This window comes from Acinetobacter sp. UNC436CL71CviS28, from assembly GCF_000620525.1.
GTDB classification, from domain to species: domain Bacteria; phylum Pseudomonadota; class Gammaproteobacteria; order Pseudomonadales; family Moraxellaceae; genus Acinetobacter; species Acinetobacter radioresistens.
This window is the reverse complement of sequence record NZ_KK211147.1, coordinates 1-57,671: the sequence shown is the minus strand read 5'-3', so window position 1 is coordinate 57,671 and position 57,671 is coordinate 1. Positions and strand designations below refer to the sequence as shown.

Genomic DNA, 57,671 nt, shown 5'->3' with positions numbered 1-57,671 from the left:
GTTGCCTCAACAAAATGGAATCTCTGATCTTGCCAAAACTGGTTGCAGAGTTTGCAGTAAAACAATATCCGGCCAAACTTGGCTTAAAAGAAAAACTTAGTGGCGCTACCAATATTTATTTAAAAGTTGCCCAGTCCTATTTCAAACGGAGTACTTAACATGGCTAAACCTTATTATGAATTTTTCTGTCCAGTTAAAGTAATTGCAGGAAATGCCGCGTTAGAACATATTCCTTTTGAACTGGCTACTTTAGGCGCCAAGCGGCCGATGATCATCACTGATAAAGGCGTACGGGCTAATAATTTATTACAGCCGATTGAAGCAGCTTTTGAGTCAACTGACGCTGTGATTGGATGTATTTTTGATGATGTGCCACCGGATTCAAGTCTGCAGACTGTGCGTAATGCGGCACAGGCATACCGTGACAATAACTGTGATGCCATCATTGCTGTTGGTGGCGGTTCAGTGATCGACACCTCCAAAGCTACCAATATTTTAGTCTCTGAAGGTGGCGATGACCTGCTGAAATATTCCGGTGCACACAATCTGCCGAAAGCTTTAAAGCCATTTTTTGTAATTCCTACTACTTCAGGTACAGGTTCTGAAGTAACCATGGTAGCTGTTGTATCTGACACAGAAAAGAATGTGAAACTGGCTTTTGCTTCTTATTATCTGATGCCACATGCAGCTATTCTTGACCCGCGCATGACTTCCAGCTTGCCCCCCCATCTGACGGCCATGACCGGTATGGACGCACTTACACACTGTGTCGAGGCATACACCTGTCTCGCCTCCAATCCTCTAAGTGATGCTTATGCTGTCGCCGGTATCAAAAAAATCAGTGAAAACCTGTTTAAAGTTCTGGATCAGCCCAATAATGCACAAGGTCGTCTGGAATTGGCACAAGCCTCTACCATGGCTGGTATTGCATTTTCTAACTCTATGGTCGGTCTGGTTCACTCGCTTGGGCATGCACTGGGCGCGGTAGCTCATTTACCGCATGGTTTATGTATGAATCTGTTTCTGCCTTATGTACTGGAATATAACAAAAGCATTAATGGCAATAAAATCGGTGAGCTGCTGTTACCGCTTGCAGGTGCAGATACCTATGCCCAGACACCAGCAGAGCTGCGTGCAGACAAAGCTATTGCAACTATCCTGACCATGCGTGACCATCTATATAGCCTGACTAAACTCCCGAGAACCCTACGTGAAACTGGTAAAGTCACTGAAGAACAGCTCGATGAGGTGGCAGAAAAAGCCTTAAATGATGGCTCGATTATCTTTAATCCGAAAGAAGCCACTCTAGATGACCTGCGTGCGATTTTACAAAAAGCTTGGTAAAGGCTGGTTTATATAACTTTTGCGTCCAAAATTTAGACCAATTTTGGACGTTTTTCTTTTAAAACAGAAGACGACCTATCTGGGTAATATTTTAACTAACCAAAAAAATGCTAAAAAATCCTGCAAAGCTACTGACAATATAAATCATTTAAGATAGATTGGCGCGCACTTTGCTTTATTTCGTAGGGGGGATCGTTCGTCTCAAACGATCCTTAAATATAGCTGATCCTTGATCAACGATTATGAGGATAACGCCGTTGACTAATTTCACTGGGACGCAATCGGCAGCCAAACTGCAAAAAACGCTAGGCCTCTGGCACATTATTATTATTGGTTTGGCCTATATTCAGCCTATGACCTTGTTTGATACATTCGGTCTGGTATCTGAAGAAAGTCATTATCATGTACCTACTTCCTACATTATTGCCCTGATCGCAATTCTGTTTACCTCGATCAGTTATGGTCATATGATCCGTCGCTATCCATCTTCCGGGTCTGCATATACTTATGCCCAGAAATCCATTCATCCGAATGTCGGCTTTATGGTGGGCTGGTCATCCTGGTTAGACTATTTATTGTCACCGATGGTAAATATTATTCTGGCGGTCATTTATCTGGAAGCTTTATTTCCGGATGTGAATCACTGGGTATGGGTAATAGGCTTAACTGCCTTTATGACCGGTGTAAATCTGCGTGGTGCCAGATTTGTAGCGAATTTCAATAGTATAATCGTGTTTATACAGTTGGGCGTAATTGCCTATTTCACCTGGATGGTCTACAACCTCCTGATTGGTGGAGTAAATGCTGATGGTACTCTGGTCAATGCAAAATACCAGTTATGGAGTCTGGAACCGTTCTGGAACGAGATGACTAGCCTGGGTGCTTTAATTACCGGTGCAACTTTACTCTGCTTCTCATTTACCGGTTTTGACTCCTTAAGCTCACTGGCTGAAGAAACAAAAGATACTGAACGCACTTTGCCTAAAGCAATTTTCCTGACAGCTTTAATTGCAGGTGTGATCTTTATTATCAGCACCTACTTCATGCAAATCTATTTCCCGAATGATCCGAAGACTTACTTTGAAGATGTAGCGGCAACCCAGCCAGATATCCTGCAAGCTGTAGGCGGCGTGGCTTTCAAGACTGTTGTCCTTTATTTTGCAATTGTAACAGTCATGGCTTCAGGAATTTCAGCACATGCTGGCGTATCCCGCTTGATGTATGTCATGGGACGTGATGGAGTAATTAATAAAAAGATCTTTGGTCATATCAGTCCTAAAAGCTTCACTCCGTCTTACAATATTATGATTGTAGGTGCAGTTGCCTTAACTGCTGGGTTCATGGACCTGGATATTGTGATCTCAATGATCAGCTTTGGTGCGCTGACAGCATTTACATTTGTCAATCTGTCCGTAATTTCGCGTTACGCACTACGTGATGGCCGCAGCAAGAACCTCAAAGATATTTTTAACTTTGTAGTTATTCCAATGCTCGGTTTTATCAGCATTTTTGCAATGTGGCTAGAGATTGAAGAAACAGCATTGAAATATGGTTTATGGTGGGCCATGTTTGGTATTTTATACTTAGGTTATAAAACTAAAGGCTTTAAATACCCTGCTCCACAGCATAATGAATATGATGATCGCTGATCATAAAATATAAGAAAAGGAGGCGCATTGAGCGCCTCTTTTTTATAGGTTAATTTAGGTTAAAGCGGTTGAAACCCCTGCTGGCGCCATGCTTCATATACAATAACAGCAGTCGCATTTGATAAATTTAAACTGCGTGATTCGGGTGCCATTGGTAAACGAATCCAATGCTGTTCTGGAAACATCAGGCGTACCTGCTCAGGCAAACCACGAGTTTCCGGCCCCATCAGCAAAGCTACCGGACGGTTAAGATCAGCAGTATGCGGCGTTTCAAAGCCTTTAGTGGTTAATGGATAAACCGCATCTATACCAATTCCTTTGGTCTGCAAGTGTGCAAGGCATTCTTCAATATTTTCCCAGATCTGCATACGAGCCCATTCATGATAATCCAGCCCTGCACGTTTAAGCTTTTTATCATCAAGTTCAAAACCTAACGGTTTCACCAAATGCAGTTGAGCGCCAGTATTGGCACACAAACGGATAATATTTCCTGTATTTGCAGGAATTTCGGGCTCAAATAACACAACATGAATCACAAATATCTACTCTTTAAAATGGTACAGTTAAGTATTACTGCCACTGCAACTGTTCACGTAAACGAACAACTTCACCAATGATCGTTAAGGTCGGAGCCTGAATCTGATGTTCTGAAACTTTAGAGACAATATCTGCCAATGTGCCGATTACTACTTTCTGCTCTGGTGTAGTACCTTTAGAAACGAGTGCAACCGGCATATCTGGGCGCTGGCCATGTTCTATCAGTCTTTCACAGATTTTCTCAAGTCCTACCAGACCCATATATAGTACTAGTGTCTGATTCTCATACACCAGCTCTGACCATGGCAGTTCCGGTGAACCTTCCTTTAAATGCCCCGTCAAAAAACGTACACTTTGAGCATAATCGCGATGAGTTAATGGAATACCGGCGTAAGCAGAGCAACCAGATGCCGCAGTAATACCCGGCACGACCTGAAATGCGATACCTGCTGCAAACAGCTCTTCAATTTCCTCACCTCCACGTCCAAAAATAAACGGGTCACCTCCCTTAAGACGGCAAACCCGCTTTCCTTGTTGTGCGTACTTTACCAATAAGGCATTAATTCCTTCTTGCGGTACGGCATGGTGGGAACGCGCTTTACCAACATACACCTTTTCTGCATCACGTCGGCAAAGTTCCAGAATAGGTCCAGAGACCAGACGGTCATAAATGACTACATCGGCCTGTTGCATCAAACGCAGGGCCTTTAAAGTAAGTAATTCTGGATCACCGGGACCTGCCCCGACCAGGTAGACCTCACCTTTTGGCGTTTTCCAGGTTGAGAGGGCCTGCTCGATTAGCTGCTCTGCATCGGTCAACCTGTCATTAAACACCTGTTCTTTAAGCGGACTGGCATACAACTCTTCCCAAAATATTCGGCGCTCATCAGGATTGACTATTACTTCCTTAACGCGACTACGCCATTTTCCAGAGAATTCAGCCAGTTTACCCATTCCATAGGGAATAGCCGCTTCGAGCTGGGTTCGAATCTGGCGCGATAATACTGGTGATGTCCCGTTACTGGCAATCGATATTACCAAGGGTGAACGGTCAATAATTGCTGGCACCATAAAACGGCAATGTGGAGGGTCATCGACACTGTTCACTAAAACATGATCTGTCTCACAGTCCAGAAAAACCTGCCGGTTTACCTCTGCAACATTAGTTGCGGCAATAACCAGACGATACTGCTTTAATTTAATATCAGCCGGATAACTTAGTGCAATATGCTGTCCGGCTGTTTGCATGACAATCTCTGCCAGTGCCGGGTCAATATCGGGTGCCAGTACATCAATGATGGCACCTGCCTGAGAGAGCAAGACCGCTTTGCGGTAAGCAATCTTTCCTCCTCCTACAATCAGACAAGGTTGCTGCTGCAACTTTAAAGAGATTGGAAAAATATCCACAAATTTTACCCTCATATCACTGCAATATTTTATCATCATCCCTTTGAACCGGGATGTTAAAAAGTAAATAAATAGCAAAAAACTTGCCATTTTTGGTTTATCAGCTGGTGCAAAAATGGATAAAGCTTGAACTCAATTTGGATAGTCAAATTTCCTGATGATGTCGATGATAGATCTAATTATTCAGGAGATTACTATCATGGCTGGATCTTATATTGACGTCCAAACAGCAACAGGTTCGTTTAAAGCATATCTTTCCGTTCCAGAAGCAGGCCAAGGCCCAGGCCTGATTTTGTGCCAGGAAATCTTTGGTGTAAATGAAGTGATGCGCCAAAAAGCAGACTTTCTGGCGGAAGAAGGTTACACCGTAATCGTGCCAGACTTATTCTGGCGCATTCAGCCTAATGTTGAACTCGGTTATACCGATGACGATTGCCAGAGAGCATTCGACTTATATACCAAGTTTGATCAAGACACAGGTATTGAAGATATTCAGTCTACTATCAATACCCTTAAACACTTAGAAACTGTAAATCAGGAAACAGGTATAGGTTTAGTCGGTTATTGCTTAGGCGGGAAACTCGCTTATCTGGCTGCTTGCCGTATTCCGGAATTAGGTTGTGCAGTGTCGTACTACGGCGTAGGTATTGAACAGAATCTTGATGAAGCGAAGAATATCAACTCTAAGCTAGTTTTGCATTTTGCAAAACTTGACCAATTCTGTGATACCAACACACGGGAAAAAATTCTTTCTGCATTAAAAGATAATACAAAGATCGAAACCTATGTCTACCCAGGCGTAGATCATGCATTTGCTCGTCCGAACAGTATGCACTATGACAAACCAAGTGCATTAATGGCACATGAGCGCAGTATTACGGCACTCCGCAAAGCGATTGGTCCACACTATGACCTCGCTGCCCTATGGGAAGAACACGTCCGTTTCGAATTTGATACGCGAAATGTGCCAGATACGATGGCAACCATGGTTGCTGAACCTTATGTAAATCATATCCCAACTTTAACAGGTGGTGTGGGTTATAAACAACTTGCACGCTTTTATCAGTATCACTTTATACATAACAATCCGAAAGACATGAAATTAACTCCAATTTCACGCACTGTCGGCTCTACGCAAGTGGTGGATGAATTCATCATGAGCTTTACCCATGATGAAGAAATCGATTGGTTAATTCCAGGAATTAAGCCAACAGGCAAATATGTCGAGATTCCGATGCTCGGAATTATCAAATTCCGTGGACCAAAACTTTGCCATGAGCATATCTACTGGGATCAGGCAAGCCTGCTTGTACAAATCGGGGTACTAGACCCAACCGGCCTACCAGTTGCAGGTATTGAAACTGCGAAGAAACTTCTGGATGAAACGCTCCCCTCAAATGAATTGATGCCCACTTGGCCGTCAAGTGAAAACAAACCTGTTGGCGAATAAGGAATAAGGTTCTGACTCTTCGAGCCTCTATGAAGGAATATGATTATGCTGAATGTAATGACCCCAGTAATACAACTTGAACCACGGTCACTTCGCCAACTACTTGGTCAATACGCCACAGGTATTACGGTAGTGACTGCCCTGGATGTGAATCAAAGAAAAATAGGAATGACAGCCAACTCCTTCACATCAGTTTCACTTGATCCCCCGCTTATTCTCTGGAATATCGCAAAGTCAGCAACCCATTTTGAAGATTTCAAACAGGCAGAATACTTTGCAATCAATATTCTTAATGAAGATCATTATTTAGAATCAAAACATTTTTCTAAATCTGCGGATGACAAATTCGAAGGACTTGATGATGTAGATGAGTACATGGGCATACCAATTTTAAACAAGTCCCTCACGACTTTTGTGTGTCGTCAGTATGAACTGCATGAAGCGGGTGATCATTACATCATCGTTGGTCAAATTGAAGCGTGCCGCAATCAAATGGGTAATCCACTGGTATTCCATAACGGACAGTATAAACAGGCTAATGTACACCAGGCTTTTGCTGGTGTGTAACCCGGCTCATTTGTTTAAAGGATTTTTAGAATGAAACAACATCACTTTTTTAAAGATAACCGGTTTTTATTAGGTTCATTTGCTTCAAACTGTTCAGGTGGCATGACCGTTTCAACACTTGAAGATCGTTGGAATGCAAGTTGGGAGAAGAATTTAGAACTTGGTAAAATGCTGGATGAGGCAGGGATTGACTTCATGCTACCGATTGCACGCTTTACTGGCTATGGGGGGCAGACAGATTTCCAGGGTACAATTTTGGAAACCATGACGTGGGCAGCTGCTTTACTAGCCTTGACAAAAGATATTACTGTCTTGGCAACAATTCAGACAGTACCTAACCATCCTGTAGTTGTTGCCAAACAGATTGCAAAATTATCTGAAATCAGCCAAGGTCGTATTGGTTTAAATATTGTCGCCGGATGGAACAAACCTGAATATGAAGCTTTAGGATTATATTTACCCGATGACCATGAAACACGCTATGGGTATGCACAAGACTGGTATGATTTAATTAAAAAAGTATGGACCAGTGAAGAAAAATTTGATTTCGAAAGTAAGTTTTTCAAAACTAAAGGAACTTATGGAAAACCGAAACTCCTAGTCCACCCTCCAATTTTTAATGCAGCAGGCTCTAAAAATGGTCGTGAGTTTGCAGTAAACAATGCAGACTTCCTGTTTACGCCAGCCTCTGATTTAGGCCGGAGTAAAACTGAAATTGAAGAATTAAAACAAACAGGTCTTAAAGTGAATCGCAAGGTTAATGTGATGACCTGACCTTTTCACACGTGATTTGCCGTCCAACGCAAGAAGAAGCCCAGGCTGAATGGGATCGTCAACTCAACAATGCCGACGTGGTAGCTGTCGATAACTTGATGAGTCTAATGTTCGCGCATGCTCAAAGTTTTCCAAAAGAAGTTCAACAATCGATTCGTGAGGTCATGAGTGTTGGCCATGGGGGTTTTCCTCTGCTAGGGACCCCAGAACACGTTGCTCAAGGCATTATTGACTTACATAAAGCAGGCTTCAGGGGTACAACGCTTTCTTTCCTTGATTATAGCCGCGAGTTTCCATACTTCCGTGACCATGTTTTACCCATACTGGAAAAATATAATATTCGTTAACCCCCTAAACCGACACATTTACTGTCGGTTTATTTTTTTAAGGAGGATTTTATTGTGAAATTTTTATTACATGAGTTAAGTGCAGGTGTCTTATGCTGCTTTCTTACGACAACTACATTGGCGGCTAATTGGAGCAATACCTCTTTAGTAGCCAGTTATGGAAGAGACTTTTCTGAACCTTTTAAAAATGATGCACAAGGTAATGCGATTGATATTAAAAAGTACATATTTAGTTTGGTTTACTTAAGTGGCTATACCTATGGGACCAATTTTTTCCAATTAAATATGCACCAATCATCCAATGAGCCGAATACCAATAAAGCATCTGGTCATGGAGCTCAAGAAGCTTATGTTATTTATCGGCACACCTTGGATATTCCAAGTATTACACAACACAAAATCGAAGATTCTGCCTGGTTAAAAAGCTATGGCTTCACTGTTGGTTTTGACTGGAATACCAAAAATGATGACTATGGTTCTAATCGTCAAATGTATGTTGCTGGTCCAAGCATCACCCTAAATGTACCTGGTTATTTAAATCTAAGTTTACTGGGCTATTATGAAAGCAATGATGCCAATGTTTTAACCAGTAAATACACGTATGATCCATATCTTGCCTTACAAGTACTTTGGGATTTTCCAGTAATGCAAAGTAATTGGAATTATCAGGGAATTGGTGTTTGGATGAGTCCTAAAGGCAAAAATGAAACCGGTGGCAAGACGGCAAGTGAAATTTTTGTCGATATGTCAGTCATGTATTCTTTATTGAAAGACAAATCTGTTCACCAGCCAAAATTGAAAGCTGGGGTTGCCTATCAATACTGGAAAAACAAGTATGGTAATAATGAATCAGGGGAAGCAGGACGGGGAGCAACAGCAAGTAGCCCCATGCTTCGGCTTGCCTATCACTTTTAAATAATAACTTACCTGTACTCTAATGAATTACCAGATCAGTATTTTTATATTATTTTGATTTAAATAAGTTTATTTAAAATGAGATAAAACACAAAAGCAAAGATTATGGATTGATTTTTGCATAGAAAATATCAGCAAGCTAAGGATAGAGGTAATTATGTATAGTCAGAAACATAGGTCTATTTCTAGAATTCAGTCTCACACGCAGAATATTCATGATGCCAGGCACTGTCTTGATTTAATTATTGGTCCACATGATTTAGTTGACTCGAATAAATATGAACCTCTAGATTTTAGTTTTCATGGTTCACAGATCGGTCGTATGATTATTGGTGACTTAACTTACGGTAAAGATATTATTTTTAAAACCCATGACCAAGAGGATATGAACTATTTTTGTATTACACGCCCTAAAAATGGGCGCCCCTTGTTTAAAAAAGATGGTGCTATTTTCTATGCATGTCATGATCAGGCTTCAATTGTTTCTCCTGAAGATAAATTTGAATTAATCATCGATAAAAACTGTATTCAAACCTTCATTTCTTTTTCAAAAACTTTTGTTGAAAAAATCTTATCTGATTTAATTTCTCAACCCGTAATACAACCTCTTATTTTTGAGAATGTAATGGATAGTCACAATCCCAAAATTAAAGCCTGGTGGGATTTAATCGATAGCATTAAGAACTTTACGCATAATTTTACCAATGCCTCTTTCTTTCAAGAAATGCGGTCAGATTTTGAATATATTATTGTCAAATCATTATTATTGTCACAGCCAAACAATTACAGTGATTTGATTTATAAAAATACTCTGGACTACCCTGATTTTCTTAATCGGTTATTAGAGTTTATTCAAAAAAATATACAGCAAAAAATTGAAATTTCAGATCTGGAATACGCTTCGGGTTTAAGTAAAAAGAAATTAAATACAATTTTTAAAAAATATTTAAAATGCAGCCCGAATGCCTATATTCGACATTACCGACTTAAATGTATTTATAATGAAATTTCCCAATCAAGCTATAAAATTAATATTACTGAGATTGCATACAAATGGGGAGTTACGCATTTAGGTCGCTTTTCTATTGAATATAAAGAAGTATTTGGTGAAAAACCTAGCGAGACTTTAAAGAAAATTATAGAACGCTAATTAGCACATCATAACTTAGGTATTAATTCGAATTTATTGATTCATAAAAAAAGCTAAATCAGATGATTTAGCTTTTTGAATTGATCAATTAATCAATAAATTCTTGTCCGCCCATATATGGACGTAATACCTCAGGAATTTCAATCGAGCCATCAGCACGTTGGTAATTTTCCATCACAGCCAATAGCGTACGTCCAACAGCCAAACCTGAACCATTTAATGTATGCACAAATTCAGTTTTTTTCTGGTCTACACGGTAGCGGGCCTTCATACGACGAGCCTGAAAATCCCCCATATTAGAACAAGAGGAAATCTCGCGATAGGTATTTTGGCTAGGCACCCACACTTCCAGATCATAGGTTTTAGTGGCACCAAAGCCCATATCTCCACCACATAGCAAAATTTTACGATATGGTAAACCCAGTGCCTGCAAAATGCTCTCTGCATGGGCAGTAAGTTCTTCAAGTGCCTGCATGGATGTTTCAGGCTTAACGATCTGTACCATTTCCACTTTATCAAACTGATGCTGGCGGATCAGGCCTCGGGTATCACGGCCATAAGAACCGGCTTCACTACGAAAACATGGCGTGTGCGCTGCATATTTCAATGGAAGGCGAGCAGTATCAATAATCTCGTCACGCACAAAATTCGTTACAGGTACTTCTGCAGTCGGGATCAGGTAATATTCTTTTTCCCCCTGCAATTTGAATAGGTCTTCTTCAAATTTTGGTAGCTGGCCTGTGCCACGCAGGGAATCAGCATTTACCAGATAAGGCACATACGCTTCGGTATACCCGTTTTTAAGGGTGTGCGTATCGAGCATAAACTGGGTTAAAGCACGTTGCAGCCGCGCCAGAGGACCTTTAAGTACACTAAAACGTGAGCCGGTTAATTTGGTGGCTGTTTCAAACTCCAGTCCACCCATCCACTCGCCCAGGTCTGTATGATCCTTGATTTCAAAGTCAAACTGACGTGGAGTACCCCATGTTAAAATTTCAACATTGTCACTTTCATCTTTGCCTGCTGGTACAGACTCATCTGGCAAATTAGGAATATTCATTGATTTGGTTTCAAGCTCGGCTTGCAGTTCAGCCAGTGCCAGTTCAGCAGCTTTGATTTCATCACCAATTGCTGACATACGTGTCATAATCTCTGATGCGTCTTCACCTGCTTTTTTAAGCTGACCAACCTGCTTTGCTCCGGCATTACGTTCTGCCTGCAAATTTTCAGTCTTCTGCTGGATTTCCTTACGGCGCACTTCCAGAGCTGCCCATTCTTCCACATCAAGCTGAACACCGCGTTTTGCCAATGCTAAATTTACAGCCTCAATATTATTTCTGAGTAATTTCGGGTCAATCATAGCCAATCATAAATAAGGTAAAAAACTGGCTATAGTGTAAGCTCTTCAAGGCAAAAAATACAGACAGCACAGGAAGTTGTTCGGATGATTCGCATAATAAGCCCACAATTTCAACTATAGTGCCCTTCCTTTCTATAGCGGATATATAAGAGAAATTGTAATGAAAAAGCTGCCACAAGGCAGCTTTTTAAATTTAAAAGAATTTATTTACTGGTCAATAATATCGGTGCCTTTTGGTGGAGTGAAATTAAAGGTAGAGGCCGGAATAGAAGCATTAACTTTTACATTGCTAAATTTTACATAGGTGGTCTGGCCAAGTGAATCTTCTAAAATCATCAGGCTTGGAGCTTTGTTGGTACCAAAGCTAATAGTCAGGCTCTGAAAAGCCCCTTCATTATTCTTTGGATAAAGGGTGTAATAGGTTTTGGCTTTATTTGGTTGCGTTACCCGATAAGACTGCATAATTTGGCTGGTATTACCAGAGAGCAGTAACGCTGGTGTATTTGAGACCTGTTCATCTAAAGACTGACGGACTGCCTGCTGAAGATCGGGGTCATAAATCCAGACTGTTTTACCGGTAGTAACAATTGTCTGTTTAGACGGGCTGCTGGTTTCCCAGAAAAATTTTCCAGGACGCTCAACTTTCATTGTACCTTTAAAGGTTTGGTTCATATGTTGAGCTGTCAGGCCTTTCTGCTTTTTAGGCGCATTGCCACTAACTTTAGTGGTCTGTTCAAAATTGGCGCTCAGACTTTGTATACCTTTGAGCTGCTGAACCAGATTTGCAGTTGCCTGCTGCTCCGATGCCGCCACAGGCGCAGCGATAACAGAGGTACTGATTACTGGCGCCAAGGTGGCTGCACCCACTGTCATAGCACATATGGTTTTACGAAGCATATTCATATAATCACCTTTATATTTGCCTGATCTCATTTATTTGAGTTTCATCTTAACTGACAAACTCTGCCCTAATCATTGAGAATATAAGATATTTTGTTATGTTCTTCATGCAGTTTGTTGAAATTTATCCATCATGATGAAGATTTTTTCTATAACTTTAGATATAAAAAAAGCCCACATTTATAGTGGGCTTTTCTCAAACAGTTTAAACTTATACAGCTTCAACTGTTACGTAGCGACGGCCAAATTGACCTTTCACTTCGAATTTTACTACGCCATCAGCAGTAGCAAATAAAGTATGGTCACGGCCCATACCTACATTTGCACCAGCGTGGAATTCTGTACCACGTTGACGAACGATGATGTTACCAGCAGTCACAGTTTGACCACCATAAATTTTAACACCTAACATTTTTGGGTTTGAATCACGACCGTTACGTGTCGAACCACCGGCTTTTTTGTGAGCCATGTCTCTTACTCCTCGTAATTAGCCTGAAATACCAGTAATTTTCAACTCGGTAAACCATTGACGGTGACCTTGTTGTTTACGGTAATGTTTACGACGACGCATTTTGATGATGCGGATTTTGTCGTGACGACCATGGCCAACTACTTCTGCAGTTACTTTAGCGCCAGCGACTACTGGAGCACCGATTTGAATGCTTTCGCCGTTCACAACCATTAGTACGTCATCAAACGTAATAGTTGAGCCAGTTTCAGCTTTCAACAATTCAACTTTAAGGGTTTCACCCTCAACTACACGGTGCTGTTTACCACCGCTTTGGATTACTGCGTACATGATGTACTCCAATCATGCCCGTGTCGTCGTGCCGGCAAAGGGATATACCGATCTTAAGACGAGCGCCACTGGGGTTATACAAGGCCAAAGATTTTAAGTGAAAACCGATCAAACAACAAGTAATTTACCCAAAATATTCAGACGACATTTGTATACACACTATTCTTTTTCCCTTACCGGTATTTTCAGTGATTTTTCTTTGCATTTTTAAGGCCACGCTGTATCTTGTCTGGCGCAACAGCATCATGGCAGCAGTTCTTTAGAAGAATATACTCAAAGGCAGCGGACCTTAAACTAAAGGCTCCCGTCTGGTTTAAGCCCTAGAATTTTGGCTACCTTCCTGGCTGCTTTAGGATACAATAGCTTTAATTTTTTAAGTATCAGCTATCTAAAAGCTGGTTACGGTGTTTAGACGTCTCACTGTTTAACTGTGCATCCGATTACTTTCGCAAGAGGTTCTTCTTCATATGGCCATCGATTTCAAGCAAGATATTCTCGCTCCTGTTGCTCAAGATTTTGCAGCGATGGACCAGTTTATTAATGAAGGAATCAGCTCCAAGGTCGCACTGGTCATGTCAGTCAGCAAGCATGTCGTTGAAGCAGGTGGAAAGCGCATGCGTCCGATTATGTGCTTGCTGGCCGCTTATGCCTGTGGTGAAACCAATTTAAAGCATGCACAGAAGCTGGCGGCCATTATTGAAATGCTGCATACGGCGACTCTGGTACATGATGATGTGGTAGATGAGTCTGGCTTACGCCGTGGCAGACCAACAGCAAATGCGACATGGAATAACCAGACTGCGGTACTGGTGGGGGATTTTCTGATTGCCCGGGCATTTGATCTGCTGGTTGATCTGGACAATATGATCCTGTTAAAGGACTTCTCTACAGGAACCTGTGAGATTGCTGAGGGTGAAGTATTGCAGTTGCAGGCACAGCATCAGCCAGATACAACAGAAGATATTTATTTACAGATTATTCACGGTAAAACCTCACGGTTGTTCGAACTGGCGACCGAAGGCGCTGCAATACTGGCAGGCAAACCTGAATACCGTGAACCTTTACGTCGTTTTGCCGGACACTTTGGCAATGCTTTTCAGATTATTGATGATATTCTGGATTACACTTCAGATGCTGATACGCTCGGCAAAAATATTGGCGATGACTTGATGGAAGGCAAACCCACCCTGCCGCTGATTGCAGCAATGCAAAATACTCAAGGTGAACAGCGCGACCTGATCCGTCGCAGCATTGCCACTGGCGGTACTTCACAGCTTGAACAAGTTATTGCGATTGTACAAAATTCGGGAGCGCTGGATTATTGCCATAAGCGTGCTACTGAAGAAACCGAGCGAGCATTACAGGCACTAGAAATATTACCTGAGAGTACTTACCGGCAGGCGCTGGTTAACTTGACCCGCTTAGCTTTAGACCGAATCCAATAATATTATTAAAAATTTTATGCATTTAAACTTTCAAGATCTTTTTCTCAGAATGCACCAGCAGCTTGAGCAACCTCAAGCTGTATTAGATGAAAATATTCTTATTGAGCTGGTTAACCGCCTACGCCCCGCTGATACCAAAAATACCGAAGAAATTGAAAGAAAATTTCAGGCATTTATTCAGTCGCTTTTAATTACACCGGCTGCTGCCTGTACATTTCAAACTTTTGTTCTACGTATTATTAATCATTACCGGCAAACCGCACTTTATGCTGACAGCGGCATTTTATCGTTAGATGGCTTCTGGAATCAGTTTACCCAGCGTTTAGGTGCACACTTTTTGCCGCTGATCAATGATGAAACCCAGCTGACCGATCTGCTGCACCGTGTCTTTCATCAGCGTACCGACAAATACTGGCTAGAAAATATTGATAGCCAGGACTGGCAGCTGTTCTTTAGCTTGATTAGCCGCAGTAATGGCAATATGGCAGAGAAGCAGTCAGTCCGTGATGAAATGATCCGCGCGATTACCGTTTTATCTTACCGGATTAGTGGTATTGGACTCTATCCGGAGTTTATTAATGCCTATCCTGAACTGACCGAATACGAATCCCCCTTTCTGGTCCAGAATCGGGAAGTCGTGGAATTTATTGTCCGCTATAAAAAGCTGCTTCAAAATCTGGACCAGTTTGCCGTGATGGAGCCACCAGATGCATCACAGGCATTTGTGATGTTTGAACAGTGCCGGGATGTCGTGTTCAAGATTCGCCGGTCTACCAAGCGTATTGGGGTAAGTTTAAGCCTCGCCTATCTGCTTTCACTGCTTGAGCAATGTCTGGACCGGATTGAATTGCTGCTGCATATCGTCACTGTAGAAGATATTTATACTTATGATGCACTCAGCCAGCTGCTGAGTGAGCTGGTCAAGGCACATTATAGTGAAAAAAGTGTACGGGCTTTATTGACCACTACCAGTGAGCTGATTGCCTTACAGGTAACTGAAAATGCCAGCCGGACCGGTGAACATTATGTAAGTACCGATAAAAAGGGCTTTTTTTCAATGTATAAGGCCGCAGCAGGGGCCGGGGTAATTATTGCCACAATGGCAACCCTTAAAATCCTGATGGCGCGTCTGGCCATGGCTCCGCTCATGCAGGCCTTTATGTTCAGCATGAATTACTCTTTAGGCTTCGTACTGATTCATGTCTTGCATTTTACAGTAGCGACCAAACAGCCAGCTATGACCGCAGCAGCGCTCGCTGCCACGGTACAGCATAAGAAAGGCTCTCGCACCGCACAAATTGCAGAACTGGCAGCCCTGATTATTAATATTATCCGGACTCAGTTTATTGCAATCTTGGGTAATATCTCGATAGCCATACCAACCGCAGCGCTGATTACCCTGCTATGGGAAGCCGGGATGCAAGAACCTCTAATGACCCATATGAAAGCTACCAAGCTTTTGCATGACTTGAATCCCTTTACTTCCCTTGCTCTGCCCCATGCAGCAATTGCCGGTGTTTGCCTGTTCCTCTCGGGACTGATTGCCGGCTATTTCGACAATATGGCAGTTTACCGTAAAGTAGGACCACGCCTGAAAGCGCATCCCCAATTAAAAAATCTGATGGGACAAGACCGCCTAGACCGTTTTTCTGCCTATATTGAACGTAATCTAGGAGCACTTGCCGGTAACTTTCTATTTGGGATTATGCTGGGCAGTATGGGAACACTGGGTTTTATTTTAGGATTACCCCTAGATATCCGGCATATTGCCTTTGCATCGGCCAATTTTATTCAGGGTCTGATGAATATTAATGGCGGGCCAGATCTTGGCCTCATCATTGTTTCTTTTATGGGCGTCCTGCTTATTGGCTTAACTAACTTGTTTGTCAGTTTTAGTCTCACCATTATTGTAGCTCTACGCGCACGACGGGTTCGTTTTGAGCAATGGAAACCTTTGGCAAAGTTAGTTTTGACACATTTTATGACCCGTCCTAGTGATTTTTTCTGGCCCCCTAAAATTGAAGAAGCAGCAAATTCTGTAGATAACTCGCTGTCTAAACCAGAAAAATAACTTAATTTTGTTGCGTTTATGTGATATTGCTTCTAACTGCTCAGTTAAAAATAAGATAATTCTAGAGACTTGAAAAAAAGTGTACCAGTCAGTACACTTTGCTTCAATTTATGGCTCCTAACTGATCAGTTAGAATACAAGGTTGCTGCATGCCCTACCTGTTCTTGCTTATTGCTTGCCTTATGCTTGTCCTTAGCGGACTGGTATCTTACATCCCTGCGCTTCAGGGATGGGATGTGGCACAAGTAAAGTGGTTCAGCCAGCACCGAACAGAATCCCTTAATATTGTTGCAATGTTCTTATCTAAAATAGGTGGTTCAGTTGTCATAGGATTTGTTGTACTGCTTTGGTGCTCAAGACTGGCATGGTATAAAAAATATAAAACCGTTATTTTTATTAGTTTCGGAATGTTCGGCAGCGGCACGCTGGTCTGGTTATTGAAATGGTGGATTGCAAGGCCCCGACCCTTAGAAATATATCACCTGGTTCAGAGCTACGGCGCCTCATTTCCAAGTGCCCATAGTGTATATGCAGCAAGCCTTGCTTGTCTGTTGCTCTTCCTACTTCGCAAGCATCGTTATTATGTTTGGATTTCCCTTGCTGCGAATAGCTGGTGGATCATTATGGGAATTTCACGGGTTTATCTCGGGGTTCATTACCCAACCGATGTTTTAACGGGTTGGAGTATTGGTTTTATTTGGATCTCTCTGCTTTGGCTATGGTTTCGTCATAATCAGTCAGGCAAAAATAATTTATTTTTAGATAAAAATCTAAATGAGGTGGAACAATGACATCGGCAAAGCTTTGGGCACCGGCCCTTACCGCTTGTGCTTTAGCAACAAGTATCGCACTTGTGGGTTGTAGCAAAGATCCAAAGGATGCACAAACAGGCGCGGCTGCTCAACAAATGCCACCACCTGAAGTAGGTGTCCTGGTTGCTCAGCCACGAAGTGTAGAACAGTCTGTTGAACTCTCTGGACGTACCTCACCCTATCAGATTTCTGAAGTACGGCCACAGGCAAGCGGTGTAATCCAGAAACGTCTGTTTACTGAAGGAAGCTATGTCCGTCAGGGACAGGCTTTATATGAAATTGACTCGCGTACCAACCGCGAAAATGTAGCCAGTGCTCGTGCTACATTGAACCGCCAGCAGGCAAACCTGAATGTTCTGCGTGTAAAAGAAGGCCGTTATCGTCAGCTGGTAGGTACCAATGCGATTTCAAGACAGGAATATGATGATATTGTAGCTCAGGTAAAACTGGCACAAGCTGATGTTAACGCCTCTCAGGCAGAACTGCGTAATGCAGAGATTAATCTGGGCTACTCTACTGTACGGGCTCCAATTTCAGGTCAATCTAGCCGCTCTTCAGTTACAGCAGGCGCACTGGTAACGGCCAGCCAGACTGAACCTTTAGTTACCATTCAGCAGCTTGATCCCATTTATGTCGATATTAACCAGTCAAGTGCTGAACTGCTGCGTCTGCGTCAACAGCTGAACCAGGGTAACCTGAGCAGCAGTAACAACACTAAAGTTAAACTGCGCCTTGAAGATGGAAGCGAGTATCCGATTGAAGGGAATCTTGCATTTTCTGGCGCCAGTGTTGATCCGGAAACCGGTACAGTGACTCTACGTGCAGTATTCTCTAACCCAAATCACTTGCTGTTACCGGGTATGTATGCGACTGCAAAAATCGTACAGGCAGTGATTCCAAATGCAATGCTGATTCCACAGGCTGCAATTACCCGTCTTCCGACAGGACAGGCGGTTGCCATGATCGTAAATGCTAAAGGCCTTGCAGAAAGCCGTCCGGTACAAACTGCCGGTGTGCAAGGTAAAGACTGGATTGTGACTAGCGGTATTCAGGCAGGTGAACGTGTCATTGTAGAAGGCATTGCCAAAGTTAAAGAAGGCCAAAAAGTGAACCCTAAACCTCTACAGCCTCAGGCGGCGGCCCAGGGAAGCAATAACGCAAAACCAGCTCAACAGGCCAAACCACAAGCTGAACAAAATGCTACTTCAAATACATAAGGGGTAGACTGAATGGCTCAATTTTTTATTCATCGCCCCATATTTGCATGGGTGATTGCACTGGTGATCATGCTGGCGGGGGTACTTACTCTCACCAAAATGCCGATTGCACAGTATCCAACGATTGCTCCACCGACCGTGACGATTGCGGCGACTTACCCGGGCGCTTCTGCTGAAACTGTTGAAAATACAGTGACCCAGATTATTGAACAGCAGATGAACGGTCTGGACGGGTTACGCTACATTTCCTCAAATAGTGCTGGGAATGGTCAAGCGTCTATCCAGCTGAATTTTGAACAAGGTATTGATCCGGACATTGCACAAGTTCAGGTTCAAAACAAACTGCAGTCTGCAACGGCTCTGCTTCCTGAAGATGTACAGCGCCAAGGCGTGCGGGTAACCAAATCTGGTGCCAGCTTCTTGCAGGTCATTGCATTTTATTCACCTGATGATTCTCTGTCAGATGCTGATATTAAAGACTACGTTAACTCAAATATTTCTGAACCTTTATCACGTGTTGCAGGTGTGGGTGAGGTACAGGTATTTGGTGGCTCTTATGCCATGCGTATCTGGCTCGATCCTGCTAAACTAAGCAGTTTTCAGCTGACTCCAAGTGATGTAGCTAATGCAATCCGTAGCCAGAATGCTCAGGTGGCAGTGGGTCAGTTAGGCGGTGCGCCACTGACTAAAGATCAGGTGCTAAATGCTACAGTTACTGCACAAAGCCTGTTGCAGACTCCTGAAGAATTTAGCAATGTATTTTTGAAAAATACTGCAAGTGGCGCACAAGTCCGTATTGGTGATGTCGCCAAGGTGGAACTGGGCAGCGCAGATTACGGTTTTATTTCAAAATATAATAATAAACCAGCGGCCGGTGTAGCCATCAAACTTGCGACAGGCGCCAACGCACTCGACACTGCTGAAGCAGTCGAGGCACGCTTAAAAGAGTTACGTACCAGCTATCCTCAAGGGATGGTAGACGTGCTGGCATTTGATACTACTCCGTTTATCAAACTTTCAATTGAAAGTGTGGTTCATACACTGGTTGAAGCAGTCATTCTGGTCTTTATCGTGATGTTCTTGTTCTTGCAGAACTGGCGCGCCACCATTATTCCAACACTTGCTGTTCCGGTTGTTGTTCTAGGTACTTTTGCTGTAATTAATGTTTTTGGTTTCTCGATTAATACCCTCACCATGTTCGCCATGGTACTGGCAATCGGTCTGCTTGTAGATGATGCGATTGTTGTGGTGGAAAACGTCGAACGTGTCATGGCAGAGGAGCATCTTGATCCGGTTACTGCCACAGAACTGTCAATGAAACAGATTTCTGGTGCCCTGATTGGTATTACATCAGTGCTAACCGCAGTATTCGTACCCATGGCGTTCTTTGGGGGCACTACCGGGGTCATCTATCGGCAGTTCTCGATTACGCTGGTTACTGCGATGATCCTGTCATTGATTGTAGCGCTTACCTTTACGCCGGCGCTCTGTGCGACCCTGCTCAAACAGCATGATCCAAATAAAGCACCAAGCAATAATGTTTTTGCCCGCTTCTTCCGCTGGTTTAACCATAAGTTTGATCGGATGTCTCACCGTTATCAAAATGGTGTAAGCAAACTCCTGCATCACCGTATTATTTCTGGTGTGTTTTATGTTGTGGTGATTGGCATACTGGTGCTGCTGTTCCAGAAACTGCCTTCTTCATTCCTTCCAGATGAAGACCAAGGCGTAGTCATGACGCTGGTACAGCTTCCACCTAATGCATCACTAAGCCGTACTGAACAGGTGGTTGACACCATGACCGGCTTCTTCCTTGAGAATGAAAAGGAATATGTCCAGTCTGTATTTAGTGTCGCAGGCTTCTCGTTCACCGGTGTAGGACAAAATGCGGGTCTGGCATTTATCAGATTAAAAGACTGGAGTGAACGTACTACCCCTGAAGCACAGATTGGTGCAATTATCCAGCGTGGTATGGCACTGAACGTTATTGCTAAAGATGCCAGCTATGTTATGCCTTTACAATTACCTGCCATGCCTGAACTGGGTGTGACTGCGGGCTTTAGCTTCATGCTGAAAGATGCAGGTGGTAATGGCCATGAAAAATTGATGGCCGCTCGTAATGCAATTTTGGGTATGGCTGCCCAAGACCCACGCCTGATGGGTGTGCGTCCAAATGGTCAGGAAGATACGCCACAATATAAAATTTCGATTGACCAGGCTCAGGCCGGTGCAATGGGAGTAAGTATTGCTGATATCAACAGTACTATGAGTATTGCGTGGGGCGGGTCTTATATTAATGACTTCGTAGATCGTGGCCGTGTAAAACGTGTCTATGTACAGGGTCAGGCAGACACCCGGATGATGCCTGAAGATCTGGACAAGTGGTATGTGCGTAATAACCAGGGCCAGATGGTCCCATTCTCAGCCTTCGCAACTGGTGAATGGACTTATGGTTCACCTCGTCTTGAACGTTATAACGGTATCTCATCGGTTAATATTCAGGGTACACCTGCCCCGGGTGTGAGTTCTGGTGATGCCATGCTGGCAATGCAGGAAATCATGGCCAAGCTGCCAAGTATGGGTATGCAGGGATATGATTATGAATGGAGCGGTTTATCACTTGAAGAAAATGAAGCTGGCTCGCAAACTGCTGCATTGCTTGCCCTTTCGATCCTGATCGTATTCCTGTGTCTTGCAGCACTTTACGAGAGCTGGTCTATTCCATTCTCGGTACTCATGGTTATTCCATTGGGTATTGTGGGTGCCGTGGTACTGACGTTCTTAGGTATGATGATTTCGAAAGATCCTAACCTCTCGAATAACATCTACTTTAAAGTTGCAATTATTGCGGTAATTGGTCTGGCTGCGAAAAACGCTATTCTGATTGTCGAATTTGCAAAAGACCTGCAAGAAGAAGGTGAAGAACTGTTAGAAGCTACGCTGCATGCCGCAAGAATGCGTTTGCGTCCAATTATCATGACCACATTAGCATTTGGTTTTGGTGTACTGCCGCTTGCCCTGTCTTCAGGTGCCGGTGCAGGCAGCCAGCACTCGGTAGGTTACGGTGTATTGGGTGGCGTCATCAGCTCAACATTACTGGGTATCTTCTTTATTCCAGTATTCTATGTATGGATCCGTAGCATTTTTAAACAGAAACCAAAAAACAGAAATAATCAGGAGCAAATATCGTGATGCAAAATTTCTGGACTTTAACAGGTCGCGGTTTTGCTTTGTCTGTTCTAGCGCTTGCCCTGACTGCATGTCAGAGCATGCGCGGTCCAGAGCCAGTCGCTAATGCCAATATTCCCAACAATTATATTGAAGCAGATAGTGGAACCTCGATTGCGGCACAGGGCTATAAAGACTTTTTCTCAGATGATCGCCTGAAATCGGTGATTGATCTGGCCTTGACCAATAACCGTGACCTGCGTACGGCGACCCTGAACATTCAGCGAGCCCAGCAGCAGTTCCAGATCTCTGAAAATAACCAGCTCCCTACCATTGGTGCCAGTGGTAGTGTACTACGCCAGGACAACCTGAACAGTCAGGGCCGTGGTCCGACTACTTCATACAATGTAGGGCTGGGTGTAACAGCTTATGAGCTGGATTTTTGGGGTCGTGTCCGTAGCTTGCGTGATGCAGCACTAGACACCTTCCTGGCTACGCAGACTGCTCGTGACTCTACCCAGATCAGCCTGATCAGTCAGGTATCCCAAGCCTGGCTCAACTATTCATTTGCCAGTGCCAATCTGGACCTGGCTGAACGTACACTGGCTGCCCAGCTTGAATCCTACAATCTGAACCGGAAACGTTTTGATGTCGGGATTGATTCTGAATTACCCGTACGTCAGGCACAGATTTCTGTTGAGACTGCTCGCAATGACGTAGCGAATTATCGCACGCAAATTGCGCAGGCCCGTAACCTGCTCAATTTACTGGTGGGTGAACAGGTTCCTGACAACCTGTTGCCACCGAAGCGTATTAGCCGTGTAACGAACCAAAATGTCCTTTCGACCGGTCTGCCAAGTGACCTGCTGGTTAACCGTCCGGACATCCGTACTGCTGAATATCAGCTGAGTGCCGCCGGAGCCAATATTGGGGCTGCACGCGCACGCCTGTTCCCGACGATCAGTCTGACTGGTTCGGCTGGCTATGCCTCAACTGACCTGAGTGACCTGTTCAAATCAGGTGCATTTGTCTGGTCGCTTGGCCCAAGTCTGGATATTCCAATCTTCGACTGGGGTACGCGTCGTGCCAATATTGCTATTTCTGAAACAGATCAGCAGATTGCCTTGTCAGATTATGAGCGTTCAATTCAGGCTGCATTCCGTGAAGTTAATGATGCACTGGCTGTTCGTAAAAATATTGGTGACCGTGTTGCTGCACAGCGTCGTCTGGTAGAAGCCACCAATACTTCATATCGTCTGGCAAATGCACGCTTCCGTGCCGGTATTGACAGCTATCTGACTGTACTTGATGCACAGCGTGCTTCATATGCAGCCGAGCAAGGCTTGTTGCTCCTTGAACAGGCCAATCTGAATAATCAGGTAGAACTGTATAAATCTTTAGGTGGTGGGGTTAAAACCACTAGTTCCGATTTGATTGCTCGCCCGGCTTCAACTGCTGAACAAAAAGCAAACCGAGAAGCGAAAGCTGTACAGTAAGCATAATTTATAAGGGAGCCCACTTCAGTGGGCTTTTTTATTGCTTTTCAAGTTCAAATTTTCTATCTTCAATTATGAACAAAAGGAAAATAAGATGTTATTAAGCAATCTAGAATCTGTTCCGGGTCACCACATTACCAGGCAAATTGATGTGGTCTATGGCAGTACGTTCCGTTCTAAGCATGTCGGACGTGACTTTATGGCTGGTCTGAAAAATATTGTAGGCGGAGAACTTAAAGGTTATACCGAATTATTAGAAGAATCCCGTCAGGAAGCCATGAACCGCATGATTGAAAAAGCCCAAAATCTGGATGCCAATGCAATTGTCGGGATTCGTTTTTCTACCTCAAATATAGCACAAGGTGCTTCTGAACTGTTCGTATATGGGACTGCAGTCACCGTAACTCCAGTTGCACCTTCAATTCCAGATCCGTTCTCTTCATAAAATCTCACAGGATGCCGGGTTATGGACGCTTTGATTTTTAAGATCGGAATTTTTATAGTGCTGTTCGTGGTTGGCTGGGCATTTGGGCGCCATGTCGAATACAAACATCTGCGTGAACTAGAAGAAAAAGAAAATATGCTGGCACATATTACTGTTGATAATCAGCGCTTTCATACCACCTTGAATACCGGACAGCTCGTCTCGAGCAATGTAGTCATCTCACACGACTATTTTAAATATGTGATTGCCAATATTCAGAATTTTTTTGGTGGCCGGCTCACTGCTTATGAAAGTATTGTAGAAAGAGCTCGGCGTGAGGCAATTATACGTTTAAAGCAAGAAGCTCAGCGTACAGGAGCAACCCATATCATGGGTTTACGCCTGAGTACCACTGAACTCGGAATGCAGGGTGGCATGGTTGAAGTATTTGCCTACGGCACAGCAATTAAAACCACATAAGTCATTTTTAGTAGGGGGACTGAACAGGATTTGCAGTTCTCCCCCAGCCCTCCAAAAAAGAAGCACAGGTCACTTTACTTTCATTTTACGGATCATTTTATATAGCAGCTTGGGTGATAGGCGAGATACCAGTACACCCAGCTTTTCCTTATGGCCTCCTACGACAATATATTCTTCCCCAGCCAGTAAGGCCTCAACCGTAATTTTGGCAAACTGTTGTGGTTCCAGACCATTTTCTATTGCTTCATCCTGATGACCTTGTGGCTTGCCCTCTCCATTTAAGGCATTAAATGACACATTGGTTTTCACAAAACCGGGGAAAATTACAGAAACGCCTATACCCTCCTGAGCAACTTCAGCACGCAGACTATTGGCCCACATATGGATTGCTCCCTTGGCCGCCGAATAGGACGCGCGATACTGAGTACCCAGTAGTCCTGCTACACTTGAGACAAAGACAATCTGTCCAGACTTCTGCTGGATAAAAGTGGGCAAGACTGTTTTGGTCAGAAATACCTGTGAGAAATAATCGACTTCCATGATGGCACGTTCGGTCTGCATGGTAGTATCCTGAATCAAGGCGCGCTGGCTGAGGCCTGCATTATTGATGAGCCAGTCAATGCGGCCTTTAGCAGCCAATACCTGATCATAAGCATGACGTACCTGACTTTCATCTGTTATATCCATAGGAACAACCAGATGCTCTTGCGCATTTGGCAAAGCCAGACGAACTTTTTCCAGCTCATCATAACGGCGCGCGCTCAGGACCAGCTTTGCTCCTAACGCTGCACATTCTTGTGCCAGCGCCTTACCTAGACCTGAAGATGCGCCAGTGATCCAGACGATTTTATTGTTTAATTGCGGACTTGCCATTTTTCTCTGCCTTTTATTCCTGGTCAGTTAACAACTTTTTATCAGGCTTTTTGCATAAAGCCCATAAAATGTTCAATGTATGCATTGGCCTGTTCCTTTTGGAGCTGGGTCCCAATTTTTTCTAGGCGTTTATAGCCTAAATGGGTAGTCACATGAATTACGCCACTTAAGGTCTTGTCAATAAATACATTAAATTTAAGCTGCTTCTTCGGTTCACGGATCAGGCAGGTCACGCCAAGATCAATAATATGAATAAGCAAGGCAAAAGCTCGTGGCACTGCACTCAGCTGGCCTGCCCGAATCTGTTCAACAGTCTCCAGTACATCCTGCATGAGCTGCATATGCACGTCATAGCGGATCCAGATTTGCCGGTCATGTTCACAGATCAGTCCTGCAAAATAGTTGACCAGTGGCAACAGGCGCTCATTACTAAAAAATGAAATCGCCCAAGGCAGGTATTTACGTAAAGTTTCCAGTATCTGCCTGACCACCTGCCGGTTTTCTTTAATTTCTTTTGTATCCTCAGTGTTTATGCTATTGGCCTGCTTTAAAATTAGTTCGCTAAAGGCCTGCTCAATAATTTCACAGGCAATTTCGCTGAGTACCCCACCCAGCATTTCAGCCTGACTTGCTTTTACCCCGGCATTTAACTGCATGCGAATAACTTCAAAACGGCTGTAAGAGGATTCACTCAATTTGAGAAATACAGCATAGCTCATGAAGGTTGTTTCCTTATTTTTCACTACTTATATTTTTTATCTGAATGCTTAAAGGCCTCGATACGGACTTAAAGCAGCTTAAATCTACCGTGTTTCAGCATAAATACAAAATTATTTGTCGGGTTTTACTGCATTAAAAACAGATATTTTTTTGCTACAATGAATACAATTTTTTATTGGCTTTTGATCTTTTAAAACTATGACCGATTCAGCTCAGAATATTGCAACAACCTACGATCCAACCGAGATCGAGAAAAAATGGTACCAGACCTGGGAAGAGCGTGGCTATTTCAAGCCATCTGAAAAAGGTGAGTCATTCTGTATTATGATTCCGCCGCCAAATGTCACTGGTAGCTTGCACATGGGTCATGGTTTTAATAATGCCATTATGGATGCCCTGACTCGCTATAACCGTATGTCAGGTAAAAATACACTTTGGCAGCCAGGTACGGACCATGCTGGTATCGCAACCCAAATGGTGGTTGAGCGCCAGCTGGCAGCACAAAATATTAGCCGTCATGACCTGGGCCGTGACAAGTTCATCGAGAAAGTCTGGGAATGGAAAGAACAGTCTGGTGGCAATATTACCCGTCAGATCCGTCGTCTGGGTTCTTCGGTGGACTGGTCACGTGAACGCTTTACCATGGATGACGGTTTATCCAATGCAGTTAAAGAAGTCTTCGTAAAACTGCATGAAGAAGGCCTGATCTACCGTGGTAAACGTCTGGTGAACTGGGACCCGAAACTGCAAACGGCCCTGTCTGATCTTGAAGTTGAATCGGTTGAGGAAAAAGGTTCTCTCTGGCACTTTAAATATTTCTTTGAAGATAAAACGCTGCGTACCCAAGACGGCCATGATTACCTAGTGGTCGCCACCACACGTCCAGAAACCCTACTGGGTGATACGGCAGTTGCTGTACATCCTGAAGATGAACGCTATGCGCACCTGATTGGTAAAAATATCGTATTACCGATTACTGGCCGTTTAGTACCTGTGGTTGCCGATGAATATGTAGAAAAAGATTTTGGGACCGGCTGCGTAAAAATCACCCCTGCACATGACTTCAATGACTATGAAGTAGGCAAGCGCTGCGAACTGCCCATTATCAATATCTTCAACAAAAATGCAGAAGTACTGGCTGAGTTTGAATATATTGCCAAAGCTGGGGAACAAATTTCTAAAACCATCCCTGCCCCAGCAGATTATATTGGTCTAGAGCGTTTTGAAGCACGTAAGAAACTGGTTGCACACGCCGAAGCCGAAGGCTGGTTAGACCAGATTCAGCCTTATGACCTCAAAGCACCACGTGGTGACCGTTCAGGCGTTATTGTTGAGCCATTGCTGACTGACCAATGGTATGTAAAAATTGCCCCTCTTGCGAAGCCGGCCATCGAAGCAGTGCAAGACGGTCGGATCAAGTTTGTTCCTGAGCAGTACAGCAATATGTACATGGCGTGGATGAACAACATTCAAGACTGGTGTATCTCGCGTCAACTGTGGTGGGGTCACCGTATTCCGGCCTGGTACGATGCTGAAGGCAATGTCTATGTGGGCCGTGATGAAGCAGAAGTTCGAGCAAAAAATAATATCCCTGCCGATGTTCAGTTAGACCAAGACGAAGATGTACTGGATACCTGGTTCTCATCTGGTCTTTGGACATTCTCGACTTTAGGCTGGACTGGCGATGAAGCCAAAGATAAAGCCAACTATTTCTTAAATACTTTCCACCCGACTGATGTACTGGTGACAGGTTTCGACATCATCTTCTTCTGGGTTGCCCGCATGATCATGCTGACCATGCACTTCATGAAAAATGAAGATGGTACGCCTCAGGTGCCGTTCAAAACTGTGTATGTACATGGTCTGGTACGTGATGGCGAAGGTCAGAAGATGTCTAAATCTAAGGGTAACGTACTTGACCCATTAGACTTGATTGACGGTGTGGATCTTGAAACTTTGGTACAAAAACGTACTACAGGTTTGATGAACCCGAAACAAGCGGCGAAGATTGAAAAATCGACGCGTAAAGAATTCCCCGAAGGTATTCAAGCTTACGGTACTGACGCAGTTCGTTTCACATTCTGTGCGCTTGCCAACACCGGACGTGACATCAAGTTCGACATGAAGCGTGTTGAAGGCTACCGTAACTTTGCCAACAAGATCTGGAACGCAACGCGTTTCGTGATGATGAATGTCGAAGGTCAAACCATTGGTTCAGAAGCACGTCAAGACCTTTGGGAATTGCCTGAACAGTGGATCGTAAGCCGTCTGCAAAAAGCGGAACAAGCAGTGCAAACAGCATTTGCAACCTACCGTTTAGACTTGGCTGCGCAAGCGATTTACGAGTTCATTTGGAACGAATACTGCGACTGGTATGTAGAGTTAACTAAACCAGTATTGAACGATGCGAACGTATCTGATGAGCGTAAAGCTGAAGTTCGTCGTGTTCTTCTTGCGGTGATGGAAGCGTCTTTACGTCTTGCACATCCGTTAATGCCGTATTTGACAGAAGAAATCTGGCAAACGCTTGCACCGAAACTTAACATTTCGGGCGAAACGATTATGCTTGCACAGTACCCTGTTGCTGACCAAGCACTTATCAATGACCAAGCTGAAGCAGATATGCAATGGCTTCAAGGTTTGATTGGTGCGGTTCGTAACATCCGTGGTGAGATGGGTTTAGGGAATGCGCGTTTGTTGCCTGTTCTTCTGCAAAATACTACTGATGCTGAAAAAGCACGTATTGACCGTATTGAGCCGTTGTTTAAAGCATTGGCAAAAGTTGAGAGCATTACATTCTTAACTGATGGCGAACAACCACCATTGTCTTCTTCATCTGTAGTCGGTCATGTATCTGTATTCGTTCCAATGAAGGGCTTAATTGATCCTAAAGCGGAATTGGGTCGTCTACAAAAAGACTTAGACAAGGTTCAAAAGCAACATGACCAAATTGCAACTAAACTTGCAAACGAAGGTTTTGTAGCGAAAGCACCTGCTGCTGTGGTTGAAGGCGAGAAAGTGAAACTTGCTGAATTTGCTGATCAGTTAGCGAAGATTAAAGCGAATATGGAGCAGATTGCGGCGCTTTAATTTATTGCTAAATTATTAAAAATAAAGCTAAAATCCCCTCATAATTGAGGGGATTTTTTTAGTTAAATAAGTCTCTAATAATACGTCTAGAACTAGATTCAAGCTTAAATTTTTTCATCCGATCATAATAATTTGGAACTGATACACCGTGCTGCCGATACTCAAATATCTCTTCTTGGATATCTTTTAACATGTTATTAATACACTTAGGGTCATCTGAATCCACTATATGCTTTTGTAAAGCACTAAATTTCTTATTAGCATTTTCTAACAATACAATGGTCTTATAATTACTTAAAATATTTTCTCCTAAGAAAAAATACAACGATAATAATATTACAAAGATTTCATAAATTTTCTTCCACATTGGATATTCACTGTAAGTGATAAACATGAATATACTTAATGCAATAAAAATTAGTAAGCTTATAAAAATCAATACATTAAAAAGTATGTAATCTTTACGCACTGAATCCGTCCAAAATAGATTCTGTTTTTGAGCCGCCAATATATCTTTCGGGTAAGTTAAATTTTGAATTTCATCGTTATACCAATTGCGAAGCTTTTCGATATTTTCATCTTTTTTATGCTTGCAATATAGGTGCTCTATTTCAGTTTTATCTTGTTTAATTTTCCATTCAAAGGATAAGTCAAAAATATTAGTGTCAAATTTTTGCTGTATATTTGCACCCAAAATTTGGTATTGAGAAGATTTTTTCATCAAAAAACCTCCCATTACTAAAACAAATAGATCTATCAAGAAACGTAAAACAGAATATTGATCTGTTGCATCAATATAAGAATTAAGAACTAAGAAGCTTATTAAAAATGGCACAAAGACCAAAATTCGATAACCTGATCGATATAACTTAGCCTCATTATAACTTTGTCTCTGAGCAGCTAATAATCTTAGATTTTCTTCTAAATTCTGCTTATATAAGATATTAGACATCTAACTCACCCATAAGCAGGAAAAAATGAACCCAATACGTTTTCCCAATACTCGAAAGCTTTCTCTTTTTCCCCAATATCTTCATAGTAATTACCATTCTGAATATTCTCTAGGTCATTACTAGTGCGTACATAAATTTTATTTTGAAGATCTCTATCCAAGCGATTGATATTACCTTCAATACCTTTGGGATCGGTCACATCATAATAGATATTATCTTTTATGTAATTCAGACATTGTTGTACTTCAACTTGCAACGTTCCACATGGTTGCCAAATATTAGATCTATTCTTATAAAAATTTAGAAGCATAACTTCTAGTAAATAAGATGAGGGGATCGAAGTCTTTCTATCTATCTTATTCCAATATTTGATTAAGCGAATAATTTCTAAAATTTGCCCATTGTATTTTTGATTCACTTCTGTTGCTAGAGTTTGATCCTTTCTTGGATCCGTTTGCATCCAATAATTTCCATTACCACTTGGGATTAAATAGACTCCACTTTGAGTATAAAAACATGGAACTAAATCGAAGTTCCATTCATTACTGGTCATTTGAAATGTGACTGCCTGCTGACGTCTATTTAATTGAGGATTTTGATAGCCACTCATATTACTTAGCATCCTTTTAAATCTATTAAGAACTTTAATAGGACTCAAAGTATCGTCATCATTCAAAAGTTGTGACCAAATGCCTTTGTCCGATGGATTACTAATCGAAATAATGGCTTCATCATAATTACTAGCTTCATTCCATACGAATTTTCCACCATTCAAACCAATCATTTGATCAATATCATCAAGTGGCTTCACTTTAGTTCTTCTAGAAAAAGAGCCAAATGGCAAATTGTAGGTTTCAGCAAAATCTAACTTTTCTGCACTATTTGCATTTAATAACTTTATTTGTGCAAGCAAATGATCTCGACTTCTTCTGCCAGCATCAGTGCGACTTTTCAATAAATTAACTTTATCTTGTACTAATTCATTAAGCGCACCATTAATCGTTCTAGCCATTTTTATATCTCTTATTCCTGCGTACATTTTTTATAAATATGGGCTTAATACATTTTTTCAACAATAAATCATCATTTTTTTACAATATTCACTATACCACTGTTTTTTATAAAATTTAATATATTCTACAGAAAGAGAACGTAATTTAATTTTATTCCTGCATAGCTTTCACAATGGATGTTCCCTATCCTGAGCAAGCTTTAAAGTAATGCTTTAAAACGAAGCGCAAGTAATGAGTATCCTCAAAATATATTCTGAGTGCGCAAGAGAGGGAGAAACGCATTAAAGCACTCCATTCTCCATCAACATCTCTACCCCACTCATCTTCTTCATATACTTCAACCGTTCCTTTTCCCCTTTTAACTGCTTTTTCATTGCTGAAGTATCCGCATCTACCTGCTTATATAAATCTGTAATTTTCACTTTGCCTATATATGCTTTTTTATTCCAGCTCAATGATTGAATAATTTCTTCTATCTGATCATCCAACTTTTGACTTTGCAGATCTAAGGCCAATTGGTAAAACTTCATTTGTTCCGCACTTAGACCCTTTTGTGAAGTACCCCGATTCTGCTCAATCTGGATTTGCAGTTTCAGTAAATAAAACAAATCCTGCGCTGCATAAGCCTCATTCGCTCGCTGCAGTAACTCAGTCTTTTCAACTTTTTTGCTTTCATCCGGTTCACGGTCTGGGTGAATAGTTGCAGCAATTTTTAAGTACACTGTTTTTAAAGACTGCTCGGCCAGCTTTGTAGCCTGCTCCAGTTTTTCCTGCTGGCGTTTAAGCTTGGCTTGCTCTCGTGTCTGGCTGTACTTTTCGCTATCCCATTCTTCAAAATCTTCAGATGCTATCTGTTCCGAATTATTTTCTTCATCAAAAAATAGCTCTATTTCCTCTGCACTTTGCTTTCTATTTTTTCTGGCTTGCGTATGTTCAATATGCTGTTGATAGTAATTATAAATGTCGTCAATAATCTCGGTTTGCTGCCTTGATAAAGATTGAGAGTTTTTTAAGTAAGCTGCAAGATACTGAATTTTAACATCCAGTTGCGTTGCCTCTGCCTTGGAGAATTCTGCCTCATGCAAATGTTTCCATAGCTGTTCCAATTGTTGAAACAGCACTGCATGCAACTCTTGATAGACCGGCATTAAAGTCTGACGGGTATATTGCTGAATCTGTTCCTGCGCCTGCTGCCACTGCTTCAGTTCAAGCTGTTGCTTCTCAATTTTATCAATTAGCCGGTTCAGCTTTCTCTGCTGCGGTGAAAGCCCGACATCGGGCTGAAGCGTGTTTTTTAATTCAAGTGCCATATGAATAATGCAGCAAAAGAAAAATTATACCTGATTTAAAGTCCATCATCTGATCCTTTACTTTACATCACCCAAGCAATTACAAGCGGCAACGTTATGGCAGCGCATAAGGTCTGTAAACTGATAACAGCTGCCATAAGCTGACTATCACCCTTTAACACTTTAGTCAGAATATAAGCTGCCGAGGCTGTCGGTAATGCGAAAAAAATCACCAGAATCTGCGTTTGTAACACAGGAAGCTGCATCCACCAGCAAATTCCTATAGCCAACGCCGGCATTACCAGCAAACGGGCAAAAGTATCCAGCATTAAGGTAAGAATATCTTTTTTCATTTCCATAAACTGTAAGGCTGCACCGACACAGAGTAGGCCCAGTGGCAGGCTTGCAGCAGAAAACAGTTTGATCAGGTTAAATACTCCTTCCCAGACAGGAATCTTTAATACATTTACGATCGCCCCTACCAGACAAGACATGATCAAGGGATTCTTCAACAGAGAAATAATGACAGGTCGTAAGCTCATCTGCTCGCTAGACGTCAGTGACAGCACAGAAATGATATTAACCAGTGGTATACAGACTGCCAGCAGAACCGCCAGTATGGCCATACCTTCCTGTTTAAACAGTGCTGCCACCAGTGCCAGCCCGATGTAAGTATTAAAACGGACAATACTTTGTGTATGTACGCCAAAGCGGGCAGGCTGAATGTGTTTTATATAGCGCAGCAGGTACAAGACAATCGTGGCAGTCAGCACTGTAATAAACATTGCCGCCAGCAGCATTTTCAGACTGTCAAATTCAATTTTTGCAGTCGCTAAAGTGTGAAACAGCAGCGCCGGAAACAAGATATAGTAATTCAGCTTTTCAGCGCCTGACCAAAACTCGATACTTAAAAAATGGTATCTTCTAAACAGGTAGCCCGTAGCAATGAATGCAACCAACGGAAAAAGGGCCAGAATTATATGTGTCATGTGAAATACTATATGCTGGGGCCGCATTAAAAAGTATCAAATTAATTTTTGATCCAAGCAGCAAAAATGAATAATGTTTTAAACAACATATAAGCTCTGCAAAGGATACACAATCTGTATTTTTAGCCCTAAGTAAAAAAATAGTTTTTTATTTTTCCTGCTTCATAAAAACAAGCCAGTCTCATCATGAGAGAAATGGAGTATAGAGTTGAAATACTATACGCGATCAAGCTCCTCTTACAGCCGTCAGTTGTAAGTAAAACTAATCACCCACATCCTTTTAAAATGATGCTTTTTTCACCATAATTTCTTTTATTTACAAACATTTGGATAAAAGTCCCTACAACTTCAGTCGTGGATATCTTCCACACCGATTATTAACATGCTAAAAGATAAGTTGAAAGATATATAAAAATATTTAATCGTTTAAAACAGGTAAACATTCAAGTGTTTATCTTGGGCAGGAACAGCAAGCTCACAACAATAGAAAAGGAGTTTTACCATGTCAAATAAAGTACGTGCAGCCTCAGTGCTGTGCCTGAGTACATTGATGCTCGGCCTTGTGGCCTGTAGTAACAATAATAATGCTCCTGCTAGTGAAAATAATGCTGCATCGGGGAATGCTGCAAATACAGGTTCAGCAGGTTCGGGGACATTGGAGAAGATCCGTCAGTCTGGCACTGTAGTACTAGGACACCGTGATTCATCTATTCCATTTTCTTATATTGCAGATAATCCAAACCAGCCGGTGGGTTATGCTCATGACTTGCAAATGAAGGTCGTAGAAGCTCTCAAGCAGAAACTGAACAAACCGGATCTGAAAGTGCGTTACAACCTGGTGACCAGCCAGAACCGTATTCCTTTGGTTTCAAATGGTACCGTCGATCTGGAGTGCGGCTCAACCACCAACAATAAGGAACGTCAGCAACAGGTCGACTTTTCGGTTGGTTTCTTCCAGGTCGGTTCTCGTCTGCTTACAGCGAAAGACTCAGGTATTAAGGATTTTTCTGACTTAAAAGGCAAAAAGGTCGTAACCACCGCCGGCACAACTTCTGAACGTTATATCCGTCAGCATGCACAGGAACTGGGGATTGGTGAAGTTATTTCTGCCAAAGACCATGCTGATTCATTCTTAATGCTGCAAAACGGCCGTGCGGCAGCCTTTATGATGGATGATATTCTGCTGGCTGGTGAAAAGTCTAAAGCCAAAGAACCAGACAAGTGGGTAATTGTAGGTACACCACCGATTCAGGAAGTTTATGGCTGTATGCTGCGTAAAGGTGACAAAGAATTTAAACAGGTAGTTGATGACGCAATCAAGGCCACTTATGCCTCTGGTGAAATCAACGATATGTATAAAAAGTGGTTCCAGCAGCCAATTCCACCAAAAAATATTAACCTGAACTTCCCAATGTCGGAACAAGTAAAAGCCCTGATCAGCAATCCGCATGACCGGGATCAGTAAGTCCTGATTTTAGACAGTCATCGTCAGGCCAGATATCTTCTGACCTGCTTCTGTCAGGAGTTTTCATGAATTATAGCTGGAATTGGTCAGTACTGTTTCAGTCGACTGGTGTAGGTGACAGCACTTATTTGCAATGGGTATTAATCGGTCTGGGCTGGTTACTGGTCATTGCGCTGGTGGCCTGGAGTATTGCCATGGTGCTGGGGAGCATCCTAGGAATTATGCGCACCCTGCCCAGTAAGACTGCACGTACTATCGGCACTGCTTATGTAACACTTTTTCGTAATGTTCCCTTATTGATTCAACTGTTTATCTGGTTCTATGTAGTCCCGAACTTTTTGCCTGGTCCGGTCAAGGACTGGTGGATGAACGACTTAAGCTCAAATGCCAGTGCACTCATCTCGGCCAGTGTCGGATTGGGCCTGTTTACTGCCGCACGTGTCTGTGAACAGGTACGTACCGGTATTGAGGCATTGCCACGTGGCCAGATCAATGCAGGTTATGCCATGGGCTTTAGTACATCACAGTTATACCGCTATGTCATTCTGCCACAGTCATTCCGGACGATTTTGCCGCCGCTCAGTTCCGAGCTGACCAACTGTGTTAAAAACACTTCAGTTGCTTCACTGGTCGGGGTAGCGGAAATCATTTCACAGATGAAAACCATTAGTGAATATACCCAAAATACTATTGAAATTTATACCTTTGTGACCCTGATTTTTATTGTGATCAATGTCTGCCTCATTTTACTGATGACCCTGTTGGAACACCGTTTACGTGTTCCGGGCCTGATTGCAGGAGGCAAATAATATGGAATGGCTCACTTCGTTTCTACAGGATTTACAGGCTTCTGGTCCGGCACTCTGGTACGGCATGACCATCACCCTGAAAGTTGTCTGTATTGCCACCCTTGGCGGAATTCTGATTGGTACCCTGCTGGCCCTGATGCGCCTGTCTTCTTTTAGAATACTTAATCTGGTGGCACAGGCGTATGTAAATCTGTTCCGTTCCATTCCCCTGCTGCTGGTGCTGATGTGGTTCTACTTTGCAGTTCCATTCATTTACACCACAATAACCGGACGTTTCCTGACTATAGATACTGCTTTGGTTTCCAGTATCGTAGCCTTCATGCTGTTTGAAGCAGCCTATTTCTCGGAAATTGTACGTGCAGGCATACAGTCAATTCCACGAGGCCAAAGTGCTGCGGCTTATGCTCTAGGAATGACATATAGCCAGAACATGCGGCTGGTTGTTTTGCCTCAGGCCTTTCGCAAGATGACTCCTTTACTGCTACAGCAGACTATTATCCTGTTTCAGGATTCAACCATGGTTTATGCCATTGGTCTGCTGGATTTCTTCCGCAGCAATTATGTCCGCGGTGACCTGATGTCACTGCTCACTCAATACATCCTGTTTGCCGGTCTGGTCTATTTCACCATTAGTGCACTGGCAACATATACCGTAAGAAGATTACAAAAAAGGTTACATGTATGAATGATCAAAAGATCATGATTGATATGCACAATGTCAGCAAGTGGTATGGCAAGTTTCAGGTACTCACAGACTGTACCACCCAGATTCGTCAAGGTGAAGTGGTAGTAGTCTGTGGCCCATCAGGTTCCGGGAAATCCACTTTAATCAAAACAGTCAATGGTCTGGAAACTATCCAGCAGGGACAGATTCTGGTTGATGGTATTGCGATTAATGACCCCAAAACCGATCTGAACAAATTGCGTAGCCGGGTTGGTATGGTATTTCAGCATTTTGAACTGTTTCCTCACCTCAGCATTACTGAGAATCTGACTATTGCCCAGATTAAGGTATTGGGTCGCAGTGAAGCTGAGGCCAAGAAAAAAGGCCTGGCATATCTGGACCGTGTCGGTTTAAGTACTCAGGCAAACAAGTACCCGGCCGAGCTTTCCGGTGGCCAGCAGCAACGTGTGGCAATTGCCCGTGCTTTAAGCATGGACCCAATTGCCATGCTATTTGATGAACCCACCTCTGCTCTTGATCCGGAAATGATTAATGAAGTACTGGACGTAATGGTTGAACTGGCTAAAGAAGGTATGACCATGATGTGCGTAACTCATGAAATGGGTTTTGCCCGTCAGGTCGCAGACCGGATTATTTTCATGGATCAGGGTAAAATCGTGGAAGACTGTAGCAAGCAGGAGTTTTTCACAACGCCTCGGGGTGAACGTGCTCAGCAGTTCCTGAACAAGATTCTGCATTAAAAAAATTGATGAGAACAAGCAGATCATATGATCTGCTTTTTTATAGTGTTTAAGATTAAATCCAGGTTTACAGTTAGTTTTGTTAAATTTTCAACCTGATTCTCTACTGTTTATCTTTAGCTTGAAAATGCACTTTTTCATAGCACAATTTCATAACCAGCCTTATATTCATAAAAAATAGTATATATTTATCAATAGATTAAATCATAAATAGACTATATTCTCCTGCCCCATCTTGGCGCAAAACTATAATTTAAACCTAAGTAATTGCTTTATATCGAGTCTTGTTATTTCTTAGCAAAACTTAATCAATATTTTCCGTCTTCTCCTCTCTTTTACTTAAATTTGGCATGGTTATACTGACTGAGTTTTAGGTCAGTTGCACCGAATTGGAACCTCATTATGCAGAATATGGATTTATTTTTTCTCCTTCTTGGTGCAATTCTGGTACTTGCCATGCATGCCGGATTTGCTTTTTTAGAATTGGGAACTGTACGTCATAAGAATCAGGTGAATGCCTTAAGTAAAATTCTGACAGACTTCTCGATTTCTGCCTTGGCTTATTTTTTTGTTGGTTATTATATTGCCTATGGTCATCATTTTTTTCACCTAGGTGCAACGCTGGCTGAAGATCATGGCTATAACCTGATGCGCTGTTTTTTTCTGCTGACTTTCGCGGCAGCCATACCTGCCATCATCTCTGGCGGTATTGCTGAACGTGCCAAAATGCGCTCTCAAGCAATTGCGACTCTAGTTCTGGTTGCCTTAATTTACCCGTTCTTTGAAGGTATGATCTGGAACGGGAATCTGGGCCTCCAGGACTGGCTCAAGTCCAGTTTTGGTGCAAGCTTTCATGACTTTGCCGGTTCAGTGGTAGTCCATGCGATGGGCGGCTGGATTGCCTTGGCAGCTGTAATCCTTTTAGGCGCGCGTCGTGGCCGCTATAAAAAAGATGGACGGATCAGTGCACATCCCCCTTCTTCAATTCCTTTTCTGGCGTTGGGTTCCTGGATTCTGATTGTGGGCTGGTTTGGTTTTAATGTTATGAGTGCCCAGCGTCTGGATGCTATCTCCGGTCTGGTGGCCATTAACTCCCTGATGGCCATGACAGGTGGAACGCTGGCTGCCAACTTTATAGGTAAAAATGACCCTGGTTTTTTGCATAACGGACCACTTGCCGGATTAGTGGCTATCTGTGCCGGGTCAGATATTGTTCATCCAGTAGGTGCCTTAATTATTGGAGCACTGGCAGGTATTATTTTTGTCAAGCTGTTTACTTATACCCAAAACCGTCTAAAGGTAGATGATGTACTCGGTGTGTGGCCATTACACGGCGTATGTGGCGCTTTTGGTGGAATAGCAGTGGGAATATTTGGACAGCAGATATTGGGTGGTCTGGGCGGTGTTTCATTCATTTCACAGTTATTCGGTACTTTGCTGGTAATTGTTATTGCACTGGGCGGTGGTTTTTTAGTCTATGGCGTACTTAAACTGACTGTGGGTATCCGATTAAGTCAGGAAGATGAGTTTGTTGGTGCAGACCTCTCTATCCATAAAATTTCTGCTAATTCGGATGATAGTATGTTTTAAAATTCTGCTTATATGTGGCGGCCATCCAGGCCGCTTTTTAGCTTTATTAACCAATAAATTGCCAGATTTCCTCAAGTTTTTTAATTCTGGGGCTTATTAACTGAGCGTCATATGGATCTACTTCATGAAAGCCTTCCATCCAGACCGGATGCATTCCTGCATTTTGTGCGCCCTGAATATCATTTATGGGATGGTCACCAATAAACAGACATTCTTCAGGCATAACATTCAGCCGCTGACATACATATTGAAAAATTTCTGGCTCCGGCTTTTTAGAACCTGCTAGCTCCGAACTGACAATCAGGTCAAAATAGTGAGCGATATTTAAACCCTCTATAATTTTGAGTCGTGTGTCATGACCGCCATTTGACACTATTGCCAGTTTAAAACCCTGCTGTTTTAGCTCTTGCAATACTTGTTCAGAGCCTTCCATCGGTACTGCATGCAGGCCAAACTGTTCAAACCAGAATGCCGTCAACTCATCAAAATCTACAGCATGATGCCATTTAAGTTCATGTTGTAATGCCTGTGCAACGGAAGCAGCAATACTCGGATGAGTTAGCAATTCCTTTTTGGGATAGCCGCCATTATCAATCCGGTTGATGATAGCTTTAATCTGCATTACATCCACCTCTCCCAGGTGCCGCTGATAATATTGGGCCAAATAGTAACTATAAGCCTCTACACTCTGGTCACGGTGTGTCAGAGTATTATCCAGATCAAAAAGGATGGCTTGAATCATACATCATATTCATAACTTAAAATTTAGAAAATTAGAGTAGCCTAATTGAGAATCGGCGTTATACTAATTTGTGTTAAAAACATACAGCAATTGCAACTATAACAACCAGCTCGATCATGACAGGGCTATTAGTCATCACAATAATTTAAATCATTTATCTTTTGCCAAGAATGAGTTACATGATGAAAAAAAGAGCATTTGCCTTCAGTATTAGCTTAGCCTCAATATGGATGAATTCAAGTTTTGCCGAACTTGTTTCCAAGACGACAGCTTCAGACTCAACTTTAAATATGCCCTTAGTTTATAACATGATGGCTACATCAACTCCGCATCAAACTGCTGAAAGTTTTACTGCATCTACAGCTGAAACGGTTTCCCCCATGAACAGTGCAAAGCAGACCCTAAATGATAATATGCACGTGATGAATGGTCCTAATCGTACTGCTTTGGATAAACTTTGTCAGGGAAAAATAATGGGAGAGAAAATTACCAGTAACAGTTATCGTCTGTCTGGCACATGCCGGCTCAGCTTCAAACCGAATAACCCTCGTGACTGGTCACGTCTGGAGCAGCATCAGTTCTACAATACAAGCGCTGATCCTACCAGCCGTTTGGGAATATATTCAAAATACCAACAGCTCTGTAAAGATAAAAAAGTAGGACAGTCAATTTATGTCGTAGTGAATAGACAAAAAATTAAAGGGGTGTGTCAGGCTCAGTTTCAGCCTGATTTACCTCAACGTAATTAACCGGTTTTTTCACTTGATTTAGCAAACTGCTGCTCATACGCTTCATTCGATATTGGTAAAAAACCGGGCTCAACAGTGCGAACCATATTATTCATTGGTCCTGTTCATACATAGAATTTTAGAATTTATATTCAAGTCCTATACCCCCTAGAGGCTGTTTATTTTTACTTTCACCCTGCTCGAGCGTTAAATAACCCGCATAACCATAGGTTTTGACCTGTTTATTTAGGGTATAGTCCGCACCTACCATATACTGCTGTGCTTCGTAATCTGGTGTGGCATTCTTAAATGAGGTGGTATTCTGGCTATATTGTGCCTTTAGAATCCAGTCTTGGGCCTGAGGCAGTTGATACTCTGCTCCGATCAGCCAGCCTTGTGCATCATCAATTGTCGCCGCACTCGTTGCATTTCCGGCTGCATCCGCCACTTTTGAACTCTGATAGAGTACTTTCAGATACAGAGGCTGGTTCAAATGAATCCGTCCCACTGCCCGAACGGTATTTGCTGCTGCGAATATACCGCTGCTTAAGGGTTCCGGCTCGGAAGCATTTAAAATACCTCGTCCAAGAAAATTACTTGGGATAGCTTTATCATAGGCAATGCCTGCATTAAACAGTTGATGGTCATAGATGATCGCTGTAGAGAACGCATCACCTAAACCACGCCCAGCTGTTTTAACACCGCCACTGGATTTTTTAATACCTGAAGCTTCTCCAGTTGCCAGTAGCGTATTTATTTTAAGATTTCCTTCCGCTACAGGAATAGCGGGTGATTCATAAACCAGCACATTGTCTACCCTGTTTTCACCAGTAAAAATACCGGCAACATCTGCCTTATTAGCCACATAATTATTAAAGCTATCTACCACACCGGACAGCTGCTTAAGGGGTGTATCATGTTTGCCCAGCTTGAGTGTACCAAGTCTGATATCTTTTAAGCCTATAAAGCGGTTACGCTGGTCAAAATCGGTGTTATCACCATCTGCATAAAAGGTCCATTCAGCAGCATAGATTGCACTTAAACGCTCGTTCAGTTTTTCCTCGCCCTTGATTCCAATAAAGCTACTATTACTATTAATTTCCCAAACGTCTTTATCAGAAACACCCGAACCATTATTTTCTGGAAGATAATCCAGACTTACATCGATCTCCCCATAAATGGCTGGTGCAGCGAAAGATGTGCTTGTAACCAGACTCAAGATTAGCCCCGTTAAAATTTTCATTTTCATGATTTACTCGTGATTGGTTTGTAACGGATCTTAGCGAGCCCTGTGATTGAATAAAATCAATTATTTTTTATTTAAAAATCTGATTTTATTATTTATTTTTTTATTAAAAGCTTAGTTGTCTGCTCAAGAAAGGTATAGTTGTACCTGATACCTTTTATCTCCGCATGAGGTCCATTAAGTTAGATCAACTGCTAATAGTATCTGAATATAGAAAACAACTGAATGAGCGGTATTACAGATAAATACTGGCTGCATATAGTTATTTATTAAGATGCTTCAATATAAAACACTAGAATAATTTATTATTAAGTAGACGACTGGTCTATTATTAATTTATAGTAAAAGTATGAAACGATCAGACAAAAGTGAAGCAACGCGCCAACATATTTTAAGCAGTAGTTTTGAATTGGTACTGCATAAAGGCTTTGTTGGAGTGGGCTTACAGGAAATTCTCAAGAATTGCGATGTGCCTAAAGGCTCATTCTATTATTACTTTGCTTCAAAAGAGGCTTTCGGCTGCGCACTTCTACAACAGTATCTGGCTGATTACACGGTCAGGATTGACCAGTTGATGCAGCAAAAAGGCGGAAGCGCTTACCTACGTCTTCTGGCACTTTGGAAAGCATGGATTAACCCTCCTGCTCATGTTGAAGAAAGTATTCATGGCAGAGGCTGGGCAGAAAACTGTCTGATCGTCAAGTTAGCAGCAGAAGTTTCAGATTTATCTGAAGATATGCGTCAAATTTTGAACTTTGGCGTGCATAAGTTAACAGAACGTATTACGAGTCTACTTAAAGAAGGACAACAAGACGGTTCAATTTCCTTACATATTGAACCTGAAAAACTGGCGCAAACAATGTATCAACTATGGTTGGGTGCAGCTTTATTGGCAAAACTTGCACAAGATAAGCAACCACTCTATCTCGCCTTGGAAACCACCCAACAATTATTAAAACCTTTAAAGGAATAGCAAATGCAAAGTATTATTCATCATCAGTTTGGCGAACCCGTTGAGGTTTTGGAAACTGCCGATATGCCACAACCCGAGCCGAAAGCTGGCGAAGTACGTATTAAAACAATTTTATCTCCAATGCATAACCATGATATATGGACTGTGCGTGGCAGTTATGGCTATAAGCCCACACTTCCCGCAATTGGTGGTAGTGAAGCTGTAGGGATAATCGACGCACTGGGTGAAGGTGTGCAAGGTGTAACAGTGGGTCAGCGTGTGGCAGTTGCTGGAGTTCATGGTAGCTGGGCCGAATATTTTATTGCGCCAGTGCAGGGTCTCGTCCCTTTAATTGATGCAATTGATGACGAAACTGCGGCTCAGTTAATTGGGATGCCAATCAGCGCATTAATGCTCTTAGACTTTATCAATCTGCCTGCAGATTCATGGCTAATTCAAAATACTGCAAATGGTGCGGTGGGTAAAACTGTGGCTATGATCGCAAAAGCGCGTGGTCAGAAGGTAATTCATCTGGTTCGTCGGCACGAAGCAGTCACTGAAATGCAAGCCTTGGGTATCAAGAATGTAGTCGCAACAGACCAGGCAGATTGGAAAAATCAGGTGAAAGCCATTCATGCTGATCAGCCTCTTATAGCCGGTGTAGACTCAATTGGTGGTCAAGCCAGTGGTGAAATGCTCGCTTTACTGAGCGATAATAGCCTATTGGTTTCATTTGGCAGTATGACAGGTGAAACCATGCAGATTTCCTCAGGAGATCTGATTTTTAAACAGGCCACTGTCAAAGGCTTTTGGGCAAGCGTCGTCAACAAGCAGTTATCTGTTGAACGCAAAAAGGCGCTAATTACAGAATTATTGACGCTTGCAGCGCAAAAAAAATTACTACTTCCTGTTGAAGGTATATTCAGCTTTGCACAAATTAAAGAAGCTGCACTGAAAGCCACTCAAGGTGCACGTCAGGGCAAAGTACTTCTTAAACCGTAATTTTTTATCCCAGATCAGCTACGAGGCTGATCTGGCGTTATTCATCAATAATAAGGATAAAGTATATGATCGGACAAATTCTGATTGTTTTGATTGCACTGCTACATCTCTATATTTTAGTTTTAGAAATATTTTTATGGGATAAGCCCTCTGGTTTAAAAGCATTTGGTAATACTCTTGAAAAAGCACGGTTGACTAAAGTCATGGCGCAAAATCAAGGCTTATATAATGGTTTCTTGGCAGCTGGCCTGCTCTGGTCATTGTATGCACCTGAGAGCTATGCACTGGCACTCGCCAATTTCTTCTTAGGCTGCGTCCTGGTTGCAGGAATATACGGTGGACTGACCGCAAGTAAGAAAATTATATATATTCAAGCACTACCTGCCCTTGTTGCCTTGATTGCAGTGAATCTTTTCTAAATTTATTAATTAATAAAAATTATTTATAAGGCAAAATGAAAATATTTAATTTTCACACACCATACTAAATTTGGTTTATATAACTTTTATTGTTTAAAGTTCTTATAAGAATAAAACCATATACTTTTTTCTATCACCTGAATACAGCACAACAAATAGTCCTTATACATCCGAAGGATGCTAACTGGCTTTCGTCCAGAGCCAAATTGGATACATACACAATATTGAAATGCCTATAATAATATTCAGATAATAGGCATAACCTAGCCAGTCTCCGGCGATACCACTTAACGTGTACAGTAGCCCACTGATTGTTGCCATAACGGCAACCTGAAAAGTGAAATCTGTACCGGCATATTGTTTTCTTGAATATTGCATTACCAGTGTGAGCATGACCACCAGTAACATGGCAGAAATCATGTCTTCAGCTGCATTAATGCAATAGATTAACCAGTGACTTACCTTATACCGCTGGTCATAACAATAAGCCAGCCAAGCGTATGCGATTAAACTTAGAACCTTGAAAAAAGAAAACAGGAATAAAGCCTGTGTACGACGCATCCATCTTAATAGCGTACCAGCCAATACTGCTCCGAAAAGTGCTGCAACAGCACCTAATATTGTAATGTAAATACCAATCTGTGAAAGGCTGAGTCCCAGATCGACCATCAGTGGTTTTAACAGCGGTCCGGATAGTCCATCTGCCACTTTAAAAGTGACTAACACGCCTAACCAGGATTTTAAAATCCGGTTATTCAGGAAATAGTTAAAATACTGTCTGATGCTTTGCTTGCAGGATATTTTTTCGTAAAAGACCGATACTTCTTTTGCGGGCTCTTTAAATAAAACAATGGGTAGCGTATTTAAAAGAACCAAAGCTGCCAGTACTAAAAATGTAGGTTGCCAGCTTAACCAGTCCAATGCCCAGAGCAAAGCTCCGCCTCCTACTATAAAGCCCAAACGTGAGCCAATGACCTGAAAAGTGTTACCCCAATGCTGTTGTTTGAGGGTAAGCAAATGAACAGCCAGTCCATCTGTAGCTACGTCTTGGGTGGCACCTGCCAGATTTAGCAGCATCAAGGCAGCAAAAAAAGTGAGTAAAAAAACGGGCTGGTCAAGTGCCTGAATCGGCAAGAATGACAGGGCAATTAATATTAAAACACTGCATAACTGTGTAGGGATAATCCAGCTACGATAATGTCCAAACCGTTGAGTACCATAACGGTCAATCCAGGGTGCCCAGAGAATTTTGATTGACCACGGCAGCATCAACAGGCCAAAGCCGCCAATATGTGCCAATGATACCCCTTGCATACGAAGAATGACAGGTAAGGCATGTGTCATAAAACCAACAGGTAGGCCTTGCGCCCAGTACAACGAAAACAGCAGCAGATAAAGATGCCGGGACATTTACTTTACTCGGTTATTCAGGAGTATTTTTGTGCTGCTCACACTGTCCATGATGCTCATTCCCATAAACCAAGCTTCAGATATTTTGCCAATGTATCAGCTGTGACATCGGATTAAGATTTAAAATACGCCACTACTTAAAAAACCAAAGCATGTTACAACATTTTCCCCGTCTTCCCAATCTGGTTCCCTCACGCGGTACAGCAGCTACTCGGCTTTTATGCCAGAAACTGTTTCTGGCACAGGGCTGGACTTTTGAGGGTAAATTTCCCAATCTGCCTAAAGCTGTTGCAGTGGTATCACCCCACACTTCCAATATTGATGGCTGGTACGGTTTTTTGGTGATTGGGGCACTGGGATTAAAAGTAAACGTGTTTGGAAAAGATAGCCTATTCAGATTCCCTTTTAAGTCTTTACTCAAATGGATAGGTATTATTCCAGTCAAGCGTAACAGTAACAATGGCCTGACTGTACAGGCAGTGGAAAAAATCCACTCTACTGACAAAATCTGGATTGCCCTCGCCCCAGAAGGCACCCGAAAACGTGCCGAGAAAATCAAAAGCGGTTTTTACTGGATTGCTTATCAGGCAGATATTCCAATAGTCATGTTTTCTTTCGACTACAAGCACAAAAAAGTTTATTGCCTAGGCGCCATGCAGCCTACAGGCAACTATGAAGCAGATCTGGAGTATATCCTGAAACAATATCAGGGGAAATTCTTTCCCAAAAAACCAGAGTGGCTGGCCCTACCCTTACAAAAACTGCTGGAAAATGCTGGCAAAAATTAAGCAAATCTGCTGTGATGGACATATCTTTTCTGATCCAAGTCACTACTAAACTAAAGATGAAATTTGCACAGCTTACTTTTGCAGGAATACTGGCACTAGCTCTTGCTGGATGTGACAAGACCGCCCAGACTCCACCGGTTACAACACAATTAAAGGCTCGTGAGCCCGTTATTGCCTTAGCACTTGGTGGTGGTGGTGCTAAAGGTTTTGCTCATATCGGTGTAATTAAAGTACTCGAATCTCACGGTATTAAACCTAAAATTGTTACAGGTACCAGTGCCGGTAGCTTTGTCGGTAGTATTTATGCCAGTGGTAAAACCCCATATCAGTTACAGCAGCTGGCACTTCAGCTTAAAGAGGCTGATATCCGTGATTTAACCCTTAATAGCCAGGGTATTATTTTAGGCCAAAAATTGCAGAACTATGTGAATAATCAGGTCAGCAATAAACCAATTGAAAAATTTCCAATCCGCTTTGCTGCAGTCGCAACACGTCTTGATAATGGTCAAAAAGCAGACTTTATTAAGGGGAATGCGGGACAGGCTGTACGGGCCTCATGCAGTATCCCGAATGTATTTGTGCCGGCAACTATTGGTAAAACCAAATATATTGATGGCGGACTGGTGAGCCCGATTCCGGTAAAAACTGCCAGGGATATGGGAGCGGACATTGTTATTGCGGTTGATATTTCAGCCAGACCAGATGCCAGCCGCCCGGTAAATATGTGGGGTTTACTGGACCAGACCATTAATATCATGGGCCAGCAAAGCATTAATGAAGAACTTGCACAGGCTAATGTGGTCATCCAACCTAAAGTCGGGCACTTAGGCGTACTTGACTTAAAAGCCAGCAATGAATCTATTTTAGAAGGCGAGAAAGCGGCGCAGCTTAAGATACGGGCTATTCAAGGTGCGATTCAGCAATTTAAGAAGTCACCTGCGGCCTTTAAGCCAGCCCCACGCCCAAAATTCTGAACAGCTGAAAATTTTTAAATTTTCATTGAGTTATTGATCTGTTACAGTGAAGACTCATCTTTTTGCTGTAACTTTAATCACCGGACAAAATTATGGAATTTGTAATTGAACCTTGGCACTGGTTTGTACTCGGCATTTTACTGATTCTGTCCGAGTTAATTCTTCCTGCCTTTGCCGCATTATGGTTTGGTATTGCTGCAATCATGGTCTGTATTTTGTTTTGGCTTTTTCCAATGATGAGCCTGACCACTCAGATCGTGATGTGGATTGTCCTGTCGATTCTATGTACCCTGCTCTGGTTCAAGTTTATCAAGCCTCTGTCTATCGATAAAACCAAGGCCGGGCTCTCAAGGGAGGCCACTATCGGCCAGATAGGCATGGTTATTCAGACCGGTATGGAACATGGCCAGATTAAAGTCCGTTTTCCCATGCCGTTACTAGGGTCGGATGAATGGAACTGCCGTACGCAAGATATTGTTCAAGTCGGTGATCGGGTACAAGTGACGGATATATCGGGAAATAACCTGGTCGTGCAGCGACACGGTTAACTGCACGTTACTATTATGAAAATATAAAGAGAAACCATCATGTCAGTCAGCACCATTATTGTTTTAGTCTTTTTACTCTTTGTAGGCGTAACTATTTTTAAAGGGGTGCGTATTGTTCCTCAAGGTTATAAGTGGATTGTTCAACGTCTGGGTAAATACCATACTACTTTGAATCCGGGTCTGAGTTTTGTAATTCCCTACGTCGATGAAGTCGCCTATAAAGTGACCACCAAAGATATTGTTCTGGATATTCCTTCACAAGAAGTGATCACCCGAGATAATGCCGTACTGCTGATGAATGCAGTAGCTTATATCAATCTGACTACACCAGAAAAAGCCGTCTATGGTATTGAAAACTATAGTTGGGCGATTCAGAATCTGGTACAGACTTCTTTACGTTCAATTGTTGGTGAAATGGATCTGGATGATGCACTTTCTTCACGTGATCATATCAAGGCCAAACTTAAAGCAGCCATTTCTGATGATATTTCAGATTGGGGTATCACTTTAAAAACTGTAGAAATCCAAGATATTCAGCCTTCTGCAACCATGCAGGCTGCAATGGAAGCGCAGGCAGCGGCTGAACGTCAGCGCCGTGCAACCGTAACGCGTGCTGATGGTGAAAAACAGGCTGCCATTTTAGAAGCTGATGGTCGTCTGGAGGCATCTCGCCGTGATGCAGAGGCACAGGTCGTATTGGCCGAAGCCTCACAAAAAGCTATTGATATGGTCACCTCAGCAGTAGGTGACAAGGAAATACCGGTAGCTTATTTGCTCGGTGAACAATATGTAAAAGCCATGCAGGATATGGCAAAATCCAACAATGCTAAAACGGTGGTTCTACCGGCTGATGTACTCAATACCATCCGCGGAATTATGGGTCGTCATAACTAATCTTGACTGATTTTATTAAAACAGGTGGCTTGCTTAATAGCCGCCTGTTCTTATTTTATTAATATTAAATAGAGTTTAATAACAAATAACGGAAGTAAAACTTGAGTCTCGGCAGAAAGACTTTGAGCAAAACACCCATAAATTACTCAATAAAAACTGCTTTAAACAGACTGATAGTTAGAAAAAATAGTTTTATGAGCGCATTTTTTATATAAAAAGGAGCTTAACATGCTCCTTTTTAATTACAGGGTTTTATTGGCCAGATCTAGCTTTTACGTGACAGTAAGAAGCGGGATATTGTATTGAGCTCTTCAGCAGCCTCTCCAAAATATTCAAGCGCACTAAAAGCCTGATCATGGAGTTGCTTGGCATAAAGCTGTGCCTGTTCAAGCCCCATCAAAGCAGGATAAGTTGACTTTTCGACCTGCTCATCTTTACCGGCCGTTTTACCCAGTACTTCTGTTTCAGACACAATATCCAGAATATCATCCTGTACCTGAAATGCCAGACCAATTGCCTGTCCATATTGGCGAAGTTGTGGAATAGCCTGATCCGTACCATTAAATATAGTCACCGCAGCCATCATGATCGCCGCCTGAATCAATGCGCCTGTCTTATTGCGGTGAATATTTTCCAGCTGGCTTTGGTCTACCTGCTTGCCTTCAGCCTGTAAATCCATCACCTGGCCACAAACCATTTTTGAGCTTGCAGTAGCCAATATCTGCATCTGTCTTAATACAACTGCCTGGTCTACCGCCACACCTTGATCAAACAGGCGGCTACCCAGAACTTCAAATGCCATTGACTGTAATATATCACCAGCCAGTAATGCAGTGTCTTCACCAAAAGCAACATGACAGGTAGGCTGACCGCGGCGCAGCAGATCATTATCCATACATGGCAAATCATCATGTGCCAGCGAATAGCAATGGATCATTTCGATCGCGACCGCAGCACGGCGCACAGCTGCAAAATTGGAGTTGGGCTGCAGGGCCGCTGTTGCATAACAGAGTGCAGGACGGACCCGTTTACCTCCGAGCATGACTGCATGATATACCGCACTTTTTAAAGGCTCTGGTAAGGAAAACGCCTCCAGCGCACTGAGCAGGTCCTGCTGGATACGTTCTTGCGCCTGTTTTAATATCTCTGCTTTAACTGCGGGTATTGCTGACACAAATAGCCTCAATATCTTCTGTTCGGTTAGACTTTTTTAACAAATTCGGATTTAAGTTTCATGGCTCCAATTCCGTCAATCTTACAATCAATATTATGATCACTATGCTCAATCAGGCGAATATTTTTAACTTTTGTACCTATTTTTACGATCTGTGAGGAACCTTTAATTTTCAGGTCTTTGATCACACTGACTGTATCCCCATCCTGAAGCAGATTACCTACCGCATCCTTAACTGTAAAAGTTTCGGTCTCTATCATGTTGGATGCTGGCCACTCGTGCGCACATTCAGGACAGATATAAAGTTCCTGGTCTTGATAGGTAAATTCAGAGTGACACTGTGGGCACGCAGGAAGTTGGTCAGTCATGAGGTTATCCTTATCAAAAGTAAGAGCATCATACTGCTTTCCGCCTGTTTTCTCTATGGCTCAGTTCGAAAGTATTATAGCACCCCCTATTTTAGGGAGAAAATCACATTGGCTCTTTATAATCAAAAGAGGAAATATAAAAAATACCAGCCTGACTTTGAAGACTGGTATTTTTTAATTTAATGTCTTTGGTTAAAAACAGTCGCCCGGTACACGAACCCAGCCTTCCATCAGCACACGGGCACTCCGGCTCATAATGGCTTTCCTGACAGTCCATGTTCCCTGCTGCTGTTCAGCTTGTGCGCCCACACGTAAGGTCCCGGAAGGATGTCCGAAACGGACGACTTCACGCTCTCCCCCACCAGCAGCGAGATTTACCACAGTGCCTGGGACTGCCGCCGCTGTTGCTATAGCAACTGCAGCAGTACCCATCATAGCATGGTGTAGTTTACCCATCGACATCGCACGGACCAGCAGGTCAATATCTTCCTGCTTGACCTGCTTTCCACTGGAGGCCATATAAGTAAGCGGGGGCGCCACAAAAGCAATTTTCGGCGTATGCTGACGGGAGGCTGCCTCAGCTATATCCTGTATCAGTCCCATTTTAAGAGCACCAAAGGCACGAATAGTTTCCAGACGTGCTAGCGCTAAAGGGTCAGTATTAATCTGTTCTTGTAACTCCGTGCCGGTATACCCTAAATCTGCTGCATTTAAAAAAATAGTGGGAATGCCTGCATTAATAAATGTAGCCTGAAAACTGCCTTCTCCAGGAACCTCGAACATATCGATGACATTGCCGGTAGGAAACATACTGCCCCCCTCACCATCATCATCGGAAGGATCTAAAAACTCAATTTGAACTTCGGCTGCCGGAAAGGTCACACCGTCCAGCTCGAAATCTCCAGTTTCCTGAACCTGCCCTTGCGTTACAGGTACATGTGCAACAATTGTTTTACCAATATTGACCTGCCAGATTTTTACGGTACATATACCATTTTCAGGAATACGATTAGCATCGACCAGTCCGTTACTAATAGCAAAAGACCCAACTGCTGCGGTCAAATTGCCACAGTTACCACTCCAGTCAACGACAGGCTGGTCAATTGAGACCTGTCCAAACAGATAGTCGACATCATGTTCTGCGCGGGTACTTTTAGACAGGATCACCGTTTTACTGGTGCTTGAGGTCGCTCCACCCATCCCATCAATCTGTTTGGTATAAGGGTCTGGACTGCCGATCACACGCAGTAAAAAATGATCACGCGCCTGACCTGCTTCGCGAGCCTTCTCAGGTAAATCATCAAGTTTAAAAAATACACCTTTACTGGTTCCGCCACGCATATAGGTAGCGGCGACTTTAATTTGTGGTACTGAACTCATTGCTGTTTTAATTCCTGTCATTCTTTATGATTATTGCTGGGCAAATGTGGGCTATCCAATCCCGGTTCATATTAAAGGTTTTTTAAACTGCTGTGCAGGCTATTCCTGTTCGAGTCTGAAACCGGCAGAATTATTTTATAGACTAGTCAGACTAAATTTAAATACTCAACCATCCCGATTCTATAAATAACAGCCTTACATCTCGCTAAGTTATTTATTTTTATTAAATTTATAAAAGAGCTTAAGATTCAGCAGCAAGCAATTAGTCTGACTAGGCTAATAAGTTGCAATACATTACAATACTTGACTTAGTCATCGTCGAGCTGAGCACTTTGAACAATAATACATCGCAACTTCAGCGTGGCTTAAAAAACCGTCATATCCAGCTTATTGCCATGGGTGGAGCTATTGGTACCGGTCTGTTTTTAGGTTCTGCGCAGGTTATACAGTCTGCTGGTCCATCCATTATTTTAGGTTATGCGATCGGTGGATTAATTGCTTTTTTAATTATGCGCCAACTAGGTGAAATGATTGTACATGAGCCGGTTGCTGGCTCTTTTAGTCATTTTGCGCATAAATACTGGGGTAACTTTCCGGGCTTCTTGGCAGGCTGGAACTACTGGATTCTTTATATTTTAGTTGCAATGACAGAGCTGACTGCTGTTGCCAAATATATCAATTACTGGTGGCCGCATATTCCTGCGTGGGCTTCGGTACTCTTCTTTTTTGTAATCATTACTTTAGTTAACTTGGGTAATGTCAAGTTTTATGGTGAATCAGAATTCTGGCTATCCATTATCAAGGTGGCAGCAGTCATTTCCATGATTGTGTTTGGCCTTTATCTGATCTTTACTGCAGATGCCAGTTCTGGTGCATCTTTTAGCAATCTGTGGAGTCATGGCGGCTTTTTCCCGAATGGTTTTGACGGCCTGTTTTATATGCTGGCTTTCCTGATGTTTGCCTTTGGCGGGATTGAACTGATCGGAATGGCAGCTGCAGAAGCAGAAAACCCGGAAAAAACTATTCCTAAGGCTATTAACCAGGTAGTTTTCCGAATTTTACTGTTTTATGTAGGTTCACTCACCATCTTACTGTCACTGGTACCATGGAACCAGCTGGAACTCGGTGGTCTGGATAAAAGTCCATTTGTAATGATTTTTAGCCAGTTAGGTATTGGCTGGGCAGCTCATCTGCTGAATTTTATTATTCTGACTGCAGCCCTGTCAGTTTATAACAGCGGCATGTACGCCAATAGCCGTATGCTGTATGGTCTGGCTCAGCAAGGTAATGCGCCAAAAATATTCTTGAAGGTTAATAAGCAAGGTGTACCGATTCCTGCTGTGCTTTTTTCTGCACTTCTGATTTTCGGTTGCGTATTACTAAACTATCTGATTCCAGAAGATGCATTAGGTCATCTGATGTATGTGGTAGTAGGAGCTTTAGTACTGAACTGGGCCATGATTACGTTAACCCACTTAAAGTTTAAAGACTATATTCAGAAAAATGGAATTTTATCCAAATTTCCGGCACTGTTTTCACCTCTGAGCAACTATATCGTTTTAGTATTTATTGCTGTTGTACTCTACATTATGTGGACACAAGGCTTTAAAGAGTCTGTGCTGATGCTACCAATCTGGGTGGTTCTGATGCTAGTGCTTTATAAAATACTTAAACCTCGTGTGTAAAGTCCATAAAATTCTATTTTGAAAAAGTTATTGTTGAGACAGTAACTTTTTCATTTATAATAAGTCTTCTTTGTGCCTTTAGCTTAACTGGATAGAGCAGTTGCCTCCTAAGCGACCGACGTGGGTTCGAGTCCCGCAGGGCACACATCCTTTTAAATCAGTATACATCTCTTTAATGATTGCAAAGTCTTTTGCATATTTTGTCTCTCCTCTTCCCTGATTTAAGTATCATTTAAGTTTCAGCTTTTACATTAAAATTCCATACAAGCTGAAAGTATCAATGCCTTTATGATATTCAGACGACTCCAGAACAAGTTTCCGCCTATTTCACTTAATATCTTCAATTTAATCCTGTCTATATGGTTTGGCGTTGCCCTGAATCTTTCTTTTTATATGAAGATGATGCAGCTCACACCTTACCAGGGAATCAAGGCATGGTTATTTTTAATGGCAACAGTCATTGTAGTGGTGAGTATCTACAACCTGATTTTTCAGTTGCTGCAGTGGAAATGGAACATTCGATTCTTTGCTGTCATCTTCATTCTTTTAGGCGGTTTTTCAGCTTATTTTGTTAACAGTCTGGGCATAGGTATATCAGCTGACCAAATTCAGAATGCATTACAGACCGATCAGCACGAAGTATTGGATCTGCTCTCCTGGCAATTTGTTTTGTGGAGTCTTGGCTTTATCTTGCTGCCTTTATCATTGGTAGGCTTAGTCAAAATAAAAACTGAAGCTTTATCTAAAGTTTTTATTTCTAAAATATTCGGTGCGCTTACCTCATTGGTTCTGGCCGGCCTGATGCTATTTACCTTCTATATTGATTATGCAGCTATCTTTCGTGAACATCGTGATCTAAAAGGTATGATCAGCCCACAAAATGTAATCACATCTAGCATTTCGTATTATAAAAAGAAAGCGCCAAGACAGAATTTGCCGCTTCTTAAATATGGAGAAGATGCACATTTAATTTTACCGGTATCAGAGTCGAAAAAACCCCAGCTTATGGTTCTGGTAGTAGGTGAAACTGCCCGTGCCGAGAGCTTTGCTTTAAACGGATATACCAGAGCGACCAATCCAGAACTATCTAAACTGGATATTATAAATTTCAGTCAGGTCAGTTCTTGTGGAACAGCCACAGCAGTTTCAGTTCCCTGCATGTTTTCCGGTATGCCGCGCCAGCAGTATGATGAACAGTTGGCATCACACCGGGAAGGCTTGCTAGATATTGCCCAGCGTGCGGGCTACAAAGTAACCTGGGTAGATAATAACTCAGGCTGTAAAGGCGTCTGCAACCGCATAGAACAATATGAATTCAATAAATCCCTTAAACAGAAGTGGTGTATAGAGGGAGAATGTCATGATGAAATCTTGCCTGAGGCACTCCAGGCTTATCTGGCCAGTATTCCAGAGACCGATAAGGCACCACGCCTGATTGTTCTGCATCAGGCAGGTAGTCATGGCCCGGCTTATTTTAAGCGCTCAACAGCAGCATACCAGCCGTTCCAACCAACATGTAATACCAATGCCATTCAGGGTTGTAGTGCCGAGTCTTTAATTAATAGCTACGATAATTCAATAGTTTATACCGATCATGTGCTTGCCGAGCTTATACAAACCTTAGAAGGAAACCAACACTATCAGAGCGCGCTATGGTATTTGTCGGATCATGGTGAATCTACTGGAGAGCATGGTTTATATTTACATGGTTCGCCTTATGCCATTGCACCCAGCCAGCAAACCCATATTCCAATGTTAATGTGGTTTTCAGAGAGCTGGAAACAGCAGCACCCTGTGCAGTTCGCCTGTCTGGCCAACCAGAAACAGCAAAATCTGAGCCAGGATAATTTATTTCCTACCCTGCTCAGTCTGCTCAACATTAAGAGTGCAGTGATACAGCCACAGCATGATATGCTGCAACAATGCCATCATCTATCGGGCCTGAGGATATAAAAAATGAATAAAATCCTGATTATTGAAGATGATTTTATGATTGCCGAATCCACCATTACACTGCTGCAATATCAGCAGTTCGCAGTGCAATGGGTAAATAACGGTATTGATGGCCTAAAACTGCTTAAAACACAGGAATTTGATATTGTCCTGCTAGATCTGGGCCTCCCTCTTATGGATGGAATGCAGGTCCTCAAGCAGATCCGGCAGCAAAAACCGGCTCTTCCAGTTTTAATTATTTCTGCACGCGACCAGCTACACAACCGGGTAGATGGCTTGAATCAAGGTGCAGATGATTATCTGGTTAAGCCTTATGAATTTGATGAATTACTGGCACGTATACAGGCTCTATTACGTCGCAGCACTATAACCAGCATTCAGACCGAAACCGTACAGATACTACAACATGGCGACCTGATACTTGATCTGGAACAGCATTCTGCCCTGTTTAAAAATGAACATATTGACTTGTCCAAGCGTGAATGGGCTATCCTTATTCCCTTGATGAGTTATCCCTATAAAATTTTTTCCAGAAGCAGTCTGGAAGATAAGCTCTACGATATAGATTCTGAAATCAACAGCAATACCATTGAGGTCTATATACACCATTTACGCACCAAGCTCGGCAAAGACTTTATCCGGACTATTCGTGGTTTAGGTTACCGTCTGGGTCAGGCCTAAGCTTAAACAGCGAAGTTTTTATGTCATCAAATTACTCCTTAAAAAAACGGCTCATACTCTATATTTCATTCTTTAGTATCAGTTTAGGCTGTGTACTGGTCTTTTCAGCTTATCGTATTGCGCTTGAAGAAATTAATGAAATTCTGGATGCCCAGATGCAGAATCTGGCTGAACGTATTGCCGCCCATGGTCCAGAGCAGATCCAAAGCCAGTTTGATGAACATCAGCGCTACCATGAAGAAGATTTATTTGTAGATGTATGGGCATATACTGATCAAGATCATCAAAACCAGTCAAAGCGGCTGGTTGCACCGGTAGAAAAAGCCGGTTTTTATACACACCAGACTGCAAGTGATATCTGGCGGACTTATGTGCTCCCACTTGAGCATGACCAGATACAGGTTAGCCAGCAGCTTTCTGTCCGCCGGCATCTGGCACTAGAACTTGCGGGCAATATGTTTATTCCCTACTTGCTGTTTATGCCCTTGGTGCTCTGGGGATTAGGCTGGATCATCAGCCATAATCTTAAACCTTTAGACGAATTTAAAGAAGAAATTGCAAAGCGTGAGCCACATGAATTAGAACCGGTTCAAATATTTAAATATCCCCAAGAAATTGTACCAGTCCTTAATGAAATCAACTCTCTATTCAGCCGGATTCAGTATTCACAGCAAGAGCAGCGGCAATTTATAGCAAATGCAGCTCATGAGTTAAGAACACCGATTACTGCATTAAATTTGCAAATACAGATTCTGTTACAAGAGTTTCCTGACCATCCTGCTTTAAAGAACCTCAATAGAGGTTTAATGCGTGTCCAGCATCTGGTCAGTCAATTACTTAGCCTGGCTCAACAGGATGCAAATATTTTAGAAACTGAGCATAGTGTGCAGGTCAGAGTGAGCGATATCGCTACAAATTGTGTAGAGGAACTCATCCAGCTGGCAATACAAAAGAATATCGATCTGGGCATGGAGCAGCAGGATCCGGTGAGTATCCTGTCGGAACCCGCTATCATACACTCAATCATTTTTAATCTGATTGATAACGCCATTAAATACACGCCAGAGAATGGTGTAATTAATGTTTTCGTATATGCCAGAGAAAATGGAGCACTGATACAGATAGAAGACAGTGGACCAGGTATTGACCCTATGCTATACGAAAAGGTACTTCAGCGTTTTTACCGTGTTTATCAGCATACAGAAATTGGGAGTGGCTTAGGTCTGTCCATTGTTCATAAGGCAACCCAACGTTTAAAGGGACGGCTTAGTTTTACACACAGCCAGACATTAGGTGGCTTACAGGTCAATATATTTTTACCAGATAATATTCTTTAAAAAACCTGTAGAAAGTAGAGAGCCAGAATCTCTAGTCAGTAGTTAAAATTTGAGGAGAATACTTGAGGATAATCTGGTATATCAGAACATTTACACACCAGCAGATCCACAATGTCCATAGATTATGACTTAAAAAATGGGCACCACGCATCATCTGCGCCCAGCCCATTGCAAAACCAAGTATTAAGCCAGCCACAAGAAAGAAACAGGCCTTTTTTATATTAGATAAGCGGTAAACAAAATAGCCTGTTAATAAAGCAAAACCTGTTGAAGCATGGCCGCCTGGAAAGCAATGCCCATTTTTTGCTGAAAAATCCCAAGTAAACCCCGAAACAGAAGGGATAGTCATATTCCATGGACAAGCATATGCAGACTGCGACTTGATGAGACCAACGATACTGGTACATAACAGGGAGACCAGAAAAAAATAGCCCCACTTCATTTGATACATTTTAAGTTTTTGGCACTTAAATGAGCTTAACCAGCCCATAAAATAGCAGATATAAACAGCCATAATTATATCTTTGGTGGTGTTTCAAAAAGTATGCTGAAAAAAAGCAGGTTGGATTTTGATAAAATAGAGAAATGCGAATAACTCTAGAAATCAAGTGTCCAGCCTGCCTAAGTGACAGTATAAAGAAAAATGGCACAAAAGTAGATGGTAAGCAAAATTACCAATGTAAAATATGCAGACGTCAATTTATTGGTGATCATGCTCTCAGTTATCAAGGCTGTCACTCAGGTATCAAAACCAAAATATTACACCTCATGGTGCGAGGCAGTGGTGTCAGGGATATAGCAGAAATTGAAAGAGTAAGTATCGGTAAAGTTCTACGGACACTTAGCCAATCAAAATATCAAC

At 42.4% G+C, this 57,671-nt stretch carries 52 protein-coding genes, 1 tRNA gene and 2 pseudogenes (1 of these 55 running past the window's edge); 36 read left to right on the top strand and 19 right to left on the bottom strand.

Going from position 1 to position 57,671, the window contains the following annotated elements:
* From N518_RS0115640 to N518_RS0115630, 3 genes are all read left to right on the top strand, one after another.
* Positions 1–158 carry the end of a hypothetical protein gene (locus N518_RS0115640; protein ID WP_005024971.1) on the top strand. The gene continues 376 nt to the left of window position 1, outside the view, so only the last 158 of its 534 coding nucleotides appear in the window; the start codon falls outside the window, past its left edge; its stop codon occupies positions 156–158.
* Between the two features lies 1 nt (position 159).
* Positions 160–1,344 (top strand): iron-containing alcohol dehydrogenase, encoded by a 1,185-nt coding sequence (locus N518_RS0115635; RefSeq protein ID WP_005015831.1) that lies wholly within the window; start codon positions 160–162, stop codon positions 1,342–1,344.
* Positions 1,345–1,601: 257 nt separating this feature from the next.
* Complete coding sequence (locus N518_RS0115630; RefSeq protein ID WP_005015833.1) at positions 1,602–2,993, top strand: APC family permease; 1,392 nt, start codon at positions 1,602–1,604, stop codon at positions 2,991–2,993.
* Between the two features lie 59 nt (positions 2,994–3,052).
* Here N518_RS0115630 and N518_RS0115625 read toward each other — a convergent pair whose 3' ends face one another.
* Positions 3,053–3,529: a tRNA (cytidine(34)-2'-O)-methyltransferase gene (locus tag N518_RS0115625; protein WP_005015835.1), complete on the bottom strand. Its 477-nt coding sequence runs from the start codon at positions 3,527–3,529 to the stop codon at positions 3,053–3,055.
* A gap of 34 nt (positions 3,530–3,563) precedes the next feature.
* Complete coding sequence (gene cysG / locus N518_RS0115620; protein ID WP_005024968.1) at positions 3,564–4,937, bottom strand: siroheme synthase CysG; 1,374 nt, start codon at positions 4,935–4,937, stop codon at positions 3,564–3,566.
* Positions 4,938–5,136: 199 nt separating this feature from the next.
* Here cysG and N518_RS0115615 point away from each other — a divergent pair, with 199 nt between their 5' ends.
* The 5 genes and pseudogenes from N518_RS0115615 (at position 5,137) to N518_RS0115595 (ending at position 10,140) form a co-directional block, all read left to right on the top strand.
* On the top strand, positions 5,137–6,387 hold the full coding sequence (locus N518_RS0115615) for a dienelactone hydrolase family protein (protein WP_017400954.1): 1,251 nt from the start codon (positions 5,137–5,139) through the stop codon (positions 6,385–6,387).
* A gap of 45 nt (positions 6,388–6,432) precedes the next feature.
* Entirely contained in the window at positions 6,433–6,954 is a 522-nt protein-coding gene (locus N518_RS0115610; protein ID WP_005024959.1) for a flavin reductase family protein, read from the top strand.
* 30 nt (positions 6,955–6,984) lie between these two features.
* Positions 6,985–8,075, top strand: a pseudogene (locus N518_RS16575) (LLM class flavin-dependent oxidoreductase).
* A 54-nt stretch (positions 8,076–8,129) separates the two neighbouring features.
* A complete protein-coding gene (locus tag N518_RS0115600; protein WP_005024952.1) occupies positions 8,130–8,990 on the top strand; it encodes a hypothetical protein in 861 nt (286 codons plus the stop codon).
* Between the two features lie 157 nt (positions 8,991–9,147).
* Complete coding sequence (locus N518_RS0115595) at positions 9,148–10,140, top strand: AraC family transcriptional regulator (RefSeq protein WP_005024951.1); 993 nt, start codon at positions 9,148–9,150, stop codon at positions 10,138–10,140.
* Positions 10,141–10,228: 88 nt separating this feature from the next.
* Here the strand turns inward: N518_RS0115595 and serS are convergent, their stop codons facing one another.
* The 4 genes from serS to rplU all read right to left on the bottom strand — a co-directional run bounded on the left by serS (position 10,229) and on the right by rplU (position 13,199).
* Entirely contained in the window at positions 10,229–11,500 is a 1,272-nt protein-coding gene (gene serS, locus N518_RS0115590; RefSeq protein WP_005024948.1) for a serine--tRNA ligase, read from the bottom strand.
* 207 nt (positions 11,501–11,707) lie between these two features.
* Entirely contained in the window at positions 11,708–12,403 is a 696-nt protein-coding gene (gene lolA / locus N518_RS0115585) for an outer membrane lipoprotein chaperone LolA (RefSeq protein WP_005015860.1), read from the bottom strand.
* A 208-nt stretch (positions 12,404–12,611) separates the two neighbouring features.
* Positions 12,612–12,869 carry a 50S ribosomal protein L27 gene (rpmA, locus tag N518_RS0115580; protein ID WP_005015863.1) on the bottom strand — a complete coding sequence of 86 codons (258 nt, stop codon included), beginning with the start codon at positions 12,867–12,869 and terminating at the stop codon, positions 12,612–12,614.
* An 18-nt stretch (positions 12,870–12,887) separates the two neighbouring features.
* Positions 12,888–13,199 (bottom strand): 50S ribosomal protein L21, encoded by a 312-nt coding sequence (gene rplU / locus N518_RS0115575; protein WP_005015865.1) that lies wholly within the window; start codon positions 13,197–13,199, stop codon positions 12,888–12,890.
* A 467-nt stretch (positions 13,200–13,666) separates the two neighbouring features.
* On the opposite strand from rplU, the gene sdsA reads away from it, so the two are divergent.
* The 8 genes from sdsA to N518_RS0115535 all read left to right on the top strand — a co-directional run bounded on the left by sdsA (position 13,667) and on the right by N518_RS0115535 (position 24,312).
* Positions 13,667–14,644, top strand: a complete 978-nt coding sequence (sdsA, locus tag N518_RS0115570) for an All-trans-nonaprenyl-diphosphate synthase (RefSeq protein WP_005024945.1) — start codon at positions 13,667–13,669, stop codon at positions 14,642–14,644.
* A 16-nt stretch (positions 14,645–14,660) separates the two neighbouring features.
* Positions 14,661–16,715 carry a site-specific recombinase gene (locus tag N518_RS0115565; protein ID WP_026055437.1) on the top strand — a complete coding sequence of 685 codons (2,055 nt, stop codon included), beginning with the start codon at positions 14,661–14,663 and terminating at the stop codon, positions 16,713–16,715.
* 149 nt (positions 16,716–16,864) lie between these two features.
* The gene (locus tag N518_RS0115560; RefSeq protein ID WP_026444504.1) at positions 16,865–17,506 is read left to right on the top strand and encodes a phosphatase PAP2 family protein; all 642 of its coding nucleotides are present in this window, start codon (positions 16,865–16,867) and stop codon (positions 17,504–17,506) included.
* Positions 17,503–18,744, top strand: a complete 1,242-nt coding sequence (locus tag N518_RS0115555; RefSeq protein ID WP_005015877.1) for an efflux RND transporter periplasmic adaptor subunit — start codon at positions 17,503–17,505, stop codon at positions 18,742–18,744. The genes N518_RS0115560 and N518_RS0115555 overlap by 4 nt, the downstream gene beginning before the upstream one ends.
* A 12-nt stretch (positions 18,745–18,756) precedes the next feature.
* The gene (locus tag N518_RS0115550) at positions 18,757–21,936 is read left to right on the top strand and encodes an efflux RND transporter permease subunit (protein ID WP_005406970.1); all 3,180 of its coding nucleotides are present in this window, start codon (positions 18,757–18,759) and stop codon (positions 21,934–21,936) included.
* Positions 21,936–23,408 (top strand): multidrug efflux RND transporter AdeIJK outer membrane channel subunit AdeK, encoded by a 1,473-nt coding sequence (gene adeK, locus N518_RS0115545; protein ID WP_005024931.1) that lies wholly within the window; start codon positions 21,936–21,938, stop codon positions 23,406–23,408. Before N518_RS0115550 ends, adeK begins: the two co-directional genes overlap by 1 nt.
* Before the next feature lie 94 nt (positions 23,409–23,502).
* A complete protein-coding gene (locus tag N518_RS0115540) occupies positions 23,503–23,853 on the top strand; it encodes a YbjQ family protein (protein ID WP_026444503.1) in 351 nt (116 codons plus the stop codon).
* 21 nt (positions 23,854–23,874) lie between these two features.
* Positions 23,875–24,312, top strand: coding sequence for a YbjQ family protein (locus N518_RS0115535; protein WP_005015886.1), 438 nt, complete (start codon positions 23,875–23,877; stop codon positions 24,310–24,312).
* A gap of 69 nt (positions 24,313–24,381) precedes the next feature.
* Here the strand turns inward: N518_RS0115535 and N518_RS0115530 are convergent, their stop codons facing one another.
* Entirely contained in the window at positions 24,382–25,185 is an 804-nt protein-coding gene (locus tag N518_RS0115530; RefSeq protein WP_017400957.1) for an SDR family oxidoreductase, read from the bottom strand.
* Between the two features lie 41 nt (positions 25,186–25,226).
* Positions 25,227–25,904, bottom strand: a complete 678-nt coding sequence (locus N518_RS0115525; RefSeq protein ID WP_017400958.1) for a hypothetical protein — start codon at positions 25,902–25,904, stop codon at positions 25,227–25,229.
* Positions 25,905–26,103: 199 nt separating this feature from the next.
* On the opposite strand from N518_RS0115525, the gene N518_RS0115520 reads away from it, so the two are divergent.
* The gene (locus N518_RS0115520; protein ID WP_005024920.1) at positions 26,104–28,995 is read left to right on the top strand and encodes a valine--tRNA ligase; all 2,892 of its coding nucleotides are present in this window, start codon (positions 26,104–26,106) and stop codon (positions 28,993–28,995) included.
* A 58-nt stretch (positions 28,996–29,053) separates the two neighbouring features.
* Here N518_RS0115520 and N518_RS0115515 read toward each other — a convergent pair whose 3' ends face one another.
* The 4 genes from N518_RS0115515 to N518_RS0115500 all read right to left on the bottom strand — a co-directional run bounded on the left by N518_RS0115515 (position 29,054) and on the right by N518_RS0115500 (position 33,239).
* Positions 29,054–29,947, bottom strand: a complete 894-nt coding sequence (locus tag N518_RS0115515; protein ID WP_005015894.1) for an S-4TM family putative pore-forming effector — start codon at positions 29,945–29,947, stop codon at positions 29,054–29,056.
* Between the two features lie 5 nt (positions 29,948–29,952).
* Positions 29,953–30,960 carry an SMODS domain-containing nucleotidyltransferase gene (locus tag N518_RS0115510; protein WP_005015896.1) on the bottom strand — a complete coding sequence of 336 codons (1,008 nt, stop codon included), beginning with the start codon at positions 30,958–30,960 and terminating at the stop codon, positions 29,953–29,955.
* A gap of 282 nt (positions 30,961–31,242) precedes the next feature.
* Complete coding sequence (locus N518_RS0115505; protein ID WP_005015898.1) at positions 31,243–32,271, bottom strand: molecular chaperone DnaJ; 1,029 nt, start codon at positions 32,269–32,271, stop codon at positions 31,243–31,245.
* A gap of 62 nt (positions 32,272–32,333) precedes the next feature.
* On the bottom strand, positions 32,334–33,239 hold the full coding sequence (locus tag N518_RS0115500; RefSeq protein WP_005404306.1) for an AEC family transporter: 906 nt from the start codon (positions 33,237–33,239) through the stop codon (positions 32,334–32,336).
* 502 nt (positions 33,240–33,741) lie between these two features.
* Here N518_RS0115500 and N518_RS0115495 point away from each other — a divergent pair.
* From N518_RS0115495 to N518_RS0115475, 5 genes are all read left to right on the top strand, one after another.
* On the top strand, positions 33,742–34,704 hold the full coding sequence (locus N518_RS0115495) for a transporter substrate-binding domain-containing protein (RefSeq protein ID WP_005015903.1): 963 nt from the start codon (positions 33,742–33,744) through the stop codon (positions 34,702–34,704).
* A 65-nt stretch (positions 34,705–34,769) separates the two neighbouring features.
* Entirely contained in the window at positions 34,770–35,513 is a 744-nt protein-coding gene (locus tag N518_RS0115490; protein ID WP_005015905.1) for an amino acid ABC transporter permease, read from the top strand.
* 1 nt (position 35,514) lies between these two features.
* Positions 35,515–36,198, top strand: a complete 684-nt coding sequence (locus N518_RS0115485) for an ABC transporter permease subunit (RefSeq protein WP_005015907.1) — start codon at positions 35,515–35,517, stop codon at positions 36,196–36,198.
* A 14-nt stretch (positions 36,199–36,212) separates the two neighbouring features.
* The gene (locus N518_RS0115480) at positions 36,213–36,938 is read left to right on the top strand and encodes an amino acid ABC transporter ATP-binding protein (protein ID WP_171053876.1); all 726 of its coding nucleotides are present in this window, start codon (positions 36,213–36,215) and stop codon (positions 36,936–36,938) included.
* 402 nt (positions 36,939–37,340) lie between these two features.
* Positions 37,341–38,528, top strand: coding sequence for an ammonium transporter (locus N518_RS0115475; protein ID WP_005015913.1), 1,188 nt, complete (start codon positions 37,341–37,343; stop codon positions 38,526–38,528).
* Positions 38,529–38,574: 46 nt separating this feature from the next.
* On the opposite strand, the gene N518_RS0115470 is transcribed toward N518_RS0115475, so the two are convergent.
* A complete protein-coding gene (locus tag N518_RS0115470) occupies positions 38,575–39,270 on the bottom strand; it encodes an HAD family hydrolase (protein WP_005015915.1) in 696 nt (231 codons plus the stop codon).
* Between the two features lie 182 nt (positions 39,271–39,452).
* Here N518_RS0115470 and N518_RS0115465 point away from each other — a divergent pair, with 182 nt between their 5' ends.
* Positions 39,453–40,019 carry a hypothetical protein gene (locus N518_RS0115465; protein ID WP_005015917.1) on the top strand — a complete coding sequence of 189 codons (567 nt, stop codon included), beginning with the start codon at positions 39,453–39,455 and terminating at the stop codon, positions 40,017–40,019.
* A gap of 118 nt (positions 40,020–40,137) precedes the next feature.
* Here the strand turns inward: N518_RS0115465 and N518_RS0115455 are convergent, their stop codons facing one another.
* Positions 40,138–41,247: a porin gene (locus N518_RS0115455; RefSeq protein WP_005015922.1), complete on the bottom strand. Its 1,110-nt coding sequence runs from the start codon at positions 41,245–41,247 to the stop codon at positions 40,138–40,140.
* A gap of 346 nt (positions 41,248–41,593) precedes the next feature.
* Here N518_RS0115455 and N518_RS0115450 point away from each other — a divergent pair, with 346 nt between their 5' ends.
* From N518_RS0115450 to N518_RS0115440, 3 genes are all read left to right on the top strand, one after another.
* Complete coding sequence (locus tag N518_RS0115450) at positions 41,594–42,217, top strand: TetR/AcrR family transcriptional regulator (RefSeq protein ID WP_005015924.1); 624 nt, start codon at positions 41,594–41,596, stop codon at positions 42,215–42,217.
* Positions 42,218–42,220: 3 nt separating this feature from the next.
* Complete coding sequence (locus tag N518_RS0115445) at positions 42,221–43,198, top strand: zinc-binding dehydrogenase (protein ID WP_005015927.1); 978 nt, start codon at positions 42,221–42,223, stop codon at positions 43,196–43,198.
* Between the two features lie 65 nt (positions 43,199–43,263).
* Complete coding sequence (locus N518_RS0115440) at positions 43,264–43,617, top strand: DUF1304 domain-containing protein (RefSeq protein WP_005015929.1); 354 nt, start codon at positions 43,264–43,266, stop codon at positions 43,615–43,617.
* A 180-nt stretch (positions 43,618–43,797) separates the two neighbouring features.
* On the opposite strand, the gene N518_RS0115435 is transcribed toward N518_RS0115440, so the two are convergent.
* Positions 43,798–45,027 (bottom strand): MFS transporter, encoded by a 1,230-nt coding sequence (locus N518_RS0115435; protein WP_005024908.1) that lies wholly within the window; start codon positions 45,025–45,027, stop codon positions 43,798–43,800.
* Between the two features lie 152 nt (positions 45,028–45,179).
* Between N518_RS0115435 and N518_RS0115430 the strand changes: the two genes are divergently transcribed.
* From N518_RS0115430 to N518_RS0115415, 4 genes are all read left to right on the top strand, one after another.
* On the top strand, positions 45,180–45,815 hold the full coding sequence (locus tag N518_RS0115430) for a 1-acyl-sn-glycerol-3-phosphate acyltransferase (RefSeq protein ID WP_005015935.1): 636 nt from the start codon (positions 45,180–45,182) through the stop codon (positions 45,813–45,815).
* Between the two features lie 56 nt (positions 45,816–45,871).
* On the top strand, positions 45,872–46,789 hold the full coding sequence (locus N518_RS0115425) for a patatin-like phospholipase family protein (protein ID WP_005404309.1): 918 nt from the start codon (positions 45,872–45,874) through the stop codon (positions 46,787–46,789).
* Between the two features lie 92 nt (positions 46,790–46,881).
* Positions 46,882–47,337 (top strand): NfeD family protein, encoded by a 456-nt coding sequence (locus N518_RS0115420; protein ID WP_005015941.1) that lies wholly within the window; start codon positions 46,882–46,884, stop codon positions 47,335–47,337.
* Between the two features lie 39 nt (positions 47,338–47,376).
* Complete coding sequence (locus tag N518_RS0115415) at positions 47,377–48,231, top strand: SPFH domain-containing protein (protein ID WP_005015943.1); 855 nt, start codon at positions 47,377–47,379, stop codon at positions 48,229–48,231.
* Between the two features lie 265 nt (positions 48,232–48,496).
* Here the strand turns inward: N518_RS0115415 and N518_RS0115410 are convergent, their stop codons facing one another.
* The 3 genes from N518_RS0115410 to prpF form a co-directional block, all read right to left on the bottom strand.
* Complete coding sequence (locus N518_RS0115410) at positions 48,497–49,405, bottom strand: polyprenyl synthetase family protein (protein ID WP_005015945.1); 909 nt, start codon at positions 49,403–49,405, stop codon at positions 48,497–48,499.
* Between the two features lie 26 nt (positions 49,406–49,431).
* On the bottom strand, positions 49,432–49,773 hold the full coding sequence (locus N518_RS0115405) for a zinc ribbon domain-containing protein YjdM (protein WP_005015946.1): 342 nt from the start codon (positions 49,771–49,773) through the stop codon (positions 49,432–49,434).
* 192 nt (positions 49,774–49,965) lie between these two features.
* Positions 49,966–51,153, bottom strand: coding sequence for a 2-methylaconitate cis-trans isomerase PrpF (prpF, locus tag N518_RS0115400; protein ID WP_005015951.1), 1,188 nt, complete (start codon positions 51,151–51,153; stop codon positions 49,966–49,968).
* 332 nt (positions 51,154–51,485) lie between these two features.
* On the opposite strand from prpF, the gene N518_RS0115395 reads away from it, so the two are divergent.
* From N518_RS0115395 to N518_RS0115375, 5 genes are all read left to right on the top strand, one after another.
* Positions 51,486–52,838 carry an amino acid permease gene (locus tag N518_RS0115395; protein ID WP_005015952.1) on the top strand — a complete coding sequence of 451 codons (1,353 nt, stop codon included), beginning with the start codon at positions 51,486–51,488 and terminating at the stop codon, positions 52,836–52,838.
* A gap of 72 nt (positions 52,839–52,910) precedes the next feature.
* A tRNA-Arg gene (locus tag N518_RS0115390) sits at positions 52,911–52,983 on the top strand.
* Positions 52,984–53,126: 143 nt separating this feature from the next.
* Positions 53,127–54,791, top strand: a complete 1,665-nt coding sequence (locus N518_RS0115385) for a phosphoethanolamine transferase (protein WP_026444502.1) — start codon at positions 53,127–53,129, stop codon at positions 54,789–54,791.
* A gap of 3 nt (positions 54,792–54,794) precedes the next feature.
* The gene (locus N518_RS0115380; protein WP_005015954.1) at positions 54,795–55,472 is read left to right on the top strand and encodes a response regulator transcription factor; all 678 of its coding nucleotides are present in this window, start codon (positions 54,795–54,797) and stop codon (positions 55,470–55,472) included.
* A 20-nt stretch (positions 55,473–55,492) separates the two neighbouring features.
* Entirely contained in the window at positions 55,493–56,809 is a 1,317-nt protein-coding gene (locus N518_RS0115375) for an ATP-binding protein (protein ID WP_026444501.1), read from the top strand.
* A gap of 31 nt (positions 56,810–56,840) precedes the next feature.
* Here the strand turns inward: N518_RS0115375 and N518_RS16570 are convergent.
* Positions 56,841–57,335: pseudogene (locus N518_RS16570) on the bottom strand (phosphatase PAP2 family protein); the annotation flags it as partial.
* A gap of 59 nt (positions 57,336–57,394) precedes the next feature.
* On the opposite strand from N518_RS16570, the gene N518_RS0115365 reads away from it, so the two are divergent.
* Positions 57,395–57,671, top strand: a 277-nt coding sequence (locus tag N518_RS0115365) for a transposase-like zinc-binding domain-containing protein (protein WP_026444032.1), incomplete at its 3' end; no start/stop codon positions are given.

What these genes read in the sequence shown, in the direction of transcription:
- N518_RS0115635 (WP_005015831.1), top strand. Translation starts at nt 160, where the DNA reads ATGGCTAAACCTTATTATGAATTTTTCTGTCCAGTTAAAGTAATTGCA.
- N518_RS0115615 (WP_017400954.1), top strand. Translation starts at nt 5,137, where the DNA reads ATGGCTGGATCTTATATTGACGTCCAAACAGCAACAGGTTCGTTTAAA.
- N518_RS0115610 (WP_005024959.1), top strand. Translation starts at nt 6,433, where the DNA reads ATGCTGAATGTAATGACCCCAGTAATACAACTTGAACCACGGTCACTT.
- N518_RS0115595 (WP_005024951.1), top strand. Translation starts at nt 9,148, where the DNA reads ATGTATAGTCAGAAACATAGGTCTATTTCTAGAATTCAGTCTCACACG.
- serS (WP_005024948.1), bottom strand. Translation starts at nt 11,500, where the DNA reads ATGATTGACCCGAAATTACTCAGAAATAATATTGAGGCTGTAAATTTA.
- lolA (WP_005015860.1), bottom strand. Translation starts at nt 12,403, where the DNA reads ATGAATATGCTTCGTAAAACCATATGTGCTATGACAGTGGGTGCAGCC.
- rpmA (WP_005015863.1), bottom strand. Translation starts at nt 12,869, where the DNA reads ATGGCTCACAAAAAAGCCGGTGGTTCGACACGTAACGGTCGTGATTCA.
- rplU (WP_005015865.1), bottom strand. Translation starts at nt 13,199, where the DNA reads ATGTACGCAGTAATCCAAAGCGGTGGTAAACAGCACCGTGTAGTTGAG.
- sdsA (WP_005024945.1), top strand. Translation starts at nt 13,667, where the DNA reads ATGGCCATCGATTTCAAGCAAGATATTCTCGCTCCTGTTGCTCAAGAT.
- N518_RS0115565 (WP_026055437.1), top strand. Translation starts at nt 14,661, where the DNA reads ATGCATTTAAACTTTCAAGATCTTTTTCTCAGAATGCACCAGCAGCTT.
- N518_RS0115560 (WP_026444504.1), top strand. Translation starts at nt 16,865, where the DNA reads ATGCCCTACCTGTTCTTGCTTATTGCTTGCCTTATGCTTGTCCTTAGC.
- N518_RS0115555 (WP_005015877.1), top strand. Translation starts at nt 17,503, where the DNA reads ATGACATCGGCAAAGCTTTGGGCACCGGCCCTTACCGCTTGTGCTTTA.
- N518_RS0115550 (WP_005406970.1), top strand. Translation starts at nt 18,757, where the DNA reads ATGGCTCAATTTTTTATTCATCGCCCCATATTTGCATGGGTGATTGCA.
- adeK (WP_005024931.1), top strand. Translation starts at nt 21,936, where the DNA reads ATGCAAAATTTCTGGACTTTAACAGGTCGCGGTTTTGCTTTGTCTGTT.
- N518_RS0115540 (WP_026444503.1), top strand. Translation starts at nt 23,503, where the DNA reads ATGTTATTAAGCAATCTAGAATCTGTTCCGGGTCACCACATTACCAGG.
- N518_RS0115535 (WP_005015886.1), top strand. Translation starts at nt 23,875, where the DNA reads ATGGACGCTTTGATTTTTAAGATCGGAATTTTTATAGTGCTGTTCGTG.
- N518_RS0115530 (WP_017400957.1), bottom strand. Translation starts at nt 25,185, where the DNA reads ATGGCAAGTCCGCAATTAAACAATAAAATCGTCTGGATCACTGGCGCA.
- N518_RS0115525 (WP_017400958.1), bottom strand. Translation starts at nt 25,904, where the DNA reads ATGAGCTATGCTGTATTTCTCAAATTGAGTGAATCCTCTTACAGCCGT.
- N518_RS0115520 (WP_005024920.1), top strand. Translation starts at nt 26,104, where the DNA reads ATGACCGATTCAGCTCAGAATATTGCAACAACCTACGATCCAACCGAG.
- N518_RS0115515 (WP_005015894.1), bottom strand. Translation starts at nt 29,947, where the DNA reads ATGTCTAATATCTTATATAAGCAGAATTTAGAAGAAAATCTAAGATTA.
- N518_RS0115510 (WP_005015896.1), bottom strand. Translation starts at nt 30,960, where the DNA reads ATGGCTAGAACGATTAATGGTGCGCTTAATGAATTAGTACAAGATAAA.
- N518_RS0115505 (WP_005015898.1), bottom strand. Translation starts at nt 32,271, where the DNA reads ATGGCACTTGAATTAAAAAACACGCTTCAGCCCGATGTCGGGCTTTCA.
- N518_RS0115500 (WP_005404306.1), bottom strand. Translation starts at nt 33,239, where the DNA reads ATGACACATATAATTCTGGCCCTTTTTCCGTTGGTTGCATTCATTGCT.
- N518_RS0115495 (WP_005015903.1), top strand. Translation starts at nt 33,742, where the DNA reads ATGTCAAATAAAGTACGTGCAGCCTCAGTGCTGTGCCTGAGTACATTG.
- N518_RS0115490 (WP_005015905.1), top strand. Translation starts at nt 34,770, where the DNA reads ATGAATTATAGCTGGAATTGGTCAGTACTGTTTCAGTCGACTGGTGTA.
- N518_RS0115485 (WP_005015907.1), top strand. Translation starts at nt 35,515, where the DNA reads ATGGAATGGCTCACTTCGTTTCTACAGGATTTACAGGCTTCTGGTCCG.
- N518_RS0115480 (WP_171053876.1), top strand. Translation starts at nt 36,213, where the DNA reads ATGATTGATATGCACAATGTCAGCAAGTGGTATGGCAAGTTTCAGGTA.
- N518_RS0115475 (WP_005015913.1), top strand. Translation starts at nt 37,341, where the DNA reads ATGCAGAATATGGATTTATTTTTTCTCCTTCTTGGTGCAATTCTGGTA.
- N518_RS0115470 (WP_005015915.1), bottom strand. Translation starts at nt 39,270, where the DNA reads ATGATTCAAGCCATCCTTTTTGATCTGGATAATACTCTGACACACCGT.
- N518_RS0115465 (WP_005015917.1), top strand. Translation starts at nt 39,453, where the DNA reads ATGAAAAAAAGAGCATTTGCCTTCAGTATTAGCTTAGCCTCAATATGG.
- N518_RS0115455 (WP_005015922.1), bottom strand. Translation starts at nt 41,247, where the DNA reads ATGAAAATGAAAATTTTAACGGGGCTAATCTTGAGTCTGGTTACAAGC.
- N518_RS0115450 (WP_005015924.1), top strand. Translation starts at nt 41,594, where the DNA reads ATGAAACGATCAGACAAAAGTGAAGCAACGCGCCAACATATTTTAAGC.
- N518_RS0115445 (WP_005015927.1), top strand. Translation starts at nt 42,221, where the DNA reads ATGCAAAGTATTATTCATCATCAGTTTGGCGAACCCGTTGAGGTTTTG.
- N518_RS0115440 (WP_005015929.1), top strand. Translation starts at nt 43,264, where the DNA reads ATGATCGGACAAATTCTGATTGTTTTGATTGCACTGCTACATCTCTAT.
- N518_RS0115435 (WP_005024908.1), bottom strand. Translation starts at nt 45,027, where the DNA reads ATGTCCCGGCATCTTTATCTGCTGCTGTTTTCGTTGTACTGGGCGCAA.
- N518_RS0115430 (WP_005015935.1), top strand. Translation starts at nt 45,180, where the DNA reads ATGTTACAACATTTTCCCCGTCTTCCCAATCTGGTTCCCTCACGCGGT.
- N518_RS0115425 (WP_005404309.1), top strand. Translation starts at nt 45,872, where the DNA reads ATGAAATTTGCACAGCTTACTTTTGCAGGAATACTGGCACTAGCTCTT.
- N518_RS0115420 (WP_005015941.1), top strand. Translation starts at nt 46,882, where the DNA reads ATGGAATTTGTAATTGAACCTTGGCACTGGTTTGTACTCGGCATTTTA.
- N518_RS0115415 (WP_005015943.1), top strand. Translation starts at nt 47,377, where the DNA reads ATGTCAGTCAGCACCATTATTGTTTTAGTCTTTTTACTCTTTGTAGGC.
- N518_RS0115405 (WP_005015946.1), bottom strand. Translation starts at nt 49,773, where the DNA reads ATGACTGACCAACTTCCTGCGTGCCCACAGTGTCACTCTGAATTTACC.
- prpF (WP_005015951.1), bottom strand. Translation starts at nt 51,153, where the DNA reads ATGAGTTCAGTACCACAAATTAAAGTCGCCGCTACCTATATGCGTGGC.
- N518_RS0115385 (WP_026444502.1), top strand. Translation starts at nt 53,127, where the DNA reads ATGATATTCAGACGACTCCAGAACAAGTTTCCGCCTATTTCACTTAAT.
- N518_RS0115380 (WP_005015954.1), top strand. Translation starts at nt 54,795, where the DNA reads ATGAATAAAATCCTGATTATTGAAGATGATTTTATGATTGCCGAATCC.
- N518_RS0115375 (WP_026444501.1), top strand. Translation starts at nt 55,493, where the DNA reads ATGTCATCAAATTACTCCTTAAAAAAACGGCTCATACTCTATATTTCA.